General features: G+C 74.1%; 52 protein-coding genes and 1 riboswitch (2 of these 53 only partly in view). Of the genes, 27 read left to right on the top strand and 25 right to left on the bottom strand.

Annotated features, from left to right (window positions below; genetic code table 11):
• Positions 1-722, top strand: the 3' portion of a protein-coding gene (locus ACEZDE_RS09045; protein WP_380534319.1) for an endonuclease/exonuclease/phosphatase family protein. It extends 34 nt beyond the left edge of the window; 722 of the gene's 756 nt are visible here — the last part of the coding sequence; its start codon lies off the left edge, out of view; the stop codon is at positions 720-722.
• A gap of 13 nt (positions 723-735) precedes the next feature.
• Here the strand turns inward: ACEZDE_RS09045 and ACEZDE_RS09050 are convergent, their stop codons facing one another.
• Together ACEZDE_RS09050 and ACEZDE_RS09055 are read right to left on the bottom strand one after the other, a co-directional pair.
• Positions 736-1,338 carry a hypothetical protein gene (locus tag ACEZDE_RS09050; protein WP_380534321.1) on the bottom strand — a complete coding sequence of 201 codons (603 nt, stop codon included), beginning with the start codon at positions 1,336-1,338 and terminating at the stop codon, positions 736-738.
• Positions 1,339-1,343: 5 nt separating this feature from the next.
• The gene (locus tag ACEZDE_RS09055; RefSeq protein WP_380534322.1) at positions 1,344-2,102 is read right to left on the bottom strand and encodes an alpha/beta hydrolase; all 759 of its coding nucleotides are present in this window, start codon (positions 2,100-2,102) and stop codon (positions 1,344-1,346) included.
• A gap of 170 nt (positions 2,103-2,272) precedes the next feature.
• Between ACEZDE_RS09055 and ACEZDE_RS09060 the strand changes: the two genes are divergently transcribed.
• The 4 genes from ACEZDE_RS09060 (at position 2,273) to ACEZDE_RS09075 (ending at position 5,981) form a co-directional block, all read left to right on the top strand.
• The gene (locus tag ACEZDE_RS09060) at positions 2,273-2,959 is read left to right on the top strand and encodes a lysophospholipid acyltransferase family protein (RefSeq protein ID WP_380534324.1); all 687 of its coding nucleotides are present in this window, start codon (positions 2,273-2,275) and stop codon (positions 2,957-2,959) included.
• Positions 2,960-2,977: 18 nt separating this feature from the next.
• A complete protein-coding gene (gene macS / locus ACEZDE_RS09065; RefSeq protein ID WP_380534326.1) occupies positions 2,978-4,183 on the top strand; it encodes a MacS family sensor histidine kinase in 1,206 nt (401 codons plus the stop codon).
• Between the two features lie 26 nt (positions 4,184-4,209).
• The gene (locus ACEZDE_RS09070) at positions 4,210-4,857 is read left to right on the top strand and encodes a response regulator (RefSeq protein ID WP_380534566.1); all 648 of its coding nucleotides are present in this window, start codon (positions 4,210-4,212) and stop codon (positions 4,855-4,857) included.
• A 98-nt stretch (positions 4,858-4,955) separates the two neighbouring features.
• Complete coding sequence (locus ACEZDE_RS09075; RefSeq protein WP_380534329.1) at positions 4,956-5,981, top strand: 6-phosphofructokinase; 1,026 nt, start codon at positions 4,956-4,958, stop codon at positions 5,979-5,981.
• Between the two features lie 24 nt (positions 5,982-6,005).
• On the opposite strand, the gene ACEZDE_RS09080 is transcribed toward ACEZDE_RS09075, so the two are convergent.
• Entirely contained in the window at positions 6,006-8,315 is a 2,310-nt protein-coding gene (locus ACEZDE_RS09080; protein ID WP_380534331.1) for a protein kinase domain-containing protein, read from the bottom strand.
• Positions 8,316-8,455: 140 nt separating this feature from the next.
• On the opposite strand from ACEZDE_RS09080, the gene ACEZDE_RS09085 reads away from it, so the two are divergent.
• On the top strand, positions 8,456-9,844 hold the full coding sequence (locus ACEZDE_RS09085) for a ferredoxin reductase family protein (protein ID WP_380534333.1): 1,389 nt from the start codon (positions 8,456-8,458) through the stop codon (positions 9,842-9,844).
• A gap of 13 nt (positions 9,845-9,857) precedes the next feature.
• Positions 9,858-10,274, top strand: coding sequence for an FMN-binding protein (locus tag ACEZDE_RS09090; protein ID WP_380534335.1), 417 nt, complete (start codon positions 9,858-9,860; stop codon positions 10,272-10,274).
• On the opposite strand, the gene ACEZDE_RS09095 is transcribed toward ACEZDE_RS09090, so the two are convergent.
• Positions 10,232-12,199: an anthranilate synthase family protein gene (locus tag ACEZDE_RS09095; protein ID WP_380534336.1), complete on the bottom strand. Its 1,968-nt coding sequence runs from the start codon at positions 12,197-12,199 to the stop codon at positions 10,232-10,234. The genes ACEZDE_RS09090 and ACEZDE_RS09095 overlap by 43 nt on opposite strands.
• 310 nt (positions 12,200-12,509) lie before the next feature.
• Between ACEZDE_RS09095 and ACEZDE_RS09100 the strand changes: the two genes are divergently transcribed.
• Together ACEZDE_RS09100 and ACEZDE_RS09105 are read left to right on the top strand one after the other, a co-directional pair.
• Positions 12,510-13,865: a class II 3-deoxy-7-phosphoheptulonate synthase gene (locus tag ACEZDE_RS09100; RefSeq protein WP_380534338.1), complete on the top strand. Its 1,356-nt coding sequence runs from the start codon at positions 12,510-12,512 to the stop codon at positions 13,863-13,865.
• Between the two features lie 147 nt (positions 13,866-14,012).
• Positions 14,013-14,255: a (2Fe-2S)-binding protein gene (locus tag ACEZDE_RS09105; protein WP_380534340.1), complete on the top strand. Its 243-nt coding sequence runs from the start codon at positions 14,013-14,015 to the stop codon at positions 14,253-14,255.
• Positions 14,256-14,282: 27 nt separating this feature from the next.
• Here the strand turns inward: ACEZDE_RS09105 and bfr are convergent, their stop codons facing one another.
• Positions 14,283-14,762, bottom strand: a complete 480-nt coding sequence (bfr, locus tag ACEZDE_RS09110) for a bacterioferritin (protein ID WP_380534342.1) — start codon at positions 14,760-14,762, stop codon at positions 14,283-14,285.
• Between the two features lie 134 nt (positions 14,763-14,896).
• Here bfr and ACEZDE_RS09115 point away from each other — a divergent pair, with 134 nt between their 5' ends.
• Together ACEZDE_RS09115 and ACEZDE_RS09120 are read left to right on the top strand one after the other, a co-directional pair.
• On the top strand, positions 14,897-15,547 hold the full coding sequence (locus tag ACEZDE_RS09115; protein WP_380534344.1) for a sulfite oxidase-like oxidoreductase: 651 nt from the start codon (positions 14,897-14,899) through the stop codon (positions 15,545-15,547).
• Positions 15,548-15,597: 50 nt separating this feature from the next.
• Entirely contained in the window at positions 15,598-16,140 is a 543-nt protein-coding gene (locus tag ACEZDE_RS09120) for a GNAT family N-acetyltransferase (RefSeq protein WP_380534345.1), read from the top strand.
• Between the two features lie 28 nt (positions 16,141-16,168).
• Here ACEZDE_RS09120 and ACEZDE_RS09125 read toward each other — a convergent pair whose 3' ends face one another.
• The 7 genes from ACEZDE_RS09125 to thiO all read right to left on the bottom strand — a co-directional run bounded on the left by ACEZDE_RS09125 (position 16,169) and on the right by thiO (position 23,077).
• The gene (locus ACEZDE_RS09125; protein ID WP_380534347.1) at positions 16,169-16,873 is read right to left on the bottom strand and encodes a nitroreductase family protein; all 705 of its coding nucleotides are present in this window, start codon (positions 16,871-16,873) and stop codon (positions 16,169-16,171) included.
• 52 nt (positions 16,874-16,925) lie between these two features.
• Positions 16,926-17,501 (bottom strand): GNAT family N-acetyltransferase, encoded by a 576-nt coding sequence (locus ACEZDE_RS09130; protein WP_380534349.1) that lies wholly within the window; start codon positions 17,499-17,501, stop codon positions 16,926-16,928.
• A complete protein-coding gene (pknB, locus tag ACEZDE_RS09135) occupies positions 17,501-19,411 on the bottom strand; it encodes a Stk1 family PASTA domain-containing Ser/Thr kinase (protein WP_380534351.1) in 1,911 nt (636 codons plus the stop codon). Before pknB ends, ACEZDE_RS09130 begins: the two co-directional genes overlap by 1 nt.
• 88 nt (positions 19,412-19,499) lie before the next feature.
• Complete coding sequence (locus ACEZDE_RS09140; protein ID WP_380534352.1) at positions 19,500-20,783, bottom strand: hypothetical protein; 1,284 nt, start codon at positions 20,781-20,783, stop codon at positions 19,500-19,502.
• A 111-nt stretch (positions 20,784-20,894) separates the two neighbouring features.
• Positions 20,895-21,692, bottom strand: a complete 798-nt coding sequence (locus ACEZDE_RS09145) for a thiazole synthase (RefSeq protein ID WP_380534354.1) — start codon at positions 21,690-21,692, stop codon at positions 20,895-20,897.
• Positions 21,693-21,701: 9 nt separating this feature from the next.
• Positions 21,702-21,914 (bottom strand): sulfur carrier protein ThiS, encoded by a 213-nt coding sequence (thiS, locus tag ACEZDE_RS09150; RefSeq protein ID WP_380534356.1) that lies wholly within the window; start codon positions 21,912-21,914, stop codon positions 21,702-21,704.
• Positions 21,911-23,077, bottom strand: coding sequence for a glycine oxidase ThiO (gene thiO / locus ACEZDE_RS09155; protein WP_380534568.1), 1,167 nt, complete (start codon positions 23,075-23,077; stop codon positions 21,911-21,913). The genes thiS and thiO overlap by 4 nt, the downstream gene beginning before the upstream one ends.
• A gap of 102 nt (positions 23,078-23,179) precedes the next feature.
• Positions 23,180-23,265, bottom strand: a riboswitch (TPP riboswitch).
• 41 nt (positions 23,266-23,306) lie between these two features.
• On the opposite strand from thiO, the gene ACEZDE_RS09160 reads away from it, so the two are divergent.
• The 3 genes from ACEZDE_RS09160 to thiE are packed head-to-tail and all read left to right on the top strand — an operon-like array spanning position 23,307 to position 25,585.
• Entirely contained in the window at positions 23,307-24,527 is a 1,221-nt protein-coding gene (locus ACEZDE_RS09160) for an NAD(P)/FAD-dependent oxidoreductase (RefSeq protein WP_380534357.1), read from the top strand.
• A 39-nt stretch (positions 24,528-24,566) separates the two neighbouring features.
• Positions 24,567-24,932: an Rv2175c family DNA-binding protein gene (locus ACEZDE_RS09165; RefSeq protein WP_380534359.1), complete on the top strand. Its 366-nt coding sequence runs from the start codon at positions 24,567-24,569 to the stop codon at positions 24,930-24,932.
• Positions 24,929-25,585 (top strand): thiamine phosphate synthase, encoded by a 657-nt coding sequence (gene thiE / locus ACEZDE_RS09170; protein WP_380534361.1) that lies wholly within the window; start codon positions 24,929-24,931, stop codon positions 25,583-25,585. The genes ACEZDE_RS09165 and thiE overlap by 4 nt, the downstream gene beginning before the upstream one ends.
• A gap of 181 nt (positions 25,586-25,766) precedes the next feature.
• Here the strand turns inward: thiE and ACEZDE_RS09175 are convergent, their stop codons facing one another.
• Positions 25,767-26,888, bottom strand: coding sequence for a polyprenyl synthetase family protein (locus ACEZDE_RS09175; RefSeq protein WP_380534362.1), 1,122 nt, complete (start codon positions 26,886-26,888; stop codon positions 25,767-25,769).
• A gap of 138 nt (positions 26,889-27,026) precedes the next feature.
• Between ACEZDE_RS09175 and metF the strand changes: the two genes are divergently transcribed.
• Both metF and ACEZDE_RS09185 read left to right on the top strand, forming a co-directional pair.
• On the top strand, positions 27,027-27,947 hold the full coding sequence (gene metF, locus ACEZDE_RS09180; RefSeq protein ID WP_380534364.1) for a methylenetetrahydrofolate reductase [NAD(P)H]: 921 nt from the start codon (positions 27,027-27,029) through the stop codon (positions 27,945-27,947).
• A gap of 45 nt (positions 27,948-27,992) precedes the next feature.
• Positions 27,993-28,673 carry a hypothetical protein gene (locus ACEZDE_RS09185; RefSeq protein ID WP_380534365.1) on the top strand — a complete coding sequence of 227 codons (681 nt, stop codon included), beginning with the start codon at positions 27,993-27,995 and terminating at the stop codon, positions 28,671-28,673.
• Positions 28,674-28,680: 7 nt separating this feature from the next.
• Here ACEZDE_RS09185 and ACEZDE_RS09190 read toward each other — a convergent pair whose 3' ends face one another.
• Together ACEZDE_RS09190 and ACEZDE_RS09195 are read right to left on the bottom strand one after the other, a co-directional pair.
• Positions 28,681-30,123 (bottom strand): phytoene desaturase family protein, encoded by a 1,443-nt coding sequence (locus tag ACEZDE_RS09190; RefSeq protein WP_380534367.1) that lies wholly within the window; start codon positions 30,121-30,123, stop codon positions 28,681-28,683.
• A gap of 44 nt (positions 30,124-30,167) precedes the next feature.
• Positions 30,168-30,752, bottom strand: a complete 585-nt coding sequence (locus ACEZDE_RS09195) for a TetR/AcrR family transcriptional regulator (protein WP_380534369.1) — start codon at positions 30,750-30,752, stop codon at positions 30,168-30,170.
• 114 nt (positions 30,753-30,866) lie between these two features.
• Here ACEZDE_RS09195 and ACEZDE_RS09200 point away from each other — a divergent pair, with 114 nt between their 5' ends.
• Positions 30,867-32,366 carry an MFS transporter gene (locus ACEZDE_RS09200; protein WP_380534371.1) on the top strand — a complete coding sequence of 500 codons (1,500 nt, stop codon included), beginning with the start codon at positions 30,867-30,869 and terminating at the stop codon, positions 32,364-32,366.
• Here the strand turns inward: ACEZDE_RS09200 and ACEZDE_RS09205 are convergent.
• Both ACEZDE_RS09205 and yczR read right to left on the bottom strand, forming a co-directional pair.
• The gene (locus ACEZDE_RS09205; protein WP_380534373.1) at positions 32,287-32,889 is read right to left on the bottom strand and encodes a DUF4126 domain-containing protein; all 603 of its coding nucleotides are present in this window, start codon (positions 32,887-32,889) and stop codon (positions 32,287-32,289) included. The genes ACEZDE_RS09200 and ACEZDE_RS09205 overlap by 80 nt on opposite strands.
• A 488-nt stretch (positions 32,890-33,377) precedes the next feature.
• Positions 33,378-34,853, bottom strand: coding sequence for a MocR-like transcription factor YczR (yczR, locus tag ACEZDE_RS09210; protein WP_380534375.1), 1,476 nt, complete (start codon positions 34,851-34,853; stop codon positions 33,378-33,380).
• A 92-nt stretch (positions 34,854-34,945) separates the two neighbouring features.
• On the opposite strand from yczR, the gene yczE reads away from it, so the two are divergent.
• Positions 34,946-35,587, top strand: a complete 642-nt coding sequence (gene yczE, locus ACEZDE_RS09215; RefSeq protein WP_380534377.1) for a membrane protein YczE — start codon at positions 34,946-34,948, stop codon at positions 35,585-35,587.
• On the opposite strand, the gene ACEZDE_RS09220 is transcribed toward yczE, so the two are convergent.
• From ACEZDE_RS09220 to ACEZDE_RS09230, 3 genes are read right to left on the bottom strand one after another with little or no spacing between them, the layout of a single operon-like run.
• The gene (locus ACEZDE_RS09220) at positions 35,553-36,143 is read right to left on the bottom strand and encodes a TetR/AcrR family transcriptional regulator (protein ID WP_380534378.1); all 591 of its coding nucleotides are present in this window, start codon (positions 36,141-36,143) and stop codon (positions 35,553-35,555) included. The genes yczE and ACEZDE_RS09220 overlap by 35 nt on opposite strands.
• Positions 36,144-36,157: 14 nt before the next feature.
• The gene (locus tag ACEZDE_RS09225) at positions 36,158-38,317 is read right to left on the bottom strand and encodes a YhgE/Pip family protein (RefSeq protein WP_380534380.1); all 2,160 of its coding nucleotides are present in this window, start codon (positions 38,315-38,317) and stop codon (positions 36,158-36,160) included.
• Positions 38,304-39,011, bottom strand: a complete 708-nt coding sequence (locus tag ACEZDE_RS09230; RefSeq protein ID WP_380534381.1) for an ABC transporter ATP-binding protein — start codon at positions 39,009-39,011, stop codon at positions 38,304-38,306. Before ACEZDE_RS09230 ends, ACEZDE_RS09225 begins: the two co-directional genes overlap by 14 nt.
• 242 nt (positions 39,012-39,253) lie before the next feature.
• On the opposite strand from ACEZDE_RS09230, the gene ACEZDE_RS09235 reads away from it, so the two are divergent.
• From ACEZDE_RS09235 to ACEZDE_RS09250, 4 genes are all read left to right on the top strand, one after another.
• Entirely contained in the window at positions 39,254-39,478 is a 225-nt protein-coding gene (locus ACEZDE_RS09235) for a DUF6504 family protein (RefSeq protein WP_380534383.1), read from the top strand.
• Between the two features lie 32 nt (positions 39,479-39,510).
• The gene (locus ACEZDE_RS09240) at positions 39,511-40,113 is read left to right on the top strand and encodes an SAV_6107 family HEPN domain-containing protein (protein WP_380534385.1); all 603 of its coding nucleotides are present in this window, start codon (positions 39,511-39,513) and stop codon (positions 40,111-40,113) included.
• Between the two features lie 90 nt (positions 40,114-40,203).
• A complete protein-coding gene (locus ACEZDE_RS09245; RefSeq protein WP_380534387.1) occupies positions 40,204-41,004 on the top strand; it encodes a methyltransferase domain-containing protein in 801 nt (266 codons plus the stop codon).
• Positions 41,005-41,285: 281 nt separating this feature from the next.
• Entirely contained in the window at positions 41,286-41,672 is a 387-nt protein-coding gene (locus ACEZDE_RS09250) for a DUF3040 domain-containing protein (RefSeq protein ID WP_380534389.1), read from the top strand.
• A 105-nt stretch (positions 41,673-41,777) separates the two neighbouring features.
• Here ACEZDE_RS09250 and ACEZDE_RS09255 read toward each other — a convergent pair whose 3' ends face one another.
• The 5 genes from ACEZDE_RS09255 to ACEZDE_RS09275 all read right to left on the bottom strand — a co-directional run bounded on the left by ACEZDE_RS09255 (position 41,778) and on the right by ACEZDE_RS09275 (position 47,982).
• The gene (locus ACEZDE_RS09255) at positions 41,778-44,192 is read right to left on the bottom strand and encodes a transglutaminase TgpA family protein (RefSeq protein ID WP_380534391.1); all 2,415 of its coding nucleotides are present in this window, start codon (positions 44,190-44,192) and stop codon (positions 41,778-41,780) included.
• Positions 44,189-45,637, bottom strand: a complete 1,449-nt coding sequence (locus ACEZDE_RS09260; protein ID WP_380534393.1) for a DUF58 domain-containing protein — start codon at positions 45,635-45,637, stop codon at positions 44,189-44,191. Before ACEZDE_RS09260 ends, ACEZDE_RS09255 begins: the two co-directional genes overlap by 4 nt.
• 1 nt (position 45,638) lies before the next feature.
• Positions 45,639-46,589, bottom strand: a complete 951-nt coding sequence (locus tag ACEZDE_RS09265; protein ID WP_380534570.1) for an AAA family ATPase — start codon at positions 46,587-46,589, stop codon at positions 45,639-45,641.
• Positions 46,590-46,837: 248 nt separating this feature from the next.
• Entirely contained in the window at positions 46,838-47,422 is a 585-nt protein-coding gene (locus ACEZDE_RS09270; protein ID WP_380534395.1) for a HutD/Ves family protein, read from the bottom strand.
• Complete coding sequence (locus ACEZDE_RS09275; protein ID WP_380534397.1) at positions 47,422-47,982, bottom strand: beta-class carbonic anhydrase; 561 nt, start codon at positions 47,980-47,982, stop codon at positions 47,422-47,424. The genes ACEZDE_RS09270 and ACEZDE_RS09275 overlap by 1 nt, the downstream gene beginning before the upstream one ends.
• Positions 47,983-48,496: 514 nt before the next feature.
• Here ACEZDE_RS09275 and rsmH point away from each other — a divergent pair.
• The 5 genes from rsmH to ACEZDE_RS09300 form a co-directional block, all read left to right on the top strand.
• Positions 48,497-49,498, top strand: coding sequence for a 16S rRNA (cytosine(1402)-N(4))-methyltransferase RsmH (rsmH, locus tag ACEZDE_RS09280; RefSeq protein ID WP_380534399.1), 1,002 nt, complete (start codon positions 48,497-48,499; stop codon positions 49,496-49,498).
• 95 nt (positions 49,499-49,593) lie between these two features.
• Complete coding sequence (locus ACEZDE_RS09285) at positions 49,594-50,328, top strand: hypothetical protein (protein ID WP_380534401.1); 735 nt, start codon at positions 49,594-49,596, stop codon at positions 50,326-50,328.
• Between the two features lie 16 nt (positions 50,329-50,344).
• Positions 50,345-52,417 (top strand): peptidoglycan D,D-transpeptidase FtsI family protein, encoded by a 2,073-nt coding sequence (locus ACEZDE_RS09290; RefSeq protein WP_380534403.1) that lies wholly within the window; start codon positions 50,345-50,347, stop codon positions 52,415-52,417.
• Positions 52,418-52,433: 16 nt separating this feature from the next.
• Positions 52,434-54,125: a UDP-N-acetylmuramoyl-L-alanyl-D-glutamate--2,6-diaminopimelate ligase gene (locus tag ACEZDE_RS09295; protein ID WP_380534405.1), complete on the top strand. Its 1,692-nt coding sequence runs from the start codon at positions 52,434-52,436 to the stop codon at positions 54,123-54,125.
• Between the two features lie 6 nt (positions 54,126-54,131).
• Positions 54,132-55,169 carry the 5' portion of a UDP-N-acetylmuramoyl-tripeptide--D-alanyl-D-alanine ligase gene (locus ACEZDE_RS09300; protein WP_380534407.1) on the top strand. The gene runs 378 nt beyond the window's last position, so 1,038 of the gene's 1,416 nt are visible here — the first part of the coding sequence; its start codon is at positions 54,132-54,134; the stop codon falls past the right edge of the window.

Genomic DNA, 55,169 nt, shown 5'->3' on the forward strand with positions numbered 1-55,169 from the left:
CCGACGGATCCGAGGTAGTCCGGCTGCTCAGCTACAACATCCGCTCGCTGCGCGACGACCGCACCGCGCTGGCCCGGGTGGTCCGGGCCTGCGACCCGGACCTGGTCTGCGTCCAGGAGTCGCCGCGGTTCTGGTTCCCCCGGCCGCAGGCGGCCTGGCTGGCGCGGAGCACCGGGCTGATGGTGCTCTCCGGCGGGCCCAGCGCGTCCGGGCCGCTGCTGCTCGGGCGGCTGCGGGCGAACCCGGTGTCGGTGCACGACCTGCTGCTGCCGAAGCGGCCGAAGCTGCACCAGCGCGGGTTCGCCACCACGGTGGTCCGCTTCGGCGCGGCCGAGCCCTTCTCGGTGACGAGCTGTCATCTGTCGCTGAACCAGGACGAGCGCTACACCCAGTTCCAGGCACTGCTGGAGCAGCTGGACCGGGTCGGCGCCCGGCTCGGGGCGGTCGGCGGCGACTTCAACGAGCACCCGGGCGACCGCGGCTGGACCCTGCTGGCCGACCGGCTGCAGGACGGCTGGGCCACCGCGCCCTGGGGGTCGGAGTTCACCTCCGTCCCGAAGAACCCCTACCAGCGGATCGACGCGGTCTTCGCCACCCCCGGCATCGAGGTGCTGGCCTGCGGGGTCCCGGACGGGCTGGCCGGGGTGCGGGCCGCCGACCTCACCGCCGCGACCGACCACCTGCCGCTGCTGGCGGTGCTGCGGATCCCGGCGGCGGGCTAGCGCCCTGCCGGGATCAGACCACGGCCCCGCGCTGCGGGTCGTCGTGGTCGTCATCGTCGTCCCCGGTGCGCATCCGGGCGAACAGGGTGCCGACTCCGCCGATGAAGAAGGCGATGCCGAGCAGCTCGCCCATCCCGCCGAGCTCGGGGAGGTAGCCGATCGCCGAGACCAGGAACAGGACCATCCCGCCGACCAGCGCGACGATCGCCAGCCGGGTCGGCGCCTCGGTCCGCGGCAGCGGGGGCGGCGGCGGGGGGACGTAGTGGTCCTCGTCCGGGTCCTCGGCCGGGGTCCACGCGCGCGGGTCTACCGGGGGGATCGCCTGGATCCGCGGCAGCCGCACTAGCGGCTCGGCCGGGCGCGGCCGGGTCTGCGGGGCGAGGTCGGCGACGTCCTCGGCGGCGGGCCAGGAACGGTCGGCGGCCTCCACCGGGTCGTCGAAGCCGGCCACCAGCCGGGCGAACAGCTCGTCGTCGGTGGCCCCCGGCGGCTGCTCGGCGGCGTCCGCGGCGGGCCCGTCGGCGGCGTCCACCAGGGCGTCGTCCAGCAGCGCCTCGTCCAGCGCCTCGGCGGGCTCCTTGGTCGGCTCCTCGGGAACCTCGGGCAGGTCCGGCATACCGCTCATCCCTTCGCGGCGGGGGTGAGCCGCCGCACGAAGTCGAGACTGCCGTCGAAAATCAGCTCGGCGTCGTGATCCAGTGTCGCCACATGGAAACTGCGTTCGAGCACTCTTTCTTCCACATCGGTGGAAGAGATCCGGGAGAGCAGCAGTTCGCTGCTCGCCGCGGGCACCACATGGTCCTGCCGGCTGCGGAACAGCAGCACCGGCTGGGTGACCTGGGGCAGTTCCGACTGGACCACCCGGGCCAGCGCCGCCAGCGAGTGCGCGGCGTGCAGTGGGGTGCGGGTGTAGCCGCCCTCGGAGACGCCCTCCCTGGCGACGTCGTTGGCGACCCCGGGCAGGCTCGGCACCAGGTGCCGGACCACCGGCAGCGCGCGGTGCGACTGTCCGGGCATCCGCACCAGCGGGTTCACCAGGACCAGCCCGGCCAGCGCCGTCCCCTTCCGCGCGGCCAGGTGCAGCGCCAGCGCGCCGCCCATGGACAGCGCGAAGACGAACACCTGCTCGCACTCCTCGGCCAGCAGGTCGAACTCCCGCTCCGCGGCGGCGTACCAGTCCGGCCAGCGGGTGACGTTCAGATCGCGCCACTCGGTGCCGTGGCCCGGCAGCAGCGGAAGCGAGACGCTCAGACCCTCGGCGGCGGCGGCCTCGGCCCAGGGCCGCATCGAGACCGGCGAGCCGGTGAACCCGTGGCACACCAGGACTCCGACCGGCCCGCCGTGCTGGCGGTACGGTTCGGCACCGGGCATGAGCGGCATCTGCGGCTCCTTCGATCTCGTACGGGATGCCCGAACGCGAGGGCGGGGACGGGTGGGGTGCATCGTCCCATGCGCGCGCGGCAGCCGTACAGCTCACCCGGCTGTGAGCGGCTATGGTTCTGGGTGGTTCGCGAATCTGGAGGCCAGGGTTGTTCTACCGAGTGATGAAGATGATCGTCGCTCCACTGCTGAAGATCTTCTTCCGTCCGTGGGTCGAGGGAATGGACCACATCCCGGCGCAGGGGCCCGCCATCCTGGCCAGCAACCACCTCTCCTTCTCGGACTCCTTCTTCCTGCCCGCGCTGATGCGGCGGCGGGTCACCTTCATCGCCAAGGCGGAGTACTTCACCGGAAAGGGTGTCAAGGGAAAGCTGACGGCGGCCTTCTTCAAGGGCGTCGGCCAGCTGCCGGTGGACCGCTCCGGCGTCCGCGGCGCGGGCGAGGCGGCGATCCGCAGCGGCATCGCGGTGATCGAGCGCGGCGAGCTGTTCGGGGTCTACCCGGAGGGCACCCGCTCGCCGGACGGCAAGCTCTACCGCGGCAAGGTCGGCGGCGTGGCCAGGATCGCGCTGGCCACCGGCGCCCCGGTGATCCCGGTGGCGATGATCGACACCGAGAAGCTGCAGCCGCCCGGCCAGGTCCGCCCCAACTTCGGGGTCAGGCCCGGCATCCGGATCGGCGCGCCGCTGGACTTCTCCCGCTACCACGGCATGGAGAACGACCGCTTCATCCTGCGTTCGGTCACCGACGAGGTGATGTACGAGATCATGCGGCTGTCCGGCCAGGAGTACGTGGACATCTACGCCACGGCCGCGAAGAAGCAGCTCCAGGAAGCGAAGAAGAAGCAGGGCAAGTAGCACGGACCGGGGGGACGAGTGGGGAACGAGCAACGCGCGGCCGGGACGTTCTCGGTGGAGCAGCCGCTGTGGCGGGCCGTCTCGGCCTTCCGGCTGCTCACCCTGCTGTACGCGGTGGGCCGCTACGCCGGGGACGCCCCGCACTACTCCCACCCGGCCGCCGCCTGGGCCTACATGGCGGTGCTGGCGCTGTGGACCTTCGCCACCGTGCGGCAGTTCTCCGCCAAGGCCCGCTGCAACTGGTGGTGGCTCTCCGCCGACCTGGCCCTGGTCGTCGCCGGAATCCTGCTCACCCGCGGCTTCGACCACATGTCCTACGTGGACGCGGGCGAGGTCACCCTGCCGACGGTCCGCGCCGCCGCCGCGGTGCTGGGCTTCTCGGTGCTGGGCGGCTGGCGCCCGGCGGCCCTGGCCGGGCTGGTGGTCGGCCTGGCCAACATCGGCGAGCGCGGCCGGATCACCTCCAGCAACGTGCACAACATCGTGCTGCTGATGCTGGCCGGGGTCGCCATCGGCTACGTGGTCGAGCTGGCCCGCGCCAGTGAGCAGACGCTGGCCAGGGCGCTGGAGATCCAGGCCGCGACCAGGGAGCGGGAGCGGCTGGCCCGGGACATCCACGACGGGGTGCTCCAGGTGCTGGCGATGGTGCAGCGGCGCGGCGCCGAACTGGGCGGCGGGGCCGAGGAGATCGGCCGGATGGCGGGGGAGCAGGAGATCGCGCTGCGGGCGCTGATCGCCGAGGGGCTGACCCCCAACCCCTCCTACGAGGCGCCCCGGCGGCAGCTGCGCGAGGTCGACCCGGGGCAGCCGCAGGACCTGCGGGCGCTGCTCACCCCGCTGGCGGGCTCCCGGATCACGGTGGCCGCGCCGGGCACGCCGGTGCTGCTGCCGGGCCGGGCCGCGAGCGAGCTGGGCGCGGCGGTCGGCGCCGCGCTGGACAACGTCCGCCGGCACGCCGGGCCCGCCGCGCAGGCCTGGATCCTGGTCGAGGACGAGCCGGACGGCGTGGTGGTCAGCGTCCGCGACGACGGGCCCGGCTTCCCGGCCGAACGGCTCGGCGAGGCGGTGCGGGAGGGGCGGCTCGGGGTGTCCCAGTCGATCCGCGGCCGGCTGCGGGACCTCGGCGGCAGCGCGGAGATCACCTCGGCGCCGGGCCAGGGCACCGAGGTCGAGCTGCGGGTTCCCCGTCAGCGCGACAACTCAGCGAAGGAGAAGGTCAAGTGACGGAGGATCAGAACAGCATCCGGGTGATGGTGGTGGACGACCACCCGATGTGGCGGGAGGCGGTCGCCCGCGACCTCGGCGACGCCGGGATGCGGGTGGTCGCCACCGCGGGGGACGGCCAGGAGGCGGTCCGCCGGGCCCCGGCCGCCGCCGCGGAGGTCGTGGTGCTCGACCTCAACCTGCCGGACCTGCCCGGGGTGGAGGTCTGCCGCCGGCTGATGGCGCAGGACCCGGCCCCCCGGGTGCTGGTGCTGTCCGCCAGCGGCGAGCACGCCGACGTGCTGGAGGCGGTGAAGTCCGGCGCCACCGGCTACCTGGTGAAGTCCGCCAGCCGGGAGGAACTGCTGGACGCGGTCCGCCGCACCGCGGTCGGCGACCCGGTGTTCACCCCCGGCCTGGCCGGCCTGGTGCTGGGCGAGTACCGCCGGCTCGCGGCCGAGCCCGCGTCGGCGGACTCCCGCGCCCCGGCCGCCCCGCAGCTGACCGACCGGGAGACCGAGGTGCTGCGGCTGGTCGCCAAGGGGCTCTCCTACCGGCAGATCGCCGAACGCCTGGTGCTGTCGCACCGCACCGTGCAGAACCACGTCCAGAACACCCTGGGCAAGCTGCAGCTGCACAACCGGGTGGAGCTGGTCCGCTACGCCATCGAACGCGGCCTGGACGGCGGCGCGTAGCCGCCCGCCCGGTTCCGGCGGCGCACGCCCGGGTGCAATCATCCGCCCCGCCGCTACCGTGAAGTGACGCCTCGTCACACTCACGGGAGGGGACGTACATGCGGATAGGAGTGCTCACCGGCGGGGGCGACTGCCCCGGACTCAACGCGGTCATCAGGGGGATCGTCCGCAAGGGAACACAGCTCTACGACTACGAGTTCCTCGGTTTCAGGGACGGCTGGCGCGGCCCGCTGGAAGCGGCGACCACCCCGCTCGGCATCCCCGAGGTCCGCGGCATCCTGCCGCTCGGCGGCACCATCCTCGGCTCCTCGCGGACCAATCCGCTCAAGGTGGTCGACGGCGTCCGCCGGGTCCGCGAGAACCTCGACAAGTTCGAGGTGGACGCGCTGGTCGCGATCGGCGGCGAGGACACCCTCGGCGTCGCCGCGGTGCTGCACGAGCACGGGGTCAACGTGGTCGGCGTCCCGAAGACCATCGACAACGACCTCAACGCCACCGACTACACCTTCGGCTTCGACACCGCCGTCAACATCGCCACCGAGGCCATCGACCGGCTGCACACCACCGCGGAGTCGCACAAGCGGGTGCTGGTGATCGAGGTGATGGGCCGTCACGCCGGCTGGATCGCGCTGCACTCCGGCATCGCCGGCGGCGCCAATGTGATCCTCATCCCGGAGCAGCGCTTCGACATGGACCGGGTCTGCGCCTGGGTGGAGCAGCGGTTCCGGATCAACTACGCCCCGATCGTGGTGGTCGCCGAGGGCGCGATGCCGCTGGAGGGCCAGATGATGGTCAAGGACGACTCCCGCGACGCCTTCGGCCACGTCCGGCTGGCCGGGATCGGCGAGTGGCTGGCCCACGAGATCGAGGCCCGCACCGGCAAGGAGGCGCGGACCACCGTGCTCGGGCACATCCAGCGCGGCGGCACCCCCAGCGCCTTCGACCGCTGGCTGGCCACCCGCTTCGGCCTGCACGCGGTCGAGGCGGTCCACGACGGCGACTACGGGACGATGGTGGCGCTGCGCGGCACCGACGTGGTCCGGGTGCCGCTGGCCGAGGCCACGGTCCGGATCAAGACCGTCGAACCGGCCCTCTACGGCGAGTTCGACGTCTTCTTCGGCTGAGCGCGGCCGGCCGCGGCGGCCGGGTCAGCGCGGAGGGAGCGCGTAGACCCGGTCGCCGTGGACGGCGTAGAGGACCTGGCCGTCGGTGGACAGCCACCAGTCGTCGTCCTGGCCGTCCTGGTAGTTCCAGAGGATCTTGCCGGTGCCGGTGTCGATGGCGTAGACGCCGTCGCTCGCCACCCCGGAGACCGCGAACAGGGTCTTCCCGATCACCACCAGGGCGGAGCTGGCGGTGCGGTCCCGCATCGGGCAGACCCACTGGCGCGCGCCGGTGGCCGCGCTCAGCGCGACGACGCTGCCGTCCGGGTGGTCGACGGTGAAGAGGAGGCCGTCCGCCATGGCCGGGGTGTCGAAGCTGCCGCCGGGGTTGGCGATGCCGAGCACCTGCTTGCCGTCGGAGATCCGGAAGCCGAGCAGCTTGGGGCCGCCGACGTAGAGCACCCCGTTCGCGACCAGCGGCTCGACCTGGGTCTGGAAGTCCTTGGTGCCGAAGTCCCCGGACCAGAGCTGGGCGCCCTTGACGGTGTCCCTGACCACGACGTTGTTGGTGTCGTTGGTGTAGATCAGGTACTTCCCGGAGACCGAGCCGGCCACGAAGTTGCTGGCCGAGGCCTTGCGCGGCTGCTTCCAGGCGATGGCGTGGGTGTGCAGGTCCAGCGCGAAGATCCGGCTGGTGTCCGGCAGGGTCGAGTCGATGACCGGCTGCCCCTTGGCGTCCAGCGGGTACTCCTCGCCGAGGTAGTAGGCGTGGGTGTCGTCGGCGGCCACGAAGACGTTGAAGGCGTCCCGCTGCGGCAGGCCGGTCTTCCAGACCACTGCCCCGGTGTCCGGGTTCACCGCGACGACCTCGCCCAGCGCGTCGCTCGGCAGGGTGATCACCTGGCCCGCGCCGACCGCGAACGGCGGGTAGGCGAAGGCCGCGCCGGTCATCGGCCCCTGCCACAGCTGCTTGCCGCCGCGGGCGTCGACCGCGACCATCCTGTCCCCGTTGACCAGCAGCTTTCCCTGGTAGGGGAGGACCGGGCTGTCGCCCGGACTGGAGCCCTGGTAGGTCCAGAGCGGCTGCGGGGGGACGCCGGGGGCCCGGGTCGGGTAACTGCTCGGCGCGGGGGCGGTACTGCTGCCGCCGGACGCGGTGGGAGCGGGGTCCGGCTTCGGGTCCTGCTTCTTGTTGTGCGCCAGGGCCAGCGCGGTGCCGCCGCCGATCAGCACCAGCGCGCCCGCCCCGGCCGCGCCGATGACCGCGCGCCGACGGGGGCCGCGGCCGGTGCCGTCCCCCGGTCCTGGCATCGGGACGGTGCCGGAGCCGGCCCCGCCGCCCAGCCGCACGGTCGCGGGGGAGGCGCCGCCCGGGGTCCAGGCCCCGGCCGGGGTCCCGCTCGGGCCCGCGCCCAGGACCAGGGTGCCGCCGTCCGCCGCGGACGGTTCGCGGACCGGGGCCTCCAGGTCCATCACCAGCGCGGCGTGCGAGGCGATGCCGGAGGCGACCGCGGCCGGGAGCCAGGCGGTGCGCAGCAGCGCCGGGGTGCCCTCGGGGGCGAGCAGGGCCAGCAGGGTGTCCGGGGTGATCCGGTCCCCGGGCGCCTTGGCCAGGCAGGCGCCGACCGGCTCGCGCAGCCCGGTCGGCAGCGCCGCCAGCTCCGGGGGCTCGTGCACCACCTTGTAGAGCAGCCCGGCCACCGAGGAGGCCTCGAACGGGCCGTGCCCGGTCGCGGCGTAGGAGAGCACCGAGCCGAGCGAGAAGACGTCGCCCGCCGGGCCGATCGGCAGGCCGGAGGCCTGCTCGGGGGCCATGTAGCCGGGGGAGCCGACGACGACGCCGGTGCTGGTCAGCTCGCCTCCGGTGCCGTCCAGGGCGCGGGCGATGCCGAAGTCGATCACCCGCGGCCCGTCCGCCGCCAGCAGCACGTTCGACGGCTTGAGGTCCCGGTGCACCAGGCCCGCCCCGTGGATCGCCCGCAGCGCCTCGGCCAGCACGGCGCCCAGGGTGCGCACCGAGGCCTCCGGCAGCGGACCGTGCGCGGCGACGGCCTCGGCCAGCGAGGGGCCGAGCACATAGGCGGTGGCCAGCCAGGGGGTGGCCGCGTCGTGGTCGAAGTCCACGACCGGGGCGGTGTACGCGCCGGAGACGGACTGCGCGGCCTCGACCTCGCGCCGGAACCGGGCCCGGAAGTCGCCGCTGGCGGCCAGCTCCGGCCGGACCACCTTCACCGCGACGGTCCGGCCGCCGACCGACCGGGCCAGGTAGACCACGCCCATGCCGCCGGTGCCGAGCCGGGCTATCAGCGCGTAAGGGCCGATCTTTGACGGGTCGTCGGATTGGAGCGGCTGCATTCTCGGGTCCCCCGGTGGCCGGAAATTCGTTGGGGAACAGCGTAGGGGCGAGGGTCGCACATGTGATCAGCGGGTCGCCTCTTACGATTTACACAGATGTCGCTGGCACAGTCGTTCCCAGCACCACCTGGGAGGACAGCATGGCCGGCTCCGTCGAAGCAGCGCGCACCCGCGTGCCCGTACCCGCGCCCCCGCCGCCGCGGGGGCCGCACGGCGACACCGTCGCCCGTGCGCTGCTGGCCCTGATCGCGGCCGGCGCCGCGGCGGTGCTGCGGCTGTGGTGGACCGACACCGCCTCGGTCGTCGGCGGGGCGCAGTGGGTGACCGACGGCGGTCGGCTGTTCGGCCTGCTGGCCGGGTACACCGCACCGGTGCTTGTGCTGCTGATGGCCCGGATACCGGTGCTCGACCGGACCCTCGGCAGCGACCGGCTGGCCCGCTGGCACGCGACCGGGGGCCGCTACCTGGTCGGCCTGGTGCTGACCCATGTGCTGCTGATCGTCTGGGGCTACTCGCTCACCGACCGGACCGGCCTGGTCCAGCAGACCGACCAGCTGGTGTTCCACTACCCGGACCTGCTCAAGGGCACCGTCGGCACGCTGCTGCTGTTCGCCGTCGGCGCGGTCTCGGCCCGCGCCGCCCGGCGCCGGCTGCGCTACGAGACCTGGTACCACCTGCACCTGCTCACTTATCTGGCGATCTTCCTCACCTTCTTCCACCAGCTGAGCAACGGCGCCGAGTTCGTCCACGACGCCACCGCCCGGGGCTTCTGGTACGGGCTCTACCTGGGCGCCGCCGCGGTGATCCTCTGGTTCCGCTTCGCCGTCCCGGCCCGGGACGCCTACCGGCACCGGCTGCGGGTCGCCGAGGTCCGCCCGGAGGCCCCCGGGGTGGTGTCGGTCTTCGTCACCGGCGACTACCTGGACGAGCTGGCCGCCCGCACCCGTCCCGGGCAGTTCTTCCGCTGGCGCTTCCTCAGCCGCGGCCTGGCCTGGTCCGCCAACCCGTACTCGCTGTCCGCCCCGCCCGGCGGCGGCTACCTGCGGATCACGGTCAAGGAGCAGGGCGGCCACAGCGGGGCGCTGGCCCGGCTGCGCCCCGGCACCCGGGTCCTGGCCGAGGGCCCGTACGGGGCCTTCACCGCGGACCGGCGCAGGTCGCCCAAGGTGCTGCTGCTGGCCGCCGGCGTCGGGATCACCCCGCTGCGGGCCCTGTTCGAGACCGTCCCGGCCCAGCCGGGCGGGCTGACCCTGGTCTACCGGGCCTCCCGGGCCGAGGAACTGCTGTTCGGCCCGGAGCTGGAGGCGGTGGCCGAGGCGCGCGGCGCGCGGCTGCACTTCCTGCTCGGCTCCCGGACCGGGACCGGCGACCCGCTCCAGGCCAGGGCGCTGCTGCGGCTGCTCCCCGACCTGCGCGAGCACGACGTCTACCTGTGCGGCCCGGACGGCATGGTCCGGGCCGCGCGGGAGGAACTGGACACGGCCGGGGTCCCGGCCCGCCGGATCCACCACGAATCCTTCGAGCTGTAGGGGTCCCGCAGACATGCGCCGAATCGCCGTCACCGCCGCGGGCACCGCCGTGAGCGTCCTGCTGCTGCTCGCGGCCAAGCCGCACCACACCGTCGCGGTGGCCACGCCGGGGGCGTCCTCCGGCCAGGCCGCGGTGGGCGGCGGCTCCGCCACCGGGGTGCGCAGCGTCACCGGCGGCACCGTGCAGACCCAGTGGGGCCCGGTCCAGCTGAAGGTCACCCTGGACGGCTCGAAGATCACCGCGATCGCCGTGCTGCAGCAGCCGGACGGCACCCCGCGGGACGCGGAGATCAACGCCCAGGCGCTGCCGGTCCTGACCCGGGAGGCCCTGGCCGCGCAGAGCGCGCAGATCGACGCGGTCTCCGGCGCCACCTACACCAGCCAGGGCTACATCGGCTCGCTGCAGAGCGCGCTCGACGCCGCGAAGTGACCCCCCAGGTCGCCGAGCAGCTCGGCGACGATGGTCACGCCGTCCAGGGTCAGCACCGACTCCGGGTGGAACTGGACCCCGGCGAAGCCGGGACCGCGGACCGCGTGGACGTCCCCGGTGGCCGGGTCGCGGCTGACCTCGATGCCGCGGGCCGCCAGCCGGTCCGCGTCGGCGTCGGCGCAGACCGCGGTGAAGGTGTTGTAGAAGCCGACCGTCCGCCGGCCGCCGAACAGGTCGATCCGCTCCTGCGCGCCCTGGTGGGGGACGGCCTTGCGCCGCAGCGGGAGGCCCAGCGCGGCGCAGAGCAGCTGGTGGCTCAGGCAGACCGCGAGCAGCCCGCCGGGGTGTCCGGTGGCCGTCAACTCGCCGACCACGCCCTGCATCCGCCGCATCCTCGGGTCGGTGAGGTCGGCCGGGTCGCCCGGCCCGGGGCCGAGCACCAGCGGGCCGTCGTGCCCGGCGACCGCCTCGGCCAGGCCGGGCAGGTCGTGGCGGCGGACGGTGACCCGGTGGCCCAGCGAGCGCAGCAGGTGCGCCAGCATCGAGGTGAAGGTGTCCTCGCAGTCCACCACCAGCACGTGCCGCTGCTGCTCCGGCACCGGGGCCGGGGCCTGCATCCGCAGCCAGAACGGCGCGAGGTCCGCGCGCCGGGCGTCCAGCGCCGCCTGCACCCGGTGGTTCTCGGCCAGCCGCGGCCGGGCGGCCGGCCCGCCCGCCGCCGCGGTCCGCTCCGGGTCGGCCGGGAGCGCGCCGATCGCGGCCAGCACCCCGGCCGCCTTGGCGTGGGTCTCGGCGACCTCGGCGTACGGGTCGGAGTGCCGGACCAGGGTCGCGCCGACCCGCACCGCGAGCCGCCCGCTGGCCGGGTCGATGTCGGCGGTGCGGATCAGGATCGGCGAGTCCAGCGTCTGCGCCCCGCCCGCGGTCCGGCCGACCAGGGCCAGCGCCCCGGCGTAGTAGCCGCGCCCGGTGGCCTCGTAGCGGGAGATCACCCGGGTCGCGTTCTGCAGCGGGCTGCCGGTGACGGTGGCGGCGAACATGGTCTCCCGCAGCACCTCGCGGACGTCCAGCGAGGTGCGTCCGCGCAGCTCGTACTCGGTGTGGGCGAGGTGCGCCATCTCCTTGAGCCGGGGGCCGAGCACCTGGCCGCCGAGGTCGCCGACCGCGCACATCATCTTCAGCTCCTCGTCCACGACCATGGTGAGCTCCTCCAGCTCCTTGGGGTCGCGCAGGAACGCCAGCAGCGAGTCCAGCGAGGGCCCGGCGGCCGGATAGCGGTAGGTCCCGGAGATCGGGTTCATCACCACCGTCCCGGCGGTCTGCCGGACGTGCACCTCGGGGCTGGCCCCGACCAGGACCCGCTCACCGGTGCTGACCAGGAAGGTCCAGTACGCGCCGCGCTCCTGCTCGACCAGCCGCCGGAACAGGGTCAGCGCCAGCGCCGGGGAGAAGTCGCGCAGGGTTCCGGTGAAGTCGCGGCGGATGACGAAGTTGGCACCCTCGCCCCGGCCGATCTCGTCCCGGAGCACGGCGCGCACGGTCTCCGCGTAGCGGTCGTCGTCGAGGTCGAACCCGCCGCCGTCCAGCCGCACCGGCAGCCGCGGCAGCGCCTCGGCCAGCTCGCGCAGCGGCAGCGCGTGGGACTCGCGCACCCGCAGCGCCTGCAGCGGGGTGCCGTCGTCATGGGCCTCGAACCCGCGCTCGCGCAGCTGCCGGTAGGGGACCAGGGCGAGCAGGTCGTGCACCGGGCGGCCCGGCGCACCCTCGGGCAGCGGCAGCTCGGCCAGCGTGCGGTGCGTGCCGACCTCGCCGAACAGCACCTCGACGGTGTCCAGGGGCAGCCGCGGGGCGCGGCGGTGCAGCAGGGCGAAGGGCTCGTCCCCGGTCGCGAGGCGGGCGACGAGCTCGGTGGTGGTCTTGGTCACAGCGGAGTGCCTTCCGGGAGCGGTGCTCGGACAGGAGCGGGGCTCGGGACGGGCTCTGCCGGACATGCAGAACGGCCGCCCCGAGGGGCGGCCGTTGAGTCTGCGTGAACGCGCGAGTCAGTGGGCCGCCTCGGGGACGGTCCACCACCAGGAGTAGGTGCGCGCGTTGTTCACGGGCCCGACGATAGCGGATCCGGCCGCCGCGCGGCAGCTCCCCGCGCGAGGATGTGTCTCAGCAGGTGTCTCACCGGGCGTCTCAGTCGGCGGGCGGGCGCGCCAATTCGTCCGCGTTACCCCGTAGCCTTGCTGCGTGACCGTGAACGTTGAACCCGACAAGACCGGCCAGGAGTTCCCCTGGCAGTCCCTTCCCGCGGCGCAGCAGCCCGAGTGGCCGGACCCCGAGGCTCTGCGCAAGTCCCTTGCCGACCTCGCGTCGTATCCGCCGCTCGTCTTCGCCGGCGAGTGCGACCAGCTGCGCACCCGTCTCGCCGCGGTGGCCCGGGGTGAGGCGTTCCTGCTCCAGGGCGGCGACTGCGCCGAGGCGTTCGACGGCGTGTCCGCGGACCAGATCCGCAACAAGCTGAAGACGCTGCTGCAGATGGCCGTGGTGCTGACCTACGCCGCGTCGGTCCCGGTGGTGAAGATCGGCCGGATCGCCGGGCAGTACTCCAAGCCGCGGTCCAAGTCCACCGAGACCCGGGACGGGGTCACCCTGCCCGTCTACCGGGGCGACTCGGTGAACGGCTTCGCCTTCACCGAGGAGGCCCGCCGCCCGGACCCGGAGCGGCTGAAGCGGATGTACAACGCCTCCGCCTCGACCCTGAACCTGGTCCGCGCCTTCACCACCGGCGGCTACGCCGACCTGCGCCAGGTGCACGCCTGGAACCAGGACTTCGTCCGCAACTCGCCCTCCGGGCAGCGCTACGAGCGCCTGGCCAAGGAGATCGACAGCGCGCTGTCCTTCATGAACGCCTGCGGGGTGGACCCGGAGGAGTTCCGCACGGTCGAGTTCTACGCCTCGCACGAGGCGCTGGTGCTGGACTACGAGACGGCGCTGACCCGCACCGACTCCCGGACCGGCCGGCTCTACGACGTCTCCGGGCACATGGTCTGGATCGGCGAGCGGACCCGGCAGCTGGACCACGCGCACATCGAGTTCGCGTCCCGGATCAGCAACCCGATCGGGGTCAAGCTCGGCCCGACCACCAGCGTGGACGAGGCGCTGACGCTGATCGACCGGCTGGACCCGGAGCGCGAGCCCGGCCGGCTCACCTTCATCACCAGGATGGGCGCGGGCAAGGTCCGCGACCGGCTGCCGGAGCTGGTGGAGAAGGTCACCGCGAGCGGCGCGATGCCGGTGTGGATCTGCGACCCGATGCACGGCAACACCTACGAGGCCGAGACCGGCCACAAGACGCGTCGCTTCGACGACGTGCTGGACGAGGTCAAGGGCTTCTTCGAGGTGCACCGCGGGCTGGGCACCCACCCGGGCGGCATCCACGTCGAGCTGACCGGCGACGACGTCACCGAGTGCGTCGGCGGCGGCGACGAGGTGTTCGAGGACGACCTGCACCAGCGCTACGAGACCGCCTGCGACCCGCGGCTCAACCGCAGCCAGTCGCTGGACCTGGCCTTCCTGGTCGCCGAGATGTACCGGGGGCAGTAGCCCTCCGGAGCGGCGCGGTGTGACGAAGCGCGGTGTGACGAAGAACCCCTCGGATCCGTGAAAACGGAACCGGGGGGTTCTTTTGCTGCCCCCGACGAATGGGTAAGGTTAGCCTTAGCTGACGACCACTGATCGGGAGGGACCGCCGTGTACGTGTGCCTGTGCCACGCGGTCACCGAGCAGCGCGTACGCGAGGAGATCGCCGGCGGCGCCAGCACCCCCCGCCAGGTCGCCAACGGCTGCAAGGCCGGGACCGACTGCGGCTCCTGCGTCCGCCGGATCCAGGCCCTGCTCGGGCACGAGGGCGCCCGCCCCTGCCCCACCGCACGGCTGGCCGCCAGGCTCGGCCTGCCCGAGCCGGAGCCGACCGACGAGGCGGAAGCCGCCTAGCGCTGTGGCCGCTGCCTCTCCCGGCCGCTAGCTCTCCGGCTGCTCGATCAGCGACTGGATGTACAGCGGCTCGCCCAGCTTCTCCAGCAGCTCCAGCTGGGTGTCCAGGTAGTCGATGTGGTGCTCCTCGTCGGCCAGGATGCCCTCGAAGATGTTCGCCGAGGTGACGTCCCCCTTGGCGCGCATCACCACGATGCCGCGGCGCAGCCGGTCGATGGCCTCGACCTCGACCTGCCGGTCGGCCTGGAACATCTCGCCGACCGTCTGCCCGATCCGGAGGTGGAACAGCCGCTGGTAGTTCGGCAGCCCCTCCAGGAACAGGATCCGGTCGGTCAGGATCTCGGCGTGCTTCATCTCGTCGATGGACTCGTGCCGGGTGTACTTGGCCAGCTTCGGCCAGCCGTTGTTCTCCTGCATCCGGCTGTGCAGGAAGTACTGGTTGATCGCGGTCAGCTCGGCGGTCAGCTGCTCGTTGAGGAACTCGATGACCTCGGGGTCGCCCTGCATGGGGTCGCGCCCTTTCTGTGGCGTTCGGAACGGGTTTGCGCATCGTTCCACTGACGGGGCGTCGAGTACCAGTAAGGTCACACTCGCCACACCCCCCGGACGGTGCTTCTGGCTTGATCTGTCACCATGGAGGCATGGGTCAGTCCGAGAACGAGCAGGCCAGGGCCCAGGAGTCGACCGGAGGCCCGGAGTCCGGCGGCCTTCCGCCGGGGCAGCGGCTGCAACGCGGATGGCCGGTTCTGCACTACGGCCCGGTCCCTCGGTTCAAACCGCTGACCTGGGAGTTCCAGGTCTTCGGCGCCACCGCCTCCGGCGACAAGCACAGCTGGGACCACCAGGGCTTCATGACCCTCCCGCGCACCGAGACCACCGCCGACCTGCACTGCGTCACCCGGTTCAGCATGCTCGGCAGCCGCTGGGGCGGGGTCTCCACAGCGACCCTGCTGGAGCTGGCGCCGCCCGCGCCCGAGGCCACCCATGTGATGGTGTGGGCCGAGTACGGCTTCAGCTCCAACCTCCGGATGGCGGACTTCGCCGACCCGTCCTCGGTCTTCGCCACCCACCGCAACGGCGAGCCGCTCACGGTCGAGCACGGTTTCCCGGTCCGGCTGGTGGTCCCGCACCTCTACGCCTGGAAGGGCCCCAAGTGGGTCCGCGGCGTCGAGTACATGACCGCCGACCGCCGCGGCTTCTGGGAGGAGCGCGGCTACCACAACATCGGCGACCCGTGGTCCGAGCAGCGCTACTCCTACCAGGAGCAGCCGGGCGACGGCCCCGAGCTCTGAGCGGCGGTAATCCGGTTGTCCCGACCACGCCGGGACGCCAGGATCGGGTGATGGAGCACCCACCCGAGACCCTGGCGAACGAACCCGTGCTGCTGCGCCGCTGGCAGCCGGGGGAGGCCGAGCTGCTCGACCGGATCGTCGTGGAGTCGCTGGACCACCTGCTGCCCTGGATGCCCTGGGCCGCGGTGCACACCCGGCAGACCGCGCAGGACTTCCTGGACCGGGCGCAGGACGACTGGGCCTCCGGCGCGGCGTACAACTACGCGATCACGGTCGGCGGCGGGGAGCCGGTCGGGGCGTGCAGCCTGATGCGCCGGATCGGCCCCGGCGGGATGGAGATCGGCTACTGGATCCACCCGGGGTGGACCGGCCGCGGGCTGGTCACCAGGTCCGCCGCCGCGCTGGTCGCGGCGGCGTTCGCGCTGCCGGGGGTGACCCACCTGGAGGTCCACCACGACGAGGCCAACCGGGCCTCCGGCGCGGTCCCGCGGCGGCTCGGCTTCACCGTGGTGTCGCGGAGGCGGGACCCGGCCAGGAGCAGTACGCCGGGCGAGTCCGGGGTGGACCTGGTCCAGCGGCTGGACCGGGCCTAGCCCGACCGGGCCTGGCCGGGACGCCGGCTTACCAGTGGTTCCGGTGCAGCACGTCCGCCAGCGGGCGGCGGCGGACCGGGCCGAAGGCCTCCAGCGGCCAGCCGATCGGGATGACCGCGAAGGTGTGCACGTCCGAGGGGATGCCCAGGGCGGCCTTCCACTCGCGTTCCAGCATCATGTGCCAGATGGTCAGGTTCGCCCCCAGGCCGAGCCCGCGCGCCGCCAGCAGCAGGTTCTGCACGCCCGGGTAGACGCTGGAGGCCTCCGCCAGCAGGCTGATCCGGCTGCCGCGGGCGGCCAGCCGGCCGAGGCCGGAGGTGCCCAGGGTGGAGACCATGCTGCGCAGCCCGTCCAGGTCGGCGTTCACCTTGGGCGAGCGGTAGCAGGGGACGACCAGCGCCGGGGTGTCCGCGAAGTGGTTCTTCTGGTGCTCCATCGCGGCGCGCATCCGGTCGTACGCCTCGTCGTCCATCGCCGCCGGGGTGGCCTTGCCGACCGAGGCCATGTAGGCGTCCACGCAGCGCACCCAGAGCGGGGCCAGCGTCGCCATCACCTGTCTGTCGGTCACCAGGACGTACTGGTAGTCCTGCGCGTTGGACGCGCTCGGCCCGTACACCGCGGCTTGGACGAGGCGTTCCAGCAGCTCGTCCGGCACCGGTTCTGCGCTGAGCCGGCGCATCGCCCGCGCCGTGGCCATGGTGTCGAAGAGGTCGGCGGTGACAGGTGGGGTCATGCGCCCGAATTCTACGGAGCGTCTTCTGCCGCTCTGTCAGCGGGTGCCCGGTTTACGTGGTGTAGGGGCCGGCCCCCGGCCAGGGTCCCGGCGTGGGCGCGGCCTGCTGCTCGGCGGTCTCGGTGCGGAACCGCCGGAAGCCGCGCGACTCGTAGCCGCGCAGCGCGGCCGGGCCGTCCAGCGAGCAGGTGTGCACGGTGACCCGGCGGGTGGCCTCGCGGGCCGGGTGACGGTCCGCCAGATCCCAGGCGCGGGCCGTGCCGTGGGAGAGCAGGTGGCCGCCGAGGCCGCGGCCGATGAAGCCGGGCAGGAGGCCGAAGTAGATCACCTCCACCTCGCCCTCCGGCCGCGGCTCCAGCTGGATGTAGCCGGCCGGGCTGCCGGACACCCAGGCCACCCAGGTCTCCAGGCCGTCCTGGGCCAGCCAGTCGTGCCACTCCCGGTAGGTCCAGGGCAGCCGGTCGGTCCAGTGCCAGGGGCCGCCCACGGCGGTGTAGAGGAAGCGGGCGAACTCGGGGCCGATCCGGTCCGCCAGGACCAGCCGCAGGTCGAGCCCCGCCGGGGCGGGGGCGGGCCGCAGGTCCTCGGCCGAGGTCTGCTCCAGGTGCCAGGTGGTGACGGTGATCATCACAGCAGGGTAAGGGTGACCGTGCTGCCCTTGGCCGCCTGCTGGTTGCCGTTGGGGCTCTCGATGTGCACGGTCGGGCTGCCGAACGGGTTGAGCTTGATCACCTGGACCTTGAACCCGGCGGCGGTCAGCAGCTTCCTGGCCTCCGCCTCGTGCAGTCCGGTCACGTCCGGGACGTCGACCAGCTGCGGGCCCTTGGAGACGGTCACCGTCACCGTCGAGCCCTTGGCCGCGGTCTGGCCGTCCGGGCTCATCGCCGCCACCGCGCCGGGGTCGGCGTCGGCGGAGAACACCTGCTGCGGGGCGATCACCACAGTGAACCCGGCGTCCTGCAGGTCCGAGGTGGCCTGGTCGAGCGGCTCGCCGACCACGTCGGGGAGGTCCACCGGGGCCGCGCCGGAGCTGACCACCAGGTCGATCGGGGTGTTCGGCTGCTGCTTGGCGCCCGCCGCCGGGCTGCTGCCGACCACCTCGCCCTTGGGCACGCTGTCGCTGCTCTGCCGGGTCACCGTGCCGACCGCGAGCCCGGCGTCCTTGACCGCCTGCTCGGCGGCGGCCAGCGACAGGCCGCTCAGCGACGGCACGGCGGGGCGGTCCGGGCCCTTGGAGACGTCCAGGGTGACCGTGGAGTCCTTCCGGATCCTGGACCCGACGCCCGGGTCGCTGCTGATCACCCGGCCCCTGGCGACGGTGCCGCTGAAGTCCTGCCGCACCCGGACGGTCAGTCCGTCGTCCTGGAGCGTCCTGACCGCGACCGGCTGGGTCAGGCCGAGCACGCTCGGCATCCGCATGTAGAGGCCGTTCCAGGCCCAGCTCGCGCCGCCGACGATCAGCGCGGCGGCGACCAGCAGCGACACCGGCAGCACCCAGGCCGCCCGGCGCCGCCGCTGCGGCCGGCGGGCGGCCCGGGGGGTCCGCTGCGCCTGGTCCTCCAGCGGCTGCGCGTGACGCGGCATCACCATGTCCGGCGGCGGCAGCTGCATGATGCTGGTGCGCTCGACCCGGGGCGTCGCCGCGGCGGCGGCCGGGGCGACGGCGCCCGGCTCGGCGTCCAGCTGGGCCGGGGTCAGCTCGCGCCGGATGTGCTGCAGCGCGCCCAGCAGCTCCACCGCGTCGGCCGGGCGGCGGGCGGCGTCGCGCGCGGCGGCGGCGACCGTTATGGCGTCCAGCTGCGGGGCCAGGCCCGGGACCAGCGTGGACGGCGCCGGGACGTCGGTGCTGAGGTGCTGGTAGATGACCTGCATCGGGCTGTCGCCGGTGTGCGGCTTGTGCCCGGTCAGCATCTCGAACAGCAGGATGCCGCAGGCGTAGACGTCGGTCCGCGGGTCGGTCGCGCCCTGCTCGATCTGCTCCGGGGCCAGGTACGAGACCGTGCCCATGACCTGCCCGGTGGTGACCGAGCTCTCCCCGCTGACCGCGCGGACCAGCCCGAAGTCGGTGACCTTGACCCGGCCGTCCTCGGTCAGCAGCACGTTCTCCGGCTTCACGTCCCGGTGCACCAGGCCGGCCCGGTGGGCCGCGCCGAGCCCGGCCAGGATCGGCTCCAGGATGTCCAGCACGGTGCGCGGCGGCAGCGCGCCGCGGTCCCGCATCAGGTCGCGCAGGGTCCAGCCGGGCACGTACTCCATCGCCAGGAACACCGCGTCGCCGTCCGCGCCCTGGTCGTAGACGTTGACCACGTTGGCGTGGGCGAGCCGGGCCACCGCCTTGGCCTCGCGGATGAAGCGGGCGGTGAACTCGGGGTCGCCGGCGAGGCCGGCGTGCATCACCTTGAGCGCGACCACCCGGTCGAGCCGGGTGTCCAGCCCCCGGTAGACCGTGGCCATGCCGCCCACGGCGATCCGCTGCTCGACCCGGTAGCGGGCATCGAGCATCCGCCCGAGGAGGGGGTCGTGCAGCGTCGTGTCCATCCCAGGGAGTTTACGGGCCTTCGGTGCGGCTTCGGGTGCAGCGACAGTGCGGTTGTTGCAGGACCGGTAAGAACCGGGTGCGGCCGGATCAGGAGTCGCCGCCGGGGAGGGCCGGGGCGTCCGCGTCGACCCGGGACAGGGTGCTGTCCTTCAGCAGCTTCGCGTACTGCTGCTGGACCAGGGCGGTCAGCTCCGACCTGTGGGCCTTGGCCGGGACCCAGAAGTCGATCCGCACGGCGACGTTGCCGAACACGAAGTAGGCGTCGGTCCAGACGTAGCCGTCGTGGTCGATGCCGGGGCGCTCGTAGGCCACGGCGTCGCCGCTGTTCGGGATCGTGTAGAGGCCCTTGCTGGGCACGGCGGACTTGGCGCCCTGCTGGTGGGCGAGGATGAAGCTCTGCGCTCCGGTGGCCGAGGCGAACTGCAGCAGGTAGACGTCGGCCTGGGTCCCGTCCGCACCGTCCCAGTTCTTGCGGACGGCGTACTGGAAGCCCTGGTCCTTTCCCTCGGCGGACATCGTGGTCCGGTCCGCGGCGGTGTCGGCGAGCCTGTCCAGCAGCTGGTCCAGGGTCAGGACGCCGGTGGCGCCGTTCGTCTTCGAGGACGGCCAGGGGTGCGACCCGTGCGGGGCGGCGACCAGGTCGGCCAGCACGCGCTTCTTGTCGGCCGCGGTCGCCGAGGCGTTGGCGCCGGGGGCGGGCGGCGCGGAGTCCGTGGGCAGCGGCAGCGGCGAGGGCGTCGTCACCTGGTTGACCAGGCGGGCGCGCTGGGCCTTGGCGAGCTGGTCCAGCTCGGCCGGGCGGGCGCTGGCGGGAGTGAAGTAGTGCAGGTCCACGGCGATGTTGCCGACTCTGAACCAGGCGATCTGGTCGATGTCGCCCTCGTCGTCCACCGCGCCCGCGCTCCAGCCCTCGCCGCCGGGGACACCGGCCAGGGAGGACAGCGGCTCCTGCGGCTCCTTGTTCTGCGCGGTGGCGTCGGAGACGCTGCTGATGAAGGCCTGCGCCCCGTCCGAGGCGCCGAACTGGAGCAGGTAGACGTCGACCGACGAACCGTCAGGGGCTACCCAGTTCGTCTGCGCGGCGTAGCGGAGATCCTGCCGGGTGACGAAGTCCTTCTCGTCGGCCTGGTCCTTGGTGTCGAAGACGCCGTCCACGAACTGGTCGACGGTCAGGATTCCGTTGGGCGAGTAGGTCCCCCGGGCGAACGGCGTCGAGCCGGCCGGCGCCGTCAGCAGCTCCTGCTTCAGCTGCTTCGCGGGCAGCGTCTTCTCCGTGCCGGGCACATGGCAGCCGCCGAGGGCAGTGGCGAGAAGGGCGGCGGCCAGGGAGGCGCCGACCGCGCGAAGTGGGCGCGGGAGCTGCGAGGACATCGGAATCCAATCGAGAGAGCTGTGACAGTCGCGCATCCTGGCGCACCCAGATCACAGCAAGATCGCGGACGTCCGATCGCTCCCGCTATCGCCGGGAAAGATCCCGGTGGATCAGTCGAACGCCGGCGCCTCCGGGTCGAAGTCGGCGCGGCCGGCCATCGGGGAGGAGGCCTCGGCGTGGAAGCGGCGGGGGATCCGGCCGGCCCGGTGCGCCAGGCGGCCGGCCTCGACCGCGTGCCGCATCGCCTCGGCCATCAGGGCGGGCTCCTGGGCCCGGGTCACGGCGGTGGCCAGCATCACCGCGGCGCAGCCGAGCTCCATCGCCAGCGCCGCGTCCGAGGCGGTGCCCGCGCCCGCGTCCAGGATCACCGGGACCCCGGCCCGCTCGACGATCAGCTGGAAGTTGTGCGGGTTGCGGATGCCCAGACCGGAGCCGATCGGCGAGCCCAGCGGCATCACCGCGGCGCAGCCGACGTCCTCCAGCTTCCGGGCCAGCACCGGGTCGTCGTTGGTGTAGGGGAGGACCGTGAAGCCGTCGTCGACCAGGGTCTCGGCGGCGTCCAGGAGTTCGATCGGGTCGGGGAGCAGGGTGCGCTCGTCGGCGACCACCTCCAGCTTCACCCAGTCCGTGCCGAGCGCCTCGCGGGCCAGCCGGGCGGTGAGCACGGCCTCGCCCGCGGTGAAGCAGCCGGCCGTGTTGGGCAGCACCTGGATGTCGTTGCGCCGCAGCACGTCGAGGACCGAGCCGCGCGCGGCGGGGTTGATCCGCCGCATGGCGACGGTGGTCAGCTCGGTGCCGGACAGCCGCAGGGCCTGCTCCAGCACCTCCAGGCTGGGCGCGCCGCCGGTGCCCATGATCAGCCTGGAGCCGAAGGTGCGGTCGGCGATGGTGAGCGAGTCGTCGGACATGGCGTCGGATCAGCCTCCCTGGACGGCGGTGAGGATCTCGACCCGGTCGTCGGCGGCGAGCGGGGTGGCGGGCCAGGCGCCGCGCGGCACCACGGCCTCGTTCACGGCGGCGGCCACGCCGGAGGGCGCGGCGCTCAGCAGGGCGACGACCTCGGCGAGGGTGGTGCCGGGGGCGATCTCACGGGGGTCGCCGTTGACACGGATGGGCAGGGTCGTGGTCATCGGGAGGCCTCCGTGAGCGCGTGCGAGCTGAATCGGTCAGGGGTGAACGGGGCTGCCTCGGGCGGCAGTTGACCCGTAGTCAGGTAGTCGGCGACGGCGTCCGCGGTGACCGGGGTGAGCAGGATGCCGTTGCGGTGGTGCCCGGTCGCGGCGACCAGTCCCGGCAGCGCGGTCGGGCCGAGCAGCGGGGCGTTGTCGGGGGTGCCCGGCCGCAGGCCCGCGCCGGTCTCCAGCAGCGGCAGCTCGGTGATCCCCGGCAGCAGCTCGTGCGCGTCCCGCAGCAGCTCGTACACCCCGCCCGCGGTGACCGCGGTGTCGTAGCCCTGCTCCTCCATGGTCGCGCCGACGACCAGCTCGCCGTCCTCGCGCGGGACCAGGTACAGGTGCACGCCGCGGACCACCGCGCGCAGGTTGCGGGACAGGAACGGGCCGCCGGGCAGCGGCGCGCCCGCGGTGGTGGCCATCCGCAGCCGCAGGATCTGCCCCTTGACCGGCCGGACCGGCAGCTGCGCCGCGGCCGGCAGCCCCGGTATCGCCCCGGACCAGCTGCCCGCCGCGAGCACGGTCTGCCCGGCGCCGAGCGCGGAGCCGTCCTCGGCCAGCGCGCCGGTGACCCGGTCGCCCGCCGGGGCCAGCTCGATCCTGGCCGCGCGCGAGCGGTGGATCCGGACGCCCGCGCGGACGCAGGCCTCCAGCAGCGCCGCGCCCAGCCGCCGCCCGTCCACCTGGTGGTCGCCGGAGACCAGCAGGCCGCCGCGGACCGACGGTGCCAGCATCGGCTCCAGCCGACGGCACTCGCGGCCGGTCAGCCACTCCGCGGCCAGGCCGAGCCGCTGCTGGAACGCGTGCACCTCGCGCAGCTCGGCCCGGTCGTCGGCGTCCAGTGCCACGGCCAGAGTGCCGCAAGGCCGGTAGCCGGTGGGGAGGCCGCTGGCGGCCTCCAGCTCGGCGGCGAAGGCGGCGTAGCGCTGGTTGGAGGCGATGCCGAGCCGGAGCAGCTCCTCCTCGCCGTACTGCAGCTCGGTCACCGGGGCGAGCATGCCGGCGGCGACCCGGTTGGCGCCGTGGCCGGGGTCGGGGTCGAGGAGGGTGACGGACAGGCCGCGCTGGGCGGTGCGCCAGGCGGTGGCGAGGCCGATCACCCCGCCGCCGACGACCAGCACGTCGCTTGTGCCGCGGTCGGCGGGGCCGGAGCCGCGGTTGTCGGCGGGGCCGGGGTCGTCGGCGGGGCCGGGGACTGCATGGGCGCGTGGCACGGTGGCGCGCTCCCTTCGCCGGCATGACCCGGATCAGGTTCGGACGGTCGGAGGCCTGCCGCCTCCCTCTCAGCCCGGTACGCCGGGCTCCCGCGGGTTTCCCGTCCACTCTAGTACCGCCCGTAGAGTGACGGACATGCGACTTGTGGTGGTCGGGGCCGGGATGGCCGGAGTGCAGACAGCGGTCTCGCTGCGCGGGCAGGGGTACGAAGGGGAGCTGGTGCTGCTGGGCGCGGAGCCGCACCTGCCGTACGACCGCCCGCCGCTGTCCAAGGACGTACTGCTGGGCAAGGCCGAGAACTCCCGGTTCGAGCTCGACTACGGCGGCCTCGGCGTCGACCTGCTGCTCGACCGCACCGCCACCGGCCTGGACCCGGAGGCGCGGATCCTGCGCACTGGCGGCGGGGAGCTGGAGTACGACCGGCTGGTGCTCGCCACCGGGGCCCGCGCGGTGGCTCTGCCGGGACAGCCCGCCGCGGCGCACCTGCTGCGCACCCACGACGACGCGGTGGCGCTGCGGACCGCGCTGCGCCCCGGCGCGCGGCTGGTGGTGATCGGGGCCGGCTGGATCGGCGCCGAGGCCGCGACCGCGGCCAGGAAGCTGGGCTGCGAGGTCACCGTGGTCGAGGCGGCCCCGGTGCCGCTGGCCGGGGCGCTGCCCGCCGAGGTCGGCGAGCTGACCCGGCGCTGGTACGCCGAGGCGGGCGTCGACCTGCGCACCAGCTGCGCCGTCGGCGGGATCGTCGACGCCGAGCCGCGGCTGGAAGGCCTCGGCGGCAGCGCGGTGCTGCTCACCGACGGCACCGAGCTGGACGCGGACGCGGTGGTGGTCGGCATCGGCGCCCGCCCGGACACCGGCTGGCTGGACGGCTCGGGGATCGCCCTGGACGACCGCGGCGCGGTCGCCGCCGACGCCGGGCTGCGCACCTCGGCCGAGGGGGTGTTCGCGGTCGGCGACTGCGCCTCCTTCCCGTCCGCCCGCTACCGGACCCGGCTGACGGTGCAGCACTGGGACAACGCGCTGCACGGCGCGAAGGTCGCCGCGGCGAACGCGCTGGGCGGGGAGCTGGTGTACGACCCGGTGCCGTACTTCTGGTCCGAGCAGTTCGGCCGGATGGTCCAGTACGCGGGCCACCACCGCCCCGGCGACGAACTGCTGTGGCGCGGCGACCCGGCGCGGCCGGAGGGCGGCTGGGGCGCGCTGTGGCTGCGGGACGGCGTCCCGGTGGCGCTGCTGGCCGTGGACCGGCCCCGGGACCTGGCCCAGGGGCGGCGGCTGATCGAGCGGGGGACCCTCGTCGACCCGTCCCGCGCGGCCGACCCGGCGGTGCCGCTGAAGGCGGCCGTCGGCGGGTGATGGTGCGCGGGGGCCGCCGGGGATGGCACGCTTGGGGGTGTGAGCCAGATTGATCCCAAAATTGACGCCCTGATTCCCACCTGGATGAACGTCCCCGAGATCGCCGAGCAGTGGGGCCTCGTGGTGACCAAGGTCCGCCGCCTGGTCGACGACGGCACGCTGCTCGCGGTCCGCCGCGGCGAGAACAACGCCCTGATGGTCCCGGCCGCCTTCATCGGCGAGCGCGGCACGGTCAAGGGCATCACCGGCCTGATCACGCTGCTCCGCGACTCCGGATTCACCGACGAGGAGATGCTGGAGTGGCTGTTCACCGATGACCCGTCGCTGCCCGGCACCCCCGCGCAGGCGCTGAACGAGAACCGCGGCACCGAGGTCAAGCGCCGGGCGCAGGCGATGGCCCTGTGAGCTCCGCGGACTCCCTGGCCGCGGCCCGGCTCTACCTCTGCACCGACGCCCGCCGGGAGCAGGGCGACCTCGCCGCGTTCCTGGACGCGGTGCTGGCCGGCGGGGTGGACATCGTCCAGCTCCGCGACAAGGGCCTGGAGGCCGGGCCGGAACTGGCCGCGCTTGAGGTCTTCGCCGACGCCTGCCGCCGGCACGGCCGGCTGCTCGCGGTGAACGACCGCGCCGACGTCGCCCACGCGGTCCGGCCGCAGGTGCTGCACCTGGGGCAGGACGACCTGCCGGTCCCGGCGGCGCGGGCGATCCTCGGCCAGGACATCCTGATCGGCCGCTCCTGCCACGCCGAGACCGAGGTGGACGCGGCGCTGGTGGAACCCGGCGTCGACTACTTCTGCACCGGCCCGGTCTGGCCGACCCCGACCAAGCCGGGACGGTACGCGCCGGGCCTCGGCCTGGTCGGCTACGCCGCCGAGCAGCAGCCGAAGGTGGCGCCGGAGCGCCCCTGGTTCGCCATCGGCGGCATCGACGCGGGCAACCTGGACCAGGTGCTGGACGCGGGCGCGCGGCGGATCGTCGTGGTCCGCGCGCTGACCGAGGCGGCCGACCCGCACGCGGCGGCGGCGGACCTGGCCCGCCGGGTCCGCGAGCGCGACTGACAGTCATTCCCGGGGCGGCCCCTGGCTGCCGGGGCATTCTCGTTCCTGGGGCACCCGCTTCGATTCTGGGCACCCGCTTCGCCGATCGGTCAAGCTACTTGACTGTTCGGCGAAGCGGGTGCCGTCCGTCCGCCGTCGGCGGGGCCAGCGCCGTCGGCAGGAACGGCGCCGTCGGCGGGGGTCAGTGCCGCCGTGCCGTTGCCGCGTCGGTGAGCCGCCGCAGCACCCGGCGTGCCGCCTCGTCGACCAGCGGCACCTGGTCGAGCGCCGCCACCGCCTCGGCCACCAGCTGCCCGATCCGGGCCTCCACCCGCTCCGGCGCGCCGCTGCGGGTGATCACGCCGCGCAGCAGCGCCAGCCGGACCTCGTCCAGGTCGGGCGCGCCGAGCAGCTCGTCCAGCAGCCGGGCGTCGGCGCCGCCGCAGTGCTCCTCGGTCTCGGCGATCAGCAGGGTGCGCTTGCCCTCGCGCAGGTCGTCCCCGGTCGGCTTGCCGGTGACGGCCGGGTCCCCGTAGACGCCGAGCAGGTCGTCGCGGAGCTGGAACGCCTCGCCCAGCGGCAGCCCGAACGCCGCGTAGCCGCTGGTCAGCGCCGGGTCCGCGGCGGCCAGCAGGCCGCCGATCTGCAGCGGGCGCTCGACCGTGTACTTCGCCGACTTGTAGTGGGCCACCGTGCGGGCCCGCTCGGCCGCGCCCTCGGGCCGCGGCGCGGCCGGTTCCAGCAGCTCCAGGTACTGCCCGGCCATCACCTCGGTCCGCATCAGGTCGAACAGCGGCTTGGCCCGGCGCACCGCGGCCAGGTCGAGCCCGCAGTCCCAGACCAGCTCGTCGCACCAGACCAGCAGCAGGTCCCCGAGCAGCACCGCGGTCGCCGTCCCGTAGCGGGCGGCGTCGCCGCGCCAGCCCCGGTCGGCGTGCAGCGCCTCGAACCGCCGGTGCGCGGACGGCAGGCCGCGCCGGGTGTCGCTGCGGTCCATCAGGTCGTCGTGCACCAGCGCGCCCGCCTGCAGCAGCTCCAGCGCCGCGCAGGCCGCGACCGCGCCCTCGTCCGAGCTGTCACCGCCGGCCCCGCGCCAGCCCCAGTAGCAGAACGCGGGACGCAGCCGCTTGCCGCCGCCGAGCAGGTCGCGGACGGCCGCGGCGACCGGCAGCAGGTCGGGCGAGATGGACGCGAGCACCGCGTCCTGCCGGTCCAGGAACCGGGCCAGGGCCGCGTCCACCCGCGTACGCAACCGCTCCTCGTCGACCGCGCGGCCCAGGGCGGGGGCGAGGTCGAGCGGGGACGGGGTGAAGGTGGGGGGCACCGGCAGGCTCCGAGCAGTACAGGGACAGCCAGCGTAACGCCACTGCCCCGCCCCGCCCGCGCGCAGGGCTTCCGCCACCGGTATCAGCTGTTGGACGCCTGTTTACCCTTCCTTACGCGTCGCGGATAACCTGCCCCTATGGCCCTCGGTACCTCCAGCACCCGCAACGACAGCGCGCTGTCCATCCGCGAGCTCCTCCGCGCCGGAAGCCGCTCGTACTCGTTCGAGTTCATGCCGCCCCGCTCCGCCGAGGCGGAGGTCGGGCTGTGGCGGGCGATCCGGCAGCTGGAGGCGCTGTCGCCGACCTTCGTCTCGGTGACCTACGGCGCGGGCGGCTCCACCCGCGGACGCACCGTCAACATCACCGGGCGGATCACCCAGGAGACCACGCTCACCCCGGTCGCCCACCTCACCGCGGTCGACCACAGCGTCGCCGAGCTGCGCAACATCCTCGGCCACTACGCCGACCAGGGCGTCCGCAACGTCCTGGCGCTGCGCGGCGACCCGCCCGGCGACCCGCTCGGGCCCTGGGTGAAGCATCCGCAGGGCGTGGAGTACGCGGCCGAGCTGGTCCAGCTGATCAAGGAGTCCGGCGACTTCTGCGTCGGCGTCGCGGCCTTCCCCGAGATGCACCCGCGCTCGTCCGACTGGGACAGCGACGTCCGGCACTTCGTGGACAAGTGCCGGGCCGGGGCCGACTACGCGATCACCCAGATGTTCTTCGACGTGGACGACTACCTGCGGCTGCGCGACCGGGTCGCCGCGGCCGGGTGCGAGACGCCGATCATCCCGGAGATCATGCCGGTCACCTCGATCCGCTCGCTGCGCCGCATCCCCAGCCTCAGCACCGCCGTCTTCCCGGCCGAGCTGGCCGAGCGGATGCTCGCGGTCGAGGACGACCCCAGGGCGGTCCGCGCCCTCGGCATCGAGCACGCCACCGAGATGTGCCGCCGGCTGATCGAGGCGGACACCCCCGGGCTGCACTTCATGACGATGAACTTCTCCACGGTCACCACCGAGATCTACCAGAATCTGGGGCTGCACCAGCGCCGAGGCTGAACCGGGTACCGTGGTGCGGAAGGCAGCGGAGGCAGGTGGGGTCGGATGGGCGGTATCGGACACGCGGTGCTCTACGTCGCCTTCGCGGCGGTGGCGCTGTGGCTGCTCGGTGAGCTGCTGCTGCAGCACCGGGCCGAACCGCACTGGCGCGGGCTGGCCCTGCTCGGCTTCCTCGGCCTGGTGGCCGGGGTCGCCCGGGGATCGCTGCCGCTGATCGCCGTCGGCGTGGTCGGCTTCGGCGTCGGCCAGTACCTGGTCAGCCGCTCGGTGCGGACCGGCGGCCGGACCCACTGGTCGCTGCGCGCCGCGGACGGCAGCCTCCCGGGCCCGCTGGCCGGTCTGCCGCTGCTGGGCTCCGTCTTCCCGACGACCACCGCCGAGACCCCGCCCGAGCCCGCGGCCCCCCAACAGCCGGAGCCCCCGGAACCGGAACCGGAACAACTGCCGGAGCCCGCGCCGGAGTACACCTACACCACGTACGACTACTCCGGCTACGACCAACAGCAGCAGTACCAGCCGTACGAGCAGCAACCCCAGTACGACTACTCCGGCTACGACCAGCAGCAGCAATACCCGCAGCAACAGCAGGACCAGTACCAGTACCAGCAGCAGGGCTACTACTACGAGCAGCAGCCCTACCCCTACTACCCCTACCAACCGGAACCGGTGGCCGCCCCCGGCGAGCCCGAACCAGAACCCGGCGGCTGGCCGCCCCAGTACGGCTGACGCCCCGTCAAGGCGTGCCGATCAGCTCCGCGGTGACCGCGGCCGACATGCCCACCCGGGCCAACCCGCCGCCCGGATGCGCCGCCCCGCCGACCAGGTAGAGCCCGGCGACCGTCGTACGGTTGGCGGCCCGCAGGAACCGCCCGTCCGCCCCGGCCAGGGCGGGCGCGGGGACCGACCCGCCGGGCGCCCCGGTCTGCCGCTCGGTGTCGGCCGGGGTCCGCACCTCCCGCCACAGCACCCGCTCCCGCAGCTCCGGCGCGGCATACGCCAGCACTGCGTCCGCGTAGGCCTCGGCCACCCCCGGCGCGTCCCAGTCGACGCCGCCGCCCCGCGAGCCGGGAACGGTGACCGTCAGCACCGCGGCCTCGTGGCCGGCCGGCGCGAGCGTCGCGTCCGCGGGCCGCAGCACCTGCACGGTGGGCCGGGCGCAGAGCCCCGGCCGGTCCGAGAACAGCGCGTCCAACTCCTCCCGCCGGTCCACGGCGTGCACCACCGTGCGGTGCGGCACCTCCGCCGCCCGCTCGCCGCGCAGCGCCAGCAGCACACTGAACCGCCCCGGCGCGAGCCGGGACCCCGGCTCACCGAGGCCCACCACCCGCGGCGCCGCGTCACAGACCACCACGTCCGCGGCCAGCTCGCCGCCGTCCGCCAACCGCACCCCGCTGACCCGCTCCCCGCCGAGCACCCGTTCCACCCGGGTGTCGAACCGCAGCGCCACCCGCCGCTGCTCGCAGCGCCGCAGCACCGCGTCGGCGAGCGCGCGCATCCCGCCGGTGACGTACCAGACCCCGAAGCTCTGCTCCATGTACGGGACGACGGTCAGCGAGGCCGGGGCGGTCCTCGGGTCCAGGCCGAACCGCAGCGCGTACTCGTCCAGCAGCGCGACCAGGCCCGGGTGCCGCAGCTCGCGCGAGCCGACCCCGGCGTAACCGCGCGGGGGCCGGGCGAACACCCCGCGCCGGGCCGGCTGGTACGGGTCGCGGTGCAGCGCGGACGGGTCGTCCGGCAGCGGTTCCTCCAGCAGCGGGCGGCGGGTGGCCTCCCAGACGCCGCGTCCGCGTTCCAGCAGGTCGCCCCAGCGGACGCCGGCGCCCGCGCCCAGCGCCGCGTCCAGCGCCTCGATCACCTTGGCCCGGGAGGCGTTGGCCAGGACCACGCCGGTCCCGTCCGGGAGCCGGTGCGCACTGGCGGGCTCGACCGGGAGCAGCTCGACCTCGTCCTCCAGCCGGGTGCGGCCGGTCTTCAGCATCAGGTCGCGGTAGACGGCGGGGAGGGTGAGCAGGGTGGGTCCGGTGTCGAAGCCGAAGCCGTCCCGTTCGTACCGCCCGACCATCCCGCCGTGCGTCGGGCCCGCCTCGCACACGGTGACCTGGTGGCCGACCGTGGCCAGCCGCGCCGCTGCCGCGAGCCCGCCCATTCCTGCGCCGATGACGACAATCCGTGCCATGGGGCTTGATCCTATGTCCCGGTCAGGGCTGCGCCCGCACGGCGTCAGGGCTGCACCCGCAGCCCGTCCATGATTAGGCCGACCAGCTTGTCGGTGTCCACCGGCTTCCCGGTGCTGCAGGCCCAGGCGATCCCGCCGATCAGCATCAGCACGTCCTTCATCCCGACGTCCCGCCGGATCTGGCCGCTGTCCTGGGCCCGGGTGAGCAGGACGTCGAGCGCGCTGTGCAGGACCCGGCCGGGGGACTCCGGGCTGGGCTCGGTGGGCAGCAGCGCGGCGGTCAGCCCGCGGAACGAGGTGACGTGGGCGACCAGCCGGCTCAGCCAGGTGCCCAGCGCCTGGGCCGGGTCGTCGGCGGTGAGCAGCGGTTCGGCGTCGTCCAGCACCGACTGCATCCACTGCTGCAGCACCGCGGCGAGCAGGTCCTGCCGGTTCGGGAAGTGCCGGTAGAGGGTGCCGGGGCCGACCTGGGCGCGCTTGGCGATGTCGTCCATGGAGGCGGTGGCGCCGTCCTCCAGGAACGCCTCGGTGGCGACCGCGACCAGCCGCTCGTAGTTGCGGCGGGCGTCGGCCCGCATCGGGCGCGGGGTCGGCGGAGGGGTGCTGCGCGCTGGCTCGGTCGCGGTCATGCGTCATCACATTCAGGAGTTGATAAACGGAGACTATCTCCGTATCGTCGTGGACGGAAGCGGAGAATCTCTCCGGTTACTTCCGCTCCTTCGCCATGACCCCATGGGAGAGCCATGCCCGAGAACATCATCGCCCCTGCCCCGGCTCCGGTCGACGACCGCGTCCGGAAACCCGCGGTACGACCGCCCAGGCCGGGGTTCGCCCTGGCGGTCATCCTCACCTGCCAGCTCATGGTCGTCCTGGACGCGACCGTGGTCTCCATCGCGCTGCCCGGCATCCAGCGCACCCTGCACTTCTCCGCGGCCGGCCTGTCCTGGGTGCAGGACGTCTACCTGCTGGTCTTCGGCGGACTGCTGCTGCTCGGCGGCCGGGCCGGGGACCTGTTCGGCCGCCGCCGGCTGCTGGTCGTCGGCATCGCCGGGTTCACCCTGGCCTCGCTGCTCGGCGGCTTCGCCACCAGCCCCGGGCTGCTGGTGGCCGCACGCGCGGCGCAGGGCGTCGGCGCGGCGGTCGCCGCGCCCAACACCCTGGCGCTGATCGTCAGCACCTACCGCGAGCCCACCGCGCGAGCCCGCGCCATCGGGCTGTTCTCCAGCATGTCGGCGGGCGGCGCGGCGGTCGGGATGATCCTCGGCGGCCTGCTCACCTCGTACTTCTCCTGGCGCTCGGTCATGTTCATCAATGTGCCGTTCGGCCTGGCCATCGTGCTGCTGGCGCCGCGGCTGATCCGCGAGCCCGAGCGGCACCCCAGCCGGCTCGACCTGCCCGGCGCGGTCGCCGCGACGCTCGGCACCGGGACCCTGGTCTACGCCTTCATCCACGCCGCCACCGCGGGCTGGGGCGCCGGGTCCACCCTCGGCTGGTTCGCCGCCGCGGCCGTCCTGCTGACCGGCTTCGTGCTCTGGGAGGCCTACGGCGCGGTGCAGCCGCTGCTGCCGCTGCACCTGCTGCGGCACCGGGTCAGGGGCGGCGGCTACCTGACCATGCTGCTGCTCCCGGCGGCCATGTACGGGATGTTCTTCTTCATCACCCAGTACCTGCAGAACGTGCTCGGCTACAGCCCGCTGCGGACCGGCTTCGCCTTCCTGCCGCTGGCCGTGCTGATCTTCGTCGGGGCCAGGACCGCGCCCCGGCTGGTCCCACGGTTCGGGGCCAGGCCGTTCCTGATCGGCGGCCCGATCCTGCTGCTGACCGGACTGCTGCTGCTCACCCGGGTCGACGCGACCACCGCCTACGCGAGCGGCATCCTGCCGTCGATGGTGCTGTTCGGGACCGGCGCGGGCTTCACCATCGCGCCGCTGAGCATCACCATCCTGTCCGCGGTGCGCCCGGAGGAGTCCGGCGCGGCCTCGGGGACGCTGCAGACCATGCAGCAGGCGGGCGGCGCGCTGGGCACCGCGGTGCTGCTCACCGTGTTCACCTCGGCCACCCGGCACCCGGCCGGGCGCGGCCCGGACGCGCTGTTCGCGCACGGGGTCTCGGTCGGGATGGGCGTGGCGGCCGTCTTCATCGCGGTCGCCCTGCTCCTGGTCGTCACCGTGGTCCGGCCGTCGGGGCGGCCGCGCGCCGCTCGCGGCGTCGTCGTCGGAAGCGGCGGATCCGGGAGTAGGTGAAGGCGAGCAGCAACAGGCCGATCACCAGCAGGGTCCCCGCGATGATGGCAGCGGGCACCGGGTGGAACAGCGCCAGGGTGACCAGCCCGGCCACCGAGAGCTCCTCGCCGGTGCTGACGATGACGTTGCTGAACGGCTCGGGGGAGGTGTTGACCCCCATCCGCAGCCCGGCCTTGACGGTGTGGCTGGCCAGTGCGGTCGAGCCGCCGACGGCCCCGGCCGCGAGGCTGGTCAGCGAGTCGTTCGCGTGGCCCGCGAGCAGCGCCCCGATCACCGCTCCGGCGATCGGCCGGATGAAGGTGTGCACCGCGTCCCAGGCCGAGTCGACATAGGGGATCTTGTCGGCCACCACCTCGCAGAAGCACAGCACCGCCGCGACGACCAGCACGTCCGTCCGCTCCAGCGCGGGCGGCACCGAGGCGACGCCGTCGAAGCGGCCGAGCAGGCCCATCAGCAGCACGACGGCGTAGGCGTTGATGCCGCTGGCCCAGCCGCTGGTGAAGACCAAGGGAAGGAGTGACACGGTGGAGCCCCCGTTCTGTGGCACGCACACCGTAACCGACGCCACCGACCGGCGGCCCGTTCCCCGGGACGATCTCTGAGTACGGGTACTCAGTCCACCCGTCCGGCGGGATGAGTAGCCGCACGGATGCCCCGCCACCTGCGGGAAGGGCAAAGTATGGGTCAGACGGCTCGCGGTCGCCGGCGGCGGACGCACACGGGGGGCTCCTCCTGGGGAGCACGGGTGCGGCCGACGGGGGCCGGGCATCCGCGGGTCGTCGCCCGGGGCAGGGGACTGCGCCGCCGACACGGGGCGGCGGAGCAGTCGCCGGGCCCGGGGTTCGGGGGTTCGGGGGAACCCCACGGGGGAGGCGAAGGGGCGGTGCCTGCACACCGGCGGACAGAACCGCCGGAACGCAGACCCCGCCCCTTCTCTTGCCCGCCCCCCGCCCCGCCTGAGGTCCCCCCGCCTGAGGTCCCCGCCCCGCGAGGCCTCCGCCCGATCCCCCGTCAGAGCAGGGCAACCTCCGCCGGAGGCGTCACCGTGGCGCCCCGCGCCATCCCCGCCGCCCGCGCCGCGGCCAACCGCCGCACCGCCTCCCGCGACACCTCCGCGGGCTGCGCGAACGGCAGCCGGACGAACCGCTCCAGCACCCCGTCCACCCCGAACCGCGGCCCCGAGCCGATCCACACCCCGAACGACTGCGCCGCCATCGCGGACAACGCGCTGCCGCCCAGCCCGCCGTCCCCGATGTGGACCCACAGCGACAGCCCACCCCCCGGCACCCGGAAGGTCCAGTCCGGCAGCTGCTCCCGCACCGCGGCGACCAGCGCGTCCCGCTGCTCCCGGATCCGCCGCCGCTGGTGCTCCAGCACCTCCGGCAGGCAGTCCGTCAGCAGGTGACGGACCGCCAGCTGCTCCATGACGGGGGAGCAGACGTCCATGCTGGCCCGGTCGCCCGCGATCCGCCGGATCAGCTCCGGGTCGGCGCGGATCCAGCCGATCCGCAACCCGCCCCAGAAGGTCTTGCCCGCCGAGCCGACGGTGACCACGCTGCCGCCGCCCCCGCGGTCGAACGAGGCGAACGGCCGGGGCATCGGGCCGGAGCCGTCCAGCGCGAGTTCGGCCATGGTCTCGTCCACGATCAGCCGGGTGCCGGTGGCGCGGGCCAGCGCCACCAGCTCGCGGCGCTGCTGCTCCGGCATCAGCAGCCCGGTCGGGTTGTGGAAGTCCGGGATGACGTAGGCCAGGGCCGGGGCCGCCTCGCGCAGGGTCCTGGCCCAGGCGTCCATGGCCCAGCCGTCCCGTTCGAACGGCACCGGGACCGCCCGGCCGCCGTGGAACCTGATGGCCTGCAGGGCGTTGGCGTAGCTGGGGGACTCCACCGCGATCCGGTCGGCCGGGCCGACCAGCGCGCGGAGCAGCAGGGTGAGCGCCCCGGCCGCGCCGCTGGTGATCATGATCTGCTCGGCGGAGGTCGGCAGCCCGCGCTGCGCGTAGCGGTCGGCGACCGCCTCCCGCAGCACCTGCAGCCCGGCCGGGAAGTCGCCGTGGGTCCGGGTGTACCCGGGCAGCTCGGCGCAGGCCGCCGCCATCGCCCGGCTGATCCACGGCTCGGCCGCGGCCATCGCGGCCACGCCCAGGTCGATCACCCCGCCCCGGTCGGCCGGGAACGGCGAGAGCCCGGCGACCGGCATCGGCCGCCCCGCGGGCAGCGCGGTCCAGCTCCCCGACCCCCGACGGCTCGCCAGAAAGCCCTCCTCACGCAGCAGTTCGTAGGCCGCGGTGACGGTGGTCCGGCTGACGCCGAGCACCGCGCACAGCTCGCGCTCGGCCGGGAGCCGGGTCTCCACCGGCACCCGCCCGTCCAGCACCAGCGTGCGCAGCCCGGCCGCCAGCGCCCGGTACGCGGCCTCGCGGCCCTGCTGCCAGTCGCCCAGCACCCGGTCCAACTGGACCGCGCCGATGGAGGAGCGAACGCTCACTACCAGTCCACCTCTCCTCGATTGGACCTGGAAACAAAGGCCAATTGTCTCCAGAGTGGCAGCATCAGCAGCAGAATCCAAGGGGGAGCCGCATGAACCTGACCCGCCGCCTGACCCAGCTCTACCTGGGCCTCGCCCTCTACGGCGGCAGCATGGCGCTGCAGATCAGGTCGGCGCTCGGGCTCGACCCCTGGGACGTCTTCCACCAGGGGCTGACCCGCCACCTCGGGCTGTCCTTCGGCACCATCACCATGATCGTCGGCGCGGCCGTGCTGCTGCTCTGGATCCCGCTGCGGCAGCGCCCCGGGCTGGGCACCGTCAGCAACGTCTTCGTGATCGGCCTGTCCGTGGACGCGGCGCTGCGGCTGCTCCCCACCCTGCACGGCCTGCCGCTGCGGCTGGCCGTCCTCGCCGCCGGCATCGTGCTCAACGGGGCGGCCGGCGGCCTCTACCTCGGCGCCCGCTTCGGCCCGGGGCCGAGGGACGGCCTGATGACCGGCTTCTGCCGCAGGACCGGACGGTCCGTCAGGCTGGTCCGCACCGCCATCGAACTGACCGTGCTCCTGGTCGGCCTGCTGCTCGGCGGCACCTTCGGCGTCGGCACGGTCGCCTACGCGCTGGCCATCGGCCCCCTGGTCCAGTTCTTCCTGCGCCACCTGACCGTGCCCGTGCCGGAGCGGGAACCCGAGCGCCCCGCGGTCAGCCCGGCATGCGAGCCCGCAGCAGTCGGCTGAGGCCGCCGTGGACGTCGTCCAGACTCCGCTCCGGCTGGAACGCCAGCCAGTCCAGGGCGACCACCAGCACCATCCCGAACACCGCCGACGCGGTCAGCTGCACATCCAGGTCGTCCGGCAGGTCCCCGTCGGCGACCGCCTCGGCGAGCACCGCGGCGACCACCGAGACGGTCTCCTCCCGCATCAGCCGCAGGGTGTCGTGCCAGGCCCGGTTGGTGCGCCAGGTCTCGGCCAGGAACAGCTGGGCGAAGGACGGGTAGGCGCGGATGAACTCAAGGCCCGCCCTGGCCATCGCGTCCAGCGCGGCCAACCCGCCCAGCCCGGCGTCGGGACCGGCCGCCCTCAGCGCGGCGGTGAGCAGCCCGACCCCGTGCCGCAGCAGTTCCTCGAACAGCACCGACTTGCTGCTGAAGTTGTAGTAGACGGTGCCCTTGGCGACCCCGGCCCGCTCGGCGATCTCGTCCACCGTGGTGGCCGAGAAGCCCTGTTCGGCGATCAGCGTCACCGCTGCCTCGTAGAGCTTCTGGCGGGTCGCGTCGCGGCGGGAGGTGCTCATGACGCCATTGTCGGTCACAGGGTCAGCTCCGGGTGCAGTCGGGAGACCGTCCACACCTGGCGGCGGCGGGCGGTCAGCGTGGTCAGCACCAGCGCCGCCAGGGTGAACCCGGCCAGCACCGCGGAGCCGGTCCAGACCGCGGTCAGGTCGCCGCCGCTGACCAGCCGCCGCAGCCCGGCCACCACGTAGCTCATCGGCAGGTACGGGTGGATCGCGCCGAAGAAGCCGGGGCTGGTCTGCACCGGGTAGGTCCCTCCGGCCGAGGTGAGCTGCAGCATCAGCAGGGCCAGTGCCAGCAGCCGCCCGGCCGGGCCGAAGCGGGCGTTCAGCCACTGGACCACCGCGGCGAAGCACAGCACCGTCAGCGCCAGGAACCCGAACACCCCGGCCGCGTGCACCAGCCGCAGGCCCAGCGCCCAACAGAGCACCGCCATCAGCGCGCCCGCCTGCAGCAGCCCCAGTCCGGCCACCGGTAGCCACCCGGCCAGCGCCGCCCGCCAGGCCGGGGCGTTCGCCGCCAGCGCCCGGTTGCTGAGCGGGCGCAGCAGCATGTAGCCGACCATGGCGCCGACCCACAGCGCCAGCGGGATGAAGTACGGGGCGAAGCCGGTGCCGTAGTTGGGCGTGGCGTTGAGCTCGTCCTTGGCCAGCTGCACCGGGTCGCTCATCGCGGCGGCGCGGGCGTCGCGCTGGTCGGCGTCGTAGTCGGGGACCTGCCCCGCGCCGCTGTGCAGTCCGTCGGCGAGCTGGACCGAGCCGTGCGAAAGGCTGGTGAGGCCGCCGTCCAGCTGCCGCGCGCCGTCGGAGAGCCGGTAGAGGCCGCTGGAGAGGGTGTGCGCACCGCTGTCCAGGCTGGTCAGGCCGCTGTCGAGGGAGTTGGCGCCGGTCCTGGCCTGGCCGGTGCCCCGGCTCAGCGCGTCCGCGCCGGTGGCGAGGGTGTGCACGCCCTGGTTGAGCTGGTTGACCTGGGCCACGGCGGTGTCGAACTTCTGTGCCAGACCCGGCTGTTCCAGCGGCTTGGCCAGGGCGGCGACCCGGTCGGCGTCCTGGGCCAGCGAGGTCAGTTCGGGCGCGAGCTGCTGCACCTGGCCGTTCAACCGCACAGCGACGCCCACCACCTGCCGGGCCGCCTGATCCCCAGCCCGCAACCGGACACAGTCCGCCCCGGCCTGGTCCGTGCCGCACTGCGCTGCCACCGCGGCGTCGAGCTGCGCCTGCGCCCTGCGGGCGTCCGCCAGGGCGGCCCGGCTGTCGGCGGGCAGTCGGCCCAGGTCGGCGGCGATCTTCGCGGCGTTGTCGGCGACCAGCGTCGCCGAGGTGCTGATCAGCTCCGGGTGCTCGTGCAGCAGCGGGGACAGATTCTTCGCCACCGGGTTGACCGCGTCCGCGAGTTGCTGGGTCCCGGCGGCGGCCTGCCGTGCCCCGGTGGCCAGTTGGCCCGCGCCCTGGTCCAGGCTGTCCAGCCCCTTGGCCAGCTTCGCGCTGCCGCTGCTGGCGGTGTCCAGCCCGGCGGCGAGCTGCCGCGCGCCGCCCTCGGCGGTCGCCGCCCCGCCGGCCAGCCGGCCCGCGCCCTGCTGGGCCTGCCGGGCGCCGTCGGCGACCTGGTCCGCGCCGTCCGCGGCCTTGACGGTGCGGGTGTGGATGTCCGCGAAGCTGACGAACACCTGGTCGTAGAAGCCCGCCGAGGCCTGGCTGGAGGTGGCGGCGCGGATCTCGTCGAACACCGAGCGGGAGATCTGGCCGACGATGTAGTTGTTCGAGTCGTTGGTCTGCACCTTCAGCTCGCCGTCGGCGGGACGGTCGCTGTCGCTGCTGCCGATGTCCTTGCTGAAGTCGGCCGGGATGGTCAGCGAGAGGTAGTACTTCCCCGAGGCGACCCCCTTGGCGGCCTGCTCCGGGCTGACGCTGTCCCAGCCGAAGATCCGGCGCTTCGTCAGCTCGTCGGCCAGTTCCTGGCCCGCGTCGATCCGGTGGCCCTGGACGGTCACCGCGCGGTCCTGGTCCACCAGCGCCACCGGCAGCCGGTCCAGGCTGCCGTAGGGGTCCCAGAAGGACCACAGGTACAGCGCGCCGTAGAGCAGCGGCAGCAGCATCAGCGCCACCAGCGCGGCCCGCGGCAGCCGCCCGCGGGAGAACCGCCGCAGCTCCATCCGGGCCAGGTCAGGCATGCGCATCGGAGGTCTCCCCTGCTTCCAGTCGGACGGCCAGGTCGGCCAGTCCGGTGCCGTCGGTCCCCGCGGCGAGGACGGTGGTACCCGCGTCGGCGACGCCGCGGAGCATGGCCCAGGCCGCGGTCCGCTCCGCGGCCGGGAGCCGGTCCTCGGTGTCGTCCACGCACAGCAGCCGGGGTCGGCCGAGCAGGGCCAGCGCGGTGGACAGCCGCAGCGCCTGCATCGGCGTCAGTTCCCGGACCGGGGTGCGCGGGCCCTGCGGCAGCTCCTCGACGGTCAGCCCGGCCAGCGCCAGCGCCTGTTCGACCGTGCGGAGGGGTGCGCCGCGCCGGGCGCGGAGGGGGCGCCGGGAGGCGTGCAGCAGCCGCCGCTCGCGCAGGTGCTCGGCGACGGTCAGCGCGCCCTCCAGGTCGTTGACCCCCGGCATCGGGCCGAGCCCGGCGAGCCGCCGCACGGCCGCGGCCTGCTTCGGCAGCGCGAGCCCGGCGACCTCGGCCAGGCCCTCGCTCGGCCTCATCCGCCCGGCCAGGGTCAGCAGCAGCGAGGTGCGCCCGGAGCCGGCCGCCCCGCCGACCACCGCCAGCCCGCCCGGCCGCACCGCCAGCTCCACGCCCCGGTAGACCCACCCGCGCGGCCCGCGCAGCCCCAACCCCTCGACCCGGACGGCGACGCCGTCCAGATCCGCCCGTTCCCCCATCACCCGTCCCCGCCTCACTTTTTTGTACTGACTGGTCAGTACAAACTCTAGCCCCCACCCCGCCCCCCAACCGCCGAATCCGCTGTGAGCTGCCGCACGCCCGGCCGTCCGGCCGGATTGTCAGTGGTGGGGTGCAGCATGTCGCTGAGGGTTCCGGTTGCGGCACGCGGCGTTGACGGCGGGGTGCGGGCGGGGGTTACCCTGAAGGTGTTCGAATATACGTTCGAAAGGAGGTGGCTGCGATGGCGGAACTGATCGAGGTCAGGGGCGGGCGGGAACTGCCCACGCACTTCCTGTGGCGGGACCGGGTCTACGCCGTCCGGGAGGTGCTCGCGCACTGGACCGGCGGTCTGGAGGTCTGGCGGGTGCAGGCGAGCCCCGGCCGCTGCTTCGACACGGGCGTGTACGACCTCAGCTTCGACCGCGCCGCCGGGCGCTGGACCCTCACGAGTACGGCGAACGCCTGACGGCTGCAATCGAACGGGAGGACGCGACAGCCATGAGCGACAAGGTGATCCCCACCGCACAGGTCTCCACCGCGCAGGTGCTGCAACTGCCGCTGCAGGCCGCGACCGGAACGACGACGGGCGCGCACCCCGGCAGCACCGGCGGGGCCGCCAAGCCCTACCGGCCGCCGTCGGACATCCATCCGGTGCTGCGCCGGGCCGGCGCCCCGCCGGCCGCGCTCGACCTGCTGGCGCAGGCCTACCGCGGGCTGGACGAGGCCCGCGGCATGGAGGGCCCGCTGGAGCGCTACGCCGTGGCGCACCTGGCCGCGCTGCGCGCCTCGGCCGCGGTGCTCGCGGTCCGCGGCCGTCCGGAGGAGAGCCCGCGCCGGCGCGGCCGGATCCGCAGTGCCTGGGAGGTGCTGCCCGAGGTCGCCCCCGAGCTGGCCGAGTGGGCCCTCTACTACGCGGCCGGCGCGTCCAAGCGGGCCGCGGCCGAGGCCGGGATCGCCTCCGCCGCGACCATGCGCGAGGCCGACGACCTGATCCGGAACACCGCCCTGTTCGTGCGGATGGTGCAGCGGGTGATAGCGCTCGACCCGGTGGTCGAGCGGTCCCGCGGGGAGGGCGAACCGCCGATGCCCAGGACCGGCTGAGCGGCCGTCACCCGGGCGCCACACCGTAAGGTGGGGACCGTCCCGCCGCGCGCCGCCGAGGCGCCGCCGAACCTGCCGAGGAGTCCCCCCGTGTACCCGACGCGTCCCCGCAGCTCCCTCCGGACCGCCGTGGTGTGGGAGGTGCTGCGTTCCGCGTTGGAGCGGCGCGCGAAGGAGCTGGGCCGGCCCGTCCTCGACGTGCTGGACACCGGCGGCGGCACCGGCAACTTCGCGGTGCCGGTGGCCCGGCTGGGGCACCGGGTGACCGTGGTCGACCCCAGCCCGGACGCGCTGTTCGCGCTGGAGCGCCGGGCCGCCGAGTCCGGGGTCACCGACCTGGTCCGCGGGCTGCAGGGGGACACCCAGACCCTGGCCGACCTGGTCGAGCCGGCCAGTGTGGACGCGGTGCTGTGCCACGGCGTGCTGGAGGTGGTGGACGACCCGGCCGAGGCACTCGGCCAGCTCACCGCGGGGCTGCGCAAGGGCGGGGTGGTCAGCCTGCTCGCCGCCAACCGCAACGGCGCGGTGCTGGCCCGCGCCATCGCCGGCCACTTCGCCGAGGCCCGCGCGATGCTGGACACGACCGCGGGCGCCCCCTCCACGACCGGCCCCTCCGCGACCGCCACGGATGCCCCGACCGCCGCCGCCTGGGGCGGCCCCCCGCCGCGGCGCTTCAGCGTCGAGGAACTGCGGGCGCTGGCCGACGCCGCCGGGCTGCGGGTCGCCTCGGTGCACGGGGTGCGGATCTTCGCCGACCTCGTCCCCGGCGTCCTGGTCGACACCGAGCCCGGCGCGGTGGAGGCGCTGCTCGCCCTGGAGCTGGCCGCCGCCGAGCAGCCCGCCTTCCACGCCGTCGCCACCCAGCTGCACCTGCTCGCGGAACTCAGGTAGCGCTCGGGCCGGGCCCGCCGCCGGTCGCCCCCGTCCCTCCGGTCCCTTCCGCCCCTTGCCGCGCAGAGGGGAACCTCTACCCCGGTCCCAGCCGTTGTCCTGGTGGTGCACATGGCTCAGCGCTCTCCAAAAACCGGCTGCCGACCGTATGATTCGGGTAAAGCCAGCAAGGCATGACAGTCCACCCGTCGGGGCATACGCATCACAGCAGGAACCAGCGGCGGACGCGGTCCTGACGGGGACGGCGGTGGTCGCCGTAGCGACCAGAGTAGGAGGACGACGTGCCGCTCTCGGAGCACGAGCAGCGTCTGCTCGAGCAGATGGAGCGAGCGCTGTACGCCGAGGACCCCAAGTTCGCGACAGCGCTTGAGGGTACGGGGCTGCGCGCTCGCACCCGCCGGACGGTCTACGCGGCTGCCGCGGGTTTCGTCGTCGGCGTGGGCCTCCTGATGGGGGGCATGGTCACCAAGCTCTGGTGGGTCGGCGTCGTGGGTTTCGTGGTGATGCTCACCTGCGCGGTCGTCGCCATCACCGGATGGCGCAGGGCGCCCAGGCTCGGCGTCGCCGACCCTCGGACCGGTGCGCCGCTGCGCCGCCGCAAGACCGGGGTGGTCGACCGGATGGAGCAGCGCTGGCAGCGCCGCCACGACGAGCAGCGCGGTGCCTGAGCCCTGCGGGACCGCGGAACACCTTCACACAGCTTGAGCAGCAGGAACGGCGGCGGGCACCTCTCCAGGCGCCCGCCGCCGTTCCTGTGCCTGCCCTTCGCGCCGCTACTCCTCGCTGCCGCCCCGCCGCCGCAGCCGTCCGAAGCTCCGTTCGAACGCGGCTGCGAAGCCGCCGCTGATCCGTCGCCGCAGCCGTGCCGACGACGGCGGCAGCAGCACCGCCCGGATCCGCACCGAACGTCCGACCGAGGCCCGCAGCCCGTCCCTGACCGTGCGGACGTCCTGCCGCAGCGCCGGGTGGACCTCCGCCCGCGGCGCGTAGAGCACCTGCTCGGTGGCCAGCGCCAGCCTGCCTGCGGCGGCCTTCGGCTCGTCCCGCAGCTCGCCCAGTTCGACGATCCTGGCGGCGATCCGGCGCGGGGTCTCCGCCTCGTCCGGGGGGATGCCGACGTCCCAGGCGGAGTCGATCAGCTCGGTCCAGGCGGCCAGCACCTGCTGCTCGCTCAGCTCGAACCGTTCCGCGCCGCCGCGCCCGCCGCCGCCCGGTCCGCCGCGCCGCGGCGGGGTCCGCCGCAGCCTGCGGCTCCGCGCTCGGAGCCGCCACAGCATCGGGGTCAGCAGCAGCAACAGGATCAGCGCCCCGGCCGCGACCAGTGCCAGCTCCAGCGGGTTCAGCCCGCCCGCGCTCTGCCCGGAGCCGCCGTTCGCGCCGCTCGCGCCGTTGCTGCAGCCGCCAGTGCGCTGCTGGACCTCGCTGATGCAGCCGGCGCTGGCCTTGGGGGCCGGGGTGGCCGCGGCGCCGGGGGCGTCGCTCGGCTGCGGCTTGTTGACCGGAGTCGTGGTGCTGCCGGGGACGGTGTAGTCGGGGGCCGCGCCGCGTCCGGGGGTCGGCTCGAAGCGCAGCCAGCCCACGCCCGAGAAGTACAGCTCGGGCCAGGCGTGGGCGTCCTTGGTGCCGACCTCCCAGCTGCCGTCGCTCTGCCGGGTGCCGGGGGTGAAGCCGACCGACACCCGGGCCGGGATGCCCAGGGCGCGGGCCATCGCCGCCATGGTGGAGGCGAAGTGCACGCAGAAGCCCTGCTTGTCGCGCAGGAAGTCCAGCATCGCGTTCGAGCTGGTGTCGGCCTTGACCTCGGTGTTGTAGCTGAACCCGCCGGTGCTGGTGAACCAGTTCTGCAGGGCCACCGCCTTGTCGTACGGGGTGGCCGCGTCCTTGGTCACCCCCTCCGCGGCGGTGACGATCGCGGCCGGGAAGTTCTTGGGCAGGCTCAGATAGGTGTCGGCGATGGCCGCCGGCGGTTTTCCGGCCTTGCGCAGCTGGTCGATGGTCGGGTTCACGGTCAGGCTGTTGACGGTGTACTTCAGGCCGCCCGCGGTCTGGCCCTTGGCGCCGACCAGGGTGCGGCCCTCCGGCTCGTAGCGCCAGTCGCCGGCCACCGAGACCGAGATCGCCGGGTAGGGCATCGGCAGCCACTGCTGGACGTAGCCGGGGATGGTGGTGATCCTGGTCTGCACCGCCTGCGCCGGGACGTTCGCGGAGAGCCCGTCGGTCGCCGGGAGCGGGGAGGCCACCGACTGCACCGTGTGGCTGCTGGGCGACCAGGAGGTGCCGTCGAACTTGTCCAGGTCCACGATCCGCAGGTACTGGTCGCTGGGGTCGGTGGAGCTGGTGGTGTAGTTGAGCAGGTCGGTGTTGGTCTGCCGGCTCAGTGAACTGGCCAGCGAGGCCAGCGGGTTCACCGCGGTGATGATCGCGCCGCCGCCGCCGATCCCGGGGCCGCCGCCGATCCGGCCGAGCAGGCCGCTGTCCAGGGTCGGTAGGCCCAGCGGCAGCAGCAGCCCGGCCACCACTGCCAGGGCGGCGATCCGGTAGCCGGTGCCGGTGAGCGGGTTGCCGCCGCCGCTCCCGGCCAGGGTGGCCGGGGTGCCGTGGAAGACCCGGCCCCAGCGGGAGAGCCGGTCCCGGCCCTCGGCCATCAGCAGCGCCAGGTAGCCGAACGCGGCCAGCAGGAACCAGAACCACACGGTGTTCTTCGGGTGCATCCCGGTGCCGACGGAGTACAGCGCCAGCAGCGGCAGCCCGGCCAGCGCGACCCGCTGGTAGGTCACCGCGACCAGGTCCACCAGCAGCCCGATCAGGACCACCCCGCTGACCAGGATCAGCGAGAGGCCGGGCCGGGCCGGGGCCGGGGCCGAGTACTGGGTCATCTCGTTGATGCCGTCGCTGACCAGGCTGTCGAGGGCGCGCACCGCGCCCGGTCCGGGCAGCACGCCGCCGACGGCCGAGCCGCCCGCGTAGAACACGGTCAGCAGCAGCAGCACGACCACCAGCTGCACCGCCGGGACCACCGGCCGCGGCACCGGGATCCGGCGCAGGCCGAGGCCCAGGCAGGTCACCACCAGGACCAGGAAGGCGGCCTGGACCAGCCAGCCGTTCGGGGTGACCAGCGGCCACAGGCACAGCGCCGTCAGCATCGTGGCGGCGGCCCCGCAGAACGCGATCCGGGTGCGCCCGTTCATGACGCGCTCCTTCCGGCGGAGTACGAGCCGGGCGCGGGGGCCGCGGCGGCGTGGTCGGCCTGCTGCCACAGGTCGGGGAGCGAGTCGCCGGAGCGGGCGGCCAGGACGGTCCAGCCGGCCTCGCGCAGCAGCCGCAGCTGCAGGTCGGTGGCGTTCTCCGGGGCGTCGGCGGCCGGCGCCGCGGGCACCGGGACCCGGTTCAGCGACCAGGTGGCGCTGTCCAGCAGGATCGCCACCGCCGCGGACGTGCGCCGGCGCAGCCGGGACAGCTCCGCGAGCTGCTCGTCGTCCAGCGAGCCGAGCAGGGCCACCACCAGGCCCTCGCCGCCGAGGCGGAGCACCTCCTCGGCCCGCACCAGGCTCTGCCCCTCGGAAGGCTGCACCATCGCCAGGGTGTCCAGCAGCAGCCCGGCGGCCTCGGCCGAGGCCGCGCCGAGGCCGCTGCCGCCGGGTCCGGTGACCGCGTCGCCGGTGTCGGTCAGCAGCCGCACCGCGTAGCCGCGCTCCAGCAGGTGCAGCCCGATCGAGGCGGCGGCGCTGACCGCCCACTCGAACGAGGAGGCCGGGCCGCTGCCCCGGTGCCCGGCGGTGCGGGTGTCCAGCAGCACGGTGGCCCGGCTGCGCAGCGGCTGCTCCTCGCGACGGACCATCAGCTCGCCGTACTTGGCGGTGGAGCGCCAGTGCACCCGGCGCAGGTCGTCGCCGTGCCGGTACTCGCGCGGCACCACGTCGTCCTCGCCGGCCAGGGCGACCGCGCGGGAGTGGCTGTCGCCGTAGCCGGTCCACTCGCCGGTGAGCCGGACCGGGGCCAGCGGCTGGACGTGCGGGACCACGGTCAGGGTGTCCGCGGCGGTGAACGAGCGGGTCAGCTCGCACAGCCCGAACGGGTCGCCGAGGCGCAGTTGCAGCGGGCCCAGCGGGTAGCGTCCGCGCAGGTCGGAGCGGACCCGGTAGGAGACCTCGCGGTGCCCGCGCGGCTCGACCCGGTCCAGCACGAACCGCGGCCGGGGGCCGAGCACGTAGGGGACCTTGTCCTCCAGCATCAGCAGCCCGGTGGGCACCCGGGAGACGTTGTCGACCCGCAGGTGCACCCGGGCCTCCTGCCCGGCCGGGGTGCGCGAGGGGGTGAGCCGCCGGCCGCTGGCGACCCGGTACCGGGTCCGCATCAGCATCATCGCGCTGATCAGCGGCAGTGCGGCGAGCAGCAGCGCGATCCTGAGCAGGGCCGGTTGTCCGAGCAGGTAGGCGCACAGCGCCGCGGTGATCCCGGCGGCCAGGAAGGACCGCCCCCGGGTGGTCAGCCCGCGCAGCGCGGTCCTGGCCGCCGCGCCGCGGGACGCGCCGGCGCCGCCGGTCCCGCCGCCCGTGCCGCCGCGTGCGCTTGTGCCGCCGTGCGCTCCGCCGCCGCGTGCGCCCGCACCCCCGCCGCCCGGCTTGGCGGCCATCTCAGCGCGCCGGGTGCGGGACGGGGAGCTGGAGCACCAGGTCGCGGACGACCTGCTCGGTGGTCCGCCGTCCGAGCTGGGCCTCGGCGGTCGGCAGCAGCCGGTGCGCCAGCACCGGGACGGCCAGCTCCTGCAGGTCGTCCGGGATGACGTAGTCGCGCCCGTCCAGGGCCGCCGCCGCGCGGGCCGCCCTGAGCAGGTGCAGGGTGGCCCGGGGCGAGGCGCCGAGCCGCAGCTCGGAGGAGGTGCGGGTGGCCCCGACCAGGGCGACGGCGTAGCGGCGCAGCTCATCCGCGACGTGCACCCGGCGGACCATGTCGATCAGCTTCACCACGTCGTCGGCGTGCGCGACCGGCCGCAGCTCCTGCACCGGCGAGGCGCCGCCGTGGACGTCGAGCATCTGCAGCTCGGCGTCCGGGCTGGGGTAGCCGATGGAGATCCTGGCCATGAAGCGGTCGCGCTGGGCCTCGGGCAGCGGGTAGGTGCCCTCCATCTCGATCGGGTTCTGGGTGGCGACCACCATGAACGGAGACGGCAGCGGGTAGCTGGTGCCGTCCACGGTGACCTGGCCCTCCTCCATGGACTCCAGCAGCGCGGACTGGGTCTTCGGCGAGGCCCGGTTGATCTCGTCGCCGACCACGATCTGCGCGAAGATCGCGCCCGGCTTGAACTCGAAGTCGCGGCGGTTCTGGTCGAACACGCTGGTGCCGGTGATGTCCGAGGGCAGCAGGTCCGGGGTGAACTGGATCCGGCGGACGGTGCAGTCCACCGACCGGGCCAGGGCCTTGGCCAGCAGGGTCTTGCCGACGCCGGGCACGTCCTCGATCAGCAGGTGTCCCTCGGCGAGGAGCACGGTCAGGGCCAGCCGCACCGCCTCCGGCTTGCCTTCGAGCACGCTCTCCACGGAGGCGCGCACGCGTTCCACCACGGCGCCCAGCTCGGCCAGGCCCATGCTCTGCGGCTGCGGCGCGACGGCCGCCAGCGGTGGCGGACCGGTCACCTCGGCCGGGTCGTCGAGGCTGGTGTGCTCGTTGAAGGTCGTCACCCGGTTACTCCTTGGCCCGTGTACGGGGCCGTGACCTCATCCCCGGTCAAAGCCCCTCCGTGTGCGTCGACACGGCAGATGCATTGTTCCCTGTCGGGACCGCCTGCGTCACTCAACCGGACGAACCGGACCTCGACCCAGCCGTTATTCGTCCGTTATGGACCGGTTATGTCGTCGAGTGTGACCAGGGCGGCGACGCCCGCACCATCCTCACAGACCACCGACGCGGGCCCGGTGACGCCGGTTCCGCGTGTCAGGACGGCATCGTGCCTGCCCAGGAGGATGTCCCCGAAGCGCATCCGCCCCTGGAGCACCACCAGCACCACGGCCCGCCCGGCCGCCACGGCCGGGAGCGGCGCCGCACCGACGATCCGGACGGTCGCGCGGACCCGGTCGCGACGGGTCATCACATTGAAGTCGGTGACCGGCCCGTCCAGCAGCCGGCAGTCGGTGTCGGCGTCCCCGGGGAAGGCGAACGGGCGGTGCCGCTCCGGCAGCAGCCGCGGGACGCCGTCCACGGTCAGCTCCATCCCGGCGCCGTCGACCACGGTGATCACCCGGTCGACCCCGGGGAAGGCGGAGAACGGGCCGCCCGCGGCGACCTCGGCCAGGCTGATCCGCCAGTCGAAGCCGTCCAGGCCCGCGTCCCGCGGCCAGGAGGCGATCTCGCGGGTCACCCCGCCGCCGTTCTTCCAGACGGCGGGGACCCGGTCGGCGGAGCGGAGGACGCTGACCGGCACTAGGACCGCGGCTCGTGCGGGAGCACCTCGCTGAGCAGCCCGGTGGTGACGTCGAAGACGAAGCCGCGGATGTCCTCGCGGTGCGGCAGGAACGGCGAGGTGCCGACCCGTGCCATCGACTGGCGCACGTCCTGCTCCAGGTCGGTGAAGGACTCCAGGGCCCAGGAGGGCCGTATCCCGACCTCCTGCTCCAGCTCGACCCGGAAGTCCTCGGTCAGGCTGAGCAGCCCGCAGCCGGTGTGGTGGATCAGGGCGATCGAGCGGGTGCCCAGCGCGCGCTGGCTGACCGTCAGCGACCGGATGGTGTCGTCGGTGACCACGCCGCCCGCGTTGCGGATGACGTGGCAGTCGCCCAACTCCAGGCCCAGCGCGGCGTGGACGTCGAGCCGGGCGTCCATGCAGGCGACCACGGCGACCTGCTGGACCGGGCGGGCGTCCATGCCCCCGTCGCGGTAGGCGGCGGCGTAGTCCCGGTTGCGGGCGACGAAGCTGTCGATGATCGAGGGGGCCCCGGTGGACGCGGCGGCCAGGACGGACGGCAGGTCAGGTGTCGTGGTCATATCCACGACGGTAGTGGGAGATCCGGCCTGACGGGGAGGCCGGTCCGGGGCGCGGGGCGGCGTTGTGGCGCGCCGCATGAGCGCGGGGGCGCGCGTCTGCTCTGCTCCATTCGCATGATCCTTGGGCCGACGGGGGAGCGCAGGCGGCGCGCATCGGCGTGGCGCGCTCCCCCTTCGGAGTGAAGCGACCCATGCTGACCTGCGTGGATACAAAAACGGCGGAGGGGGCGTGCGCCGTCGCATCTGGTTGACCGGCAAGAGCCGTGGAGTAAAGTGACGCCACGTCGGGCGAGTGCGGTCCTGGGACGCACGAGGACGGCGCGACCCGGACCCGACCAGGGCCCGACTGCTTTCCCTCCCTTCACCCCAGCTCCTTCCCAGGCGCACGACCCGCACCTACCGGCCCGGCCTCCACCCGCTCCGTACCCGCTGCCGCCCCTTCCCCGGCGGCAGAGGGCCCCTTCCCCAAGGCGAGCGGGCGGGGACCAGGCGGTAGGTACTACGAGAGGTACCCATGAGCAGCGGTCCGGACGTCGCCCCCGACGAGAGCCCCGGCCCGGAGCCCGCCGACCGGCACGTCCCGGTGATGCTGCGGCGCTGCCTGGACGTCCTCGCCCCGGCGATCTCCGCGCCCGGCGCGGTGGTGGTGGACGGCACGCTCGGCCTCGGCGGGCACAGCGAGGCCATGCTGACGGAGTTCCCCGAGGTCCGCCTGGTGGCAGTGGACCGGGACCCGGAGGCGCTGCGGCTGGCCGGGCAGCGGCTGGCCCGGTTCGGCGACCGGGCGACCCTGGTGCACGCCGTCTACGACGAGATCCCGCAGGTGCTGGCCGGGCTCGGGATCGACCGGGTCCAGGGCATCCTGTTCGACCTCGGCGTCTCCTCGATGCAGCTGGACGAGGCCGACCGCGGCTTCGCCTACGCCCAGGACGCCCCGCTGGACATGCGGATGGACCAGACCACCGGGATCACCGCCGCCGACGTCCTCAACACCTACGGGCACGGCGACCTGGCCCGGATCCTCAAGTTCTACGGCGAGGAGCGGTTCGCCGGGAAGATCGCCTCGGTGATCCTGCGGGAGCGCGAGAAGGAACCGTTCAGCACCAGCGCGCGTCTTGTGGAACTGGTGCGCAACGCCATTCCCGCCGCCACCCGCCGCACCGGCGGCAACCCGGCGAAGCGGACCTTCCAGGCGCTGCGGATCGAGGTCAACAGCGAGCTGTCGGTGCTGGAGCGGGCCATTCCCGGCGCGCTGGGGGTGCTCGCGGTGGGCGGCCGGATCGCGGTGATGTCCTTCCAGTCGCTGGAGGACCGGATCGTGAAGCAGTTCCTCGCGGCGGGCGCGGCGTCGACGGCTCCGCCGGGGCTGCCGGTGGTGCCGGAGGAGCACCAGCCCCGGCTGAAGCTGGTGACCCGGGGCGCGGAACAGCCGACCGAGCAGGAAATCGCGGAGAACCGCCGTGCCGCGTCGGTCCGGCTGCGTGCGGCGGAGAGAATCAGAGCCTCCGTCAGGTAGGCGGGGAGAGCGGGCAGGCAGCAGGTGAAGGCGGAGCCCCGGCGCACGGCGCAGAGCGCGCGCGGGCGGCGCGCGCAGCGAAGGAGCGGATGCAGGTGGCTGTCGGAAGAGTCGCGGGAGGCACGTCCTCGCCGTCCCCGGTGTCACCTGTGCGCCGCAGGCCGGGCGGGGGCGGGGCGGGGCGGCCCGGTTCCCGGCCGCGTCCGCGCTCCGGCTCCCGGGCGGCCGGGCGGGGGCCCTTCGCGGCGCTGGTGGTGCTGATACTCGCGGGCGGCCTGATCGCGCTGCTGATGCTGAACACGGCGCTGAACCAGGGGTCGTTCCAGCTCTCGCAGCTGCAGCAGCGGACCACGTCGCTGACCGACGAGCGGCAGGGGCTCCAGCAGCAGATCAACGCCTGGTCGGCGCCGGACGCGCTGGCCGTGCGGGCGCGGCAGCTGGGGATGGTGCCCGGCGGCACCCCGGCCTTCCTCCAGGACGACGGCAGGGTCGTCGGCGACCCGTCCCGCCTCTACGGCCCCCCGCCGCCCCCGACCGCGACCCCGACCCCCGCCCCCACGGCAACCCCCTCGACGACGGCGACGGCGACCCCCTCGGCGACGGCGACCCCGTCGGCCACGACCACGGCGCCCCCCACCGGCGCGAGCGCGACCACGACCCCCCACACCGACACCGCGGGCACCGCTGCCGGCACCGCCCCCGCCAAGCCCGCCACCGCAGCAACCGCCACCAAGCCCCCTGCAGCGGCGGCCCACTCGACAGCCAAGCCCCGCACTGCCACCACACCCTCCGCGACCGTGTCGAGCTCTGCTCGACGCAGCGGCGACTGACGGGGAGACAGCGACCATGACCACCCCCCGCCCCCCGCACCCGCGCCAGGGCCCGCCGCGCCCCCGGCAGGGCACCGCCCACCGTCCGGGCGCCGCCCCGCGCCGTCCGGGCAGCGCGCTGCCCGGCGCCCGGCCCGCCGCCCGCTCCGGGAACGGCCCAGGGAACCGCCCCGGCGGAGCCGGCTACCGCTCCCACGGCGGACCCCCGGGGCCGCCCCCGCTGCGGCTGGCCGCCCCCCGCCGCCGCCTCCGCCTGCTGCTGGTCGCGCTCGGCGCGGTGCTGACGCTGTTCCTCGGCCGCCTGGTGCAGCTCCAGTTCCTGGACTCGTCCGCGCTCGCCGCCGAGGCGAGCGTGAACCTCTTCCAGACGGTGACCCTGCCCGCGCCCCGCGGGTCCATCACCGACGCCTCCGGGCAGACCCTGGCGACCACCGTCGACGCCTACGACGTCACCGCCGACCCGTACATGTTCACCCCCGGGCAGGCCCACATCGACGACGCCCCGGCCCAGGCCGCGCAACTGCTCTCGCCGATGATCGGCGTCCCGGTGGCGGACCTGACCAAGGCGCTGACCTACACCGGCAAGGGCGACCGCTACGCCCTGCTGGCGAAGCAGCAGTCGCCGCAGACCTGGAACCAGATCACCGCGCTGCAGGCCTCGCTGACCAAGACCGCCTGGCACGGCCACTGCGCGACCGAGAACCAGCTCGCGCTGAAGGCGGGCGACGACGGCCGGGTGGACGAGGCCTGCGCCAACACCCTGAACGGCGTCTTCCACACCAAGCACACCAAGCGGGTGTACCCGGACGGCCCGCTCGCCTCCAACGTCATCGGCTTCGTCAACGCCGACGGGGTCGGCAAGGGCGGCCTGGAGCAGCAGTACGACAGCCTGCTCAAGGGCAAGGACGGCCGGGCCACCTACGCCCAGTCCGGTGGTCGCCAGGTCCCCACCGCGGGCCAGCACGAGCAGCCCGCGGTCCCCGGCTCGGACCTGCGGCTGACCCTGAACCGGGACATCCAGTGGGACGCCCAGCAGGCGATCACCGCCGAGGTGAAGAAGGCCGGGGCCGAGGGCGGCTATGTGATCGTCCAGGACGTCAGCAACGGCCAGGTGCTGGCGATGGCCACCGCCCCCGGGTTCGATCCCAACGACCTGGCCCATGCCAACCCCAATAACCTCGGCAACTCCGCACTCCAGGAGGTGTACGAGCCGGGCAGCGTCAGCAAGCTGATGACCATGGCCGCGGTGCTGCAGCAGAACGTGGCCACCCCGCTGACCCATGTCGTCGTCCCCGGCTTGCTGCCCCGGGCGGGCACGGTGTTCCACGACGACACCGCGCACGGCACCGAGCACCTCACCCTGAACGGGGTGCTGGCGCAGTCCTCCAACATCGGCACCATGCTCGCCGCCTCCCACCTCGGCGCCACCGAGCAGCAGGCCGACCGGGTGCTCTACAGCTACCTGACCAAGTTCGGCATCGGCCGGCCGACCGGCCTCGGCTTCCCCGGCGAGAGCCAGGGCATCCTGGCCGCGCCGAGCCAGTGGTCCGGGTCGCAGCAGTACACCATCCCGTTCGGCCAGGGCCTGTCGGTGAACGCGCTGCAGACCACCTCGGTCTACTCGACCATCGCCAACGGCGGGGTGCGGATCGCGCCCAGCCTGGTCGCCGGGACCACCGGCCCGGACGGGCGGTTCGTCCCGGCCCCGGCCCCGGCGCAGTCCCGAGTGGTCAGCGCGCAGACCGCGAAGACCCTGGCGCAGATGCTGCAGTCGGTGGTGGCCAGCCAGGAGGGCACCGGCGCAGCCGCCGAGATCCCCGGCTACCTGGTCGCGGGCAAGACCGGCACCGCGAACCGGGTGGACCCGCAGACCGGCCGCTACCAGGGCTACACCTCCTCCTTCATCGGCTTCGCCCCGGCCGACCGGCCCCGGGTGACCGTCTCCTGCGTGGTCCAGAACCCGGTGAACGGGCACTTCGGCGGCGAGCTGTGCGGCCCGGTGTTCAAACAGGTGATGGAGTTCGCCCTGAAGACCCTCCAGGTGCCGCCGACCGGCGCCGCCCCGGCGGACCTGCCGGTGAACTGGTGAAAGGCGGAGCCTGCCGATGACCCCCACGTCCCCCGCGCACGGACCGGCCCCGGAACCCCCGGCGGAGCCCTCCGGCGCACCCTGGCTTGGCCCCGGACCCGGCGATACCGGTAACCTCACGGCCGTGCACCGAAGTGATCAGCAGTCTCCGGTCGGGCAGGCCGGGCCGGCGGCTCCTCCCCGCCCGCGGACCCCTCGGACGACCCCGCTCGCCGAGGTCGCCGCGCTGCTCGGGCTGCCCGCCCCGGACGGCCCGGCCGGGTCCGCCGGGGTCACCGGGATCACCCACGACTCCCGCGCGGTGCGGCCCGGCGACGTCTACGCCGGCCTGCCGGGCGCGCACGCCCACGGCGCGGACTACGCCGCGCAGGCCGCCGCCAACGGCGCGGTGGCGCTGCTGACCGACCGGGACGGCGCCGCCAGGGCCGCCGCCGGGCTGCCGGCCCTGGTGGTGGAGCGGCCCCGGGCGGTCCTCGGCGGCCTCGCCGCCGCCCTCTACGGCCGGGCCGCCGAGCAGCTGCTCACCATCGGCGTCACCGGCACCAACGGCAAGACCACCACCGCGTACCTGATCGAGGGCGGGCTGCGCGGCGCGGGCCGCGCCACCGGGCTGATCGGCACGGTGGAGATGCGGGTCGGCTCCGAGCGGATCAAGAGCGAGCGGACCACCCCGGAGTCCACCGACCTGCACGCGCTGCTCGCGGTGATGCGCGAGCGCGGCGCGGACACGGTGGTGATGGAGGTCTCCAGCCACGCCCTGGTCTACGGCCGGGTGGACGGAGTGGTCTACGACGTCGCCCTGTTCAACAACCTGACCCCGGAGCACCTGGACTTCCACCCGGACATGGAGGACTACTACCGGGCCAAGGCCAGCCTGTTCAGCCCGCGGCGGGCCAGGGTCGGCGTGGTCAACCTGGACGACCCCTACGGCCGCCGGCTGGCCGCCGAGGCGGAGATCCCGGTGGTCGGCTACTCCGCCACCGGCGACCCGGCCGCCGATTGGCGGGCCGAGGCGGTGCACCTGGGCCCGGCCGGGTCCACCTTCCGCGCGGTCGGCCCGGACGGCGCGTCGGTGGACGCGAGCGTCCCGCTGCCGGGCCCGTTCAACGTCGCCAACGCCCTGGCCGCGATCGCCGGCCTGGCCACCGCCGGGCTGCCGCTGGACGAGGTGGCCGCGGGCATCGCCGCCGTCCCCGGCGTGCCGGGACGGATGGAGCGGGTGGACGCCGGGCAGCCCTACGTCGCGGTGGTCGACTACGCGCACAAGCCGGACGCGCTGGAGGCCGCGCTCGGCTCGCTGCGCGAGGTCACCAAGGGCCGGCTGCACGTGGTGGTCGGCTGCGGCGGCGACCGCGACCCGTTCAAACGCGGGCCGATGGGCGCCATCGCCGCCCGGCTGGCCGACACCGCAGTGCTGACCAGCGACAACCCCCGTTCCGAGGACCCTTTGGCGATCCTGCACAGCATGCTGGCCGGCGCGGTCGAGGTGCCCGAGGCCGAGCGCGGGGCGGTGCTGGTCGAACCCGACCGGGCCCGCGCCATCGCCGCCGCGGTGGCCCTGGCCCACGCCGGCGACTGCGTCCTGGTCGCCGGCAAGGGCCATGAGCTGGGCCAGTACGTGCGTGACGAGATCCGACCCTTCGACGACCGAGCCGTGCTGGCCGAGGCGATCCACGCGTCGCACCGCGCCGGCGACGCCAAGGAGTAGAGCAACGTGATCCCCATGACCCTCGCCGAGGTTGCCCAGGCCACCGGGGGGACGCTGCACGACGTGACCGACCCGCGGACCCGGGTCACCGGACCCGTGGTGCACGACTCCCGCCAGGTCGAGCCGGGCGCGCTGTTCGCCGCGGTGGCCGGCGAGCGGGTGGACGGCCACGACTACGCGGCCGGAGCCCTGCGGGACGGCGCCGTCGCGGTGCTGGCCTCCCGTCCGGTCGGCGTGCCCGCCGTGGTGGTGGACGACGTGGTCGAGGGGCTCCAGCGGCTGGCGCAGGCCGTCACCGCGCGGGCCGAGGGCGCCACCGTGGTCGGCCTCACCGGCTCGGCCGGGAAGACCAGCACCAAGGACCTGATCGCGCAGCTGCTCGGCACGGTCGGCCCCACGGTCTTCACCGCCGGCTCCTTCAACAACGAGATCGGCTTCCCGATCACCGCGCTGAAGGTGGCCGCGGACACCCGCTTCCTGGTGCTGGAGATGGGCGCCCGGCACAAGGGCGACATCGCCCACCTGACCGGCCTGGCCCAGCCCTCGATCGGCCTGGTGCTCAACGTCGGCACGGCGCACATCGGCGAGTTCGGCAGCCGGGAGGCCATCGCCGAGGCCAAGGGCGAGATGGTGGAGAACCTCCCGGCCGAGGGCTGCGCGGTGCTGAACGCGGACGACCCGCTGGTCCGGGCGATGGCCTCGCGGACCAAGGCCCGGGTGCTCTACTTCGGCGAGTCGGCGCAGGCACAGATCAGGGCCGAGGGGATCCGGCTGGACGACTCCGGTCGGGCCGCGTTCACCCTGGTGACCCCGGCGGGTTCCGCCCCGGTCGCCCTGCGGCTCTACGGTGAGCACCACGTGTCCAACGCGCTCGCCGCCGCCGCGGTGGCGACCGAGTGCGGCATGACGGTCGAACAGGTCGCCGACGCGCTGGGCGGGGCCGGCAGCCTGTCCCGCTGGCGGATGGAGCTGACCGAGCGTCCGGACGGCGTCACGGTGATCAACGACGCCTACAACGCGAACCCCGACTCGATGCGGGCCGCC

Origin of the sequence: Streptacidiphilus cavernicola, assembly GCF_042510955.1 — a bacterium.
In the GTDB taxonomy this organism is placed as follows: Bacteria; Actinomycetota; Actinomycetes; order Streptomycetales; family Streptomycetaceae; genus Streptacidiphilus; species Streptacidiphilus cavernicola.

Excerpts from the sequence above, each read along its gene's own strand:
- ACEZDE_RS09240 (WP_380534385.1), top strand. The coding sequence starts at position 39,511 with ATGAGCGACAAGGTGATCCCCACCGCACAGGTCTCCACCGCGCAGGTG.
- ACEZDE_RS09190 (WP_380534367.1), bottom strand. The coding sequence starts at position 30,123 with ATGGCACGGATTGTCGTCATCGGCGCAGGAATGGGCGGGCTCGCGGCA.
- ACEZDE_RS09125 (WP_380534347.1), bottom strand. The coding sequence starts at position 16,873 with ATGACCCCACCTGTCACCGCCGACCTCTTCGACACCATGGCCACGGCG.
- ACEZDE_RS09185 (WP_380534365.1), top strand. The coding sequence starts at position 27,993 with ATGGGCGGTATCGGACACGCGGTGCTCTACGTCGCCTTCGCGGCGGTG.
- ACEZDE_RS09120 (WP_380534345.1), top strand. The coding sequence starts at position 15,598 with ATGGAGCACCCACCCGAGACCCTGGCGAACGAACCCGTGCTGCTGCGC.
- ACEZDE_RS09090 (WP_380534335.1), top strand. The coding sequence starts at position 9,858 with ATGCGCCGAATCGCCGTCACCGCCGCGGGCACCGCCGTGAGCGTCCTG.
- ACEZDE_RS09195 (WP_380534369.1), bottom strand. The coding sequence starts at position 30,752 with ATGACCGCGACCGAGCCAGCGCGCAGCACCCCTCCGCCGACCCCGCGC.
- ACEZDE_RS09260 (WP_380534393.1), bottom strand. The coding sequence starts at position 45,637 with ATGGCCGCCAAGCCGGGCGGCGGGGGTGCGGGCGCACGCGGCGGCGGA.
- ACEZDE_RS09060 (WP_380534324.1), top strand. The coding sequence starts at position 2,273 with ATGATCGTCGCTCCACTGCTGAAGATCTTCTTCCGTCCGTGGGTCGAG.
- ACEZDE_RS09080 (WP_380534331.1), bottom strand. The coding sequence starts at position 8,315 with ATGCAGCCGCTCCAATCCGACGACCCGTCAAAGATCGGCCCTTACGCG.
- bfr (WP_380534342.1), bottom strand. The coding sequence starts at position 14,762 with ATGCAGGGCGACCCCGAGGTCATCGAGTTCCTCAACGAGCAGCTGACC.
- ACEZDE_RS09220 (WP_380534378.1), bottom strand. The coding sequence starts at position 36,143 with ATGAGCACCTCCCGCCGCGACGCGACCCGCCAGAAGCTCTACGAGGCA.
- ACEZDE_RS09200 (WP_380534371.1), top strand. The coding sequence starts at position 30,867 with ATGCCCGAGAACATCATCGCCCCTGCCCCGGCTCCGGTCGACGACCGC.
- ACEZDE_RS09145 (WP_380534354.1), bottom strand. The coding sequence starts at position 21,692 with ATGTCCGACGACTCGCTCACCATCGCCGACCGCACCTTCGGCTCCAGG.
- pknB (WP_380534351.1), bottom strand. The coding sequence starts at position 19,411 with ATGGACACGACGCTGCACGACCCCCTCCTCGGGCGGATGCTCGATGCC.
- ACEZDE_RS09235 (WP_380534383.1), top strand. The coding sequence starts at position 39,254 with ATGGCGGAACTGATCGAGGTCAGGGGCGGGCGGGAACTGCCCACGCAC.
- ACEZDE_RS09160 (WP_380534357.1), top strand. The coding sequence starts at position 23,307 with ATGCGACTTGTGGTGGTCGGGGCCGGGATGGCCGGAGTGCAGACAGCG.
- rsmH (WP_380534399.1), top strand. The coding sequence starts at position 48,497 with ATGAGCAGCGGTCCGGACGTCGCCCCCGACGAGAGCCCCGGCCCGGAG.
- yczE (WP_380534377.1), top strand. The coding sequence starts at position 34,946 with ATGAACCTGACCCGCCGCCTGACCCAGCTCTACCTGGGCCTCGCCCTC.
- ACEZDE_RS09070 (WP_380534566.1), top strand. The coding sequence starts at position 4,210 with ATGGTGGTGGACGACCACCCGATGTGGCGGGAGGCGGTCGCCCGCGAC.
- ACEZDE_RS09230 (WP_380534381.1), bottom strand. The coding sequence starts at position 39,011 with ATGGGGGAACGGGCGGATCTGGACGGCGTCGCCGTCCGGGTCGAGGGG.
- ACEZDE_RS09140 (WP_380534352.1), bottom strand. The coding sequence starts at position 20,783 with ATGTCCTCGCAGCTCCCGCGCCCACTTCGCGCGGTCGGCGCCTCCCTG.
- ACEZDE_RS09130 (WP_380534349.1), bottom strand. The coding sequence starts at position 17,501 with ATGATCACCGTCACCACCTGGCACCTGGAGCAGACCTCGGCCGAGGAC.
- metF (WP_380534364.1), top strand. The coding sequence starts at position 27,027 with ATGGCCCTCGGTACCTCCAGCACCCGCAACGACAGCGCGCTGTCCATC.
- ACEZDE_RS09295 (WP_380534405.1), top strand. The coding sequence starts at position 52,434 with ATGACCCCCACGTCCCCCGCGCACGGACCGGCCCCGGAACCCCCGGCG.
- ACEZDE_RS09265 (WP_380534570.1), bottom strand. The coding sequence starts at position 46,589 with ATGGGCCTGGCCGAGCTGGGCGCCGTGGTGGAACGCGTGCGCGCCTCC.
- ACEZDE_RS09055 (WP_380534322.1), bottom strand. The coding sequence starts at position 2,102 with ATGCCGCTCATGCCCGGTGCCGAACCGTACCGCCAGCACGGCGGGCCG.
- ACEZDE_RS09275 (WP_380534397.1), bottom strand. The coding sequence starts at position 47,982 with ATGACCACGACACCTGACCTGCCGTCCGTCCTGGCCGCCGCGTCCACC.
- ACEZDE_RS09050 (WP_380534321.1), bottom strand. The coding sequence starts at position 1,338 with ATGCCGGACCTGCCCGAGGTTCCCGAGGAGCCGACCAAGGAGCCCGCC.
- ACEZDE_RS09290 (WP_380534403.1), top strand. The coding sequence starts at position 50,345 with ATGACCACCCCCCGCCCCCCGCACCCGCGCCAGGGCCCGCCGCGCCCC.
- ACEZDE_RS09085 (WP_380534333.1), top strand. The coding sequence starts at position 8,456 with ATGGCCGGCTCCGTCGAAGCAGCGCGCACCCGCGTGCCCGTACCCGCG.
- ACEZDE_RS09115 (WP_380534344.1), top strand. The coding sequence starts at position 14,897 with ATGGGTCAGTCCGAGAACGAGCAGGCCAGGGCCCAGGAGTCGACCGGA.
- ACEZDE_RS09255 (WP_380534391.1), bottom strand. The coding sequence starts at position 44,192 with ATGAACGGGCGCACCCGGATCGCGTTCTGCGGGGCCGCCGCCACGATG.
- thiS (WP_380534356.1), bottom strand. The coding sequence starts at position 21,914 with ATGACCACGACCCTGCCCATCCGTGTCAACGGCGACCCCCGTGAGATC.
- ACEZDE_RS09075 (WP_380534329.1), top strand. The coding sequence starts at position 4,956 with ATGCGGATAGGAGTGCTCACCGGCGGGGGCGACTGCCCCGGACTCAAC.
- ACEZDE_RS09225 (WP_380534380.1), bottom strand. The coding sequence starts at position 38,317 with ATGCGCATGCCTGACCTGGCCCGGATGGAGCTGCGGCGGTTCTCCCGC.